At 60.4% G+C, this 57,671-nt stretch carries 51 protein-coding genes (1 of these 51 cut by a window edge); 30 read left to right on the forward strand and 21 right to left on the reverse strand.

What is annotated here, in order from left to right; genetic code table 11:
* Positions 1-74: 74 nt before the first annotated feature.
* The 3 genes from ACYZTZ_RS16300 (at position 75) to ACYZTZ_RS16310 (ending at position 2,733) form a co-directional block, all read left to right on the forward strand.
* The gene (locus ACYZTZ_RS16300; RefSeq protein WP_461998978.1) at positions 75-1,241 is read left to right on the forward strand and encodes an iron-containing alcohol dehydrogenase; all 1,167 of its coding nucleotides are present in this window, start codon (positions 75-77) and stop codon (positions 1,239-1,241) included.
* 12 nt (positions 1,242-1,253) lie between these two features.
* Positions 1,254-1,568: an NIPSNAP family protein gene (locus ACYZTZ_RS16305; RefSeq protein ID WP_046055817.1), complete on the forward strand. Its 315-nt coding sequence runs from the start codon at positions 1,254-1,256 to the stop codon at positions 1,566-1,568.
* 181 nt (positions 1,569-1,749) lie between these two features.
* Positions 1,750-2,733: a cyclase family protein gene (locus ACYZTZ_RS16310; RefSeq protein ID WP_461998979.1), complete on the forward strand. Its 984-nt coding sequence runs from the start codon at positions 1,750-1,752 to the stop codon at positions 2,731-2,733.
* Here the strand turns inward: ACYZTZ_RS16310 and ACYZTZ_RS16315 are convergent.
* The 5 genes from ACYZTZ_RS16315 to ACYZTZ_RS16335 form a co-directional block, all read right to left on the reverse strand.
* Positions 2,726-3,655, reverse strand: a complete 930-nt coding sequence (locus tag ACYZTZ_RS16315; RefSeq protein ID WP_461998980.1) for a LysR family transcriptional regulator — start codon at positions 3,653-3,655, stop codon at positions 2,726-2,728. The two genes, ACYZTZ_RS16310 and ACYZTZ_RS16315, sit on opposite strands and share 8 nt — an antisense overlap.
* Before the next feature lie 109 nt (positions 3,656-3,764).
* Positions 3,765-4,703 carry a cyclase family protein gene (locus ACYZTZ_RS16320; protein WP_461974247.1) on the reverse strand — a complete coding sequence of 313 codons (939 nt, stop codon included), beginning with the start codon at positions 4,701-4,703 and terminating at the stop codon, positions 3,765-3,767.
* Positions 4,704-4,908: 205 nt separating this feature from the next.
* Positions 4,909-5,277 (reverse strand): DUF6124 family protein, encoded by a 369-nt coding sequence (locus tag ACYZTZ_RS16325; RefSeq protein WP_461998981.1) that lies wholly within the window; start codon positions 5,275-5,277, stop codon positions 4,909-4,911.
* A gap of 673 nt (positions 5,278-5,950) precedes the next feature.
* Positions 5,951-7,291: a PQQ-dependent sugar dehydrogenase gene (locus tag ACYZTZ_RS16330; protein ID WP_461998982.1), complete on the reverse strand. Its 1,341-nt coding sequence runs from the start codon at positions 7,289-7,291 to the stop codon at positions 5,951-5,953.
* Between the two features lie 185 nt (positions 7,292-7,476).
* Positions 7,477-8,400 carry a LysR family transcriptional regulator gene (locus ACYZTZ_RS16335; RefSeq protein ID WP_056741875.1) on the reverse strand — a complete coding sequence of 308 codons (924 nt, stop codon included), beginning with the start codon at positions 8,398-8,400 and terminating at the stop codon, positions 7,477-7,479.
* A 175-nt stretch (positions 8,401-8,575) separates the two neighbouring features.
* Between ACYZTZ_RS16335 and ACYZTZ_RS16340 the strand changes: the two genes are divergently transcribed.
* The 16 genes from ACYZTZ_RS16340 (at position 8,576) to ACYZTZ_RS16415 (ending at position 27,328) form a co-directional block, all read left to right on the forward strand.
* Positions 8,576-9,715: an iron-containing alcohol dehydrogenase gene (locus ACYZTZ_RS16340; RefSeq protein ID WP_461998983.1), complete on the forward strand. Its 1,140-nt coding sequence runs from the start codon at positions 8,576-8,578 to the stop codon at positions 9,713-9,715.
* Between the two features lie 72 nt (positions 9,716-9,787).
* Positions 9,788-10,567 (forward strand): enoyl-CoA hydratase-related protein, encoded by a 780-nt coding sequence (locus ACYZTZ_RS16345; RefSeq protein WP_461998984.1) that lies wholly within the window; start codon positions 9,788-9,790, stop codon positions 10,565-10,567.
* Between the two features lies 1 nt (position 10,568).
* Positions 10,569-11,777 carry a CaiB/BaiF CoA transferase family protein gene (locus ACYZTZ_RS16350; protein ID WP_150656111.1) on the forward strand — a complete coding sequence of 403 codons (1,209 nt, stop codon included), beginning with the start codon at positions 10,569-10,571 and terminating at the stop codon, positions 11,775-11,777.
* A 54-nt stretch (positions 11,778-11,831) separates the two neighbouring features.
* Positions 11,832-12,875 (forward strand): TRAP transporter substrate-binding protein, encoded by a 1,044-nt coding sequence (locus ACYZTZ_RS16355; protein WP_056741879.1) that lies wholly within the window; start codon positions 11,832-11,834, stop codon positions 12,873-12,875.
* A 15-nt stretch (positions 12,876-12,890) separates the two neighbouring features.
* Positions 12,891-14,789: a TRAP transporter large permease gene (locus ACYZTZ_RS16360; protein ID WP_461998985.1), complete on the forward strand. Its 1,899-nt coding sequence runs from the start codon at positions 12,891-12,893 to the stop codon at positions 14,787-14,789.
* A 40-nt stretch (positions 14,790-14,829) separates the two neighbouring features.
* Complete coding sequence (locus ACYZTZ_RS16365) at positions 14,830-15,288, forward strand: thioesterase family protein (RefSeq protein WP_461998986.1); 459 nt, start codon at positions 14,830-14,832, stop codon at positions 15,286-15,288.
* A gap of 15 nt (positions 15,289-15,303) precedes the next feature.
* A complete protein-coding gene (locus tag ACYZTZ_RS16370) occupies positions 15,304-16,263 on the forward strand; it encodes an amidohydrolase family protein (RefSeq protein WP_461998987.1) in 960 nt (319 codons plus the stop codon).
* A complete protein-coding gene (locus ACYZTZ_RS16375; RefSeq protein WP_056741883.1) occupies positions 16,256-17,215 on the forward strand; it encodes an amidohydrolase family protein in 960 nt (319 codons plus the stop codon). The genes ACYZTZ_RS16370 and ACYZTZ_RS16375 overlap by 8 nt, the downstream gene beginning before the upstream one ends.
* 31 nt (positions 17,216-17,246) lie before the next feature.
* Positions 17,247-18,824, forward strand: coding sequence for an aldehyde dehydrogenase (NADP(+)) (locus ACYZTZ_RS16380; RefSeq protein ID WP_461998988.1), 1,578 nt, complete (start codon positions 17,247-17,249; stop codon positions 18,822-18,824).
* Positions 18,825-18,942: 118 nt separating this feature from the next.
* A complete protein-coding gene (locus ACYZTZ_RS16385; protein ID WP_461998989.1) occupies positions 18,943-19,515 on the forward strand; it encodes a PPC domain-containing DNA-binding protein in 573 nt (190 codons plus the stop codon).
* A gap of 100 nt (positions 19,516-19,615) precedes the next feature.
* Positions 19,616-20,923, forward strand: coding sequence for an OprD family porin (locus ACYZTZ_RS16390; RefSeq protein ID WP_461998990.1), 1,308 nt, complete (start codon positions 19,616-19,618; stop codon positions 20,921-20,923).
* A gap of 487 nt (positions 20,924-21,410) precedes the next feature.
* Positions 21,411-21,707, forward strand: coding sequence for a hypothetical protein (locus ACYZTZ_RS16395; RefSeq protein WP_461998991.1), 297 nt, complete (start codon positions 21,411-21,413; stop codon positions 21,705-21,707).
* Between the two features lie 274 nt (positions 21,708-21,981).
* The gene (gene mgtA, locus ACYZTZ_RS16400; protein ID WP_461998992.1) at positions 21,982-24,702 is read left to right on the forward strand and encodes a magnesium-translocating P-type ATPase; all 2,721 of its coding nucleotides are present in this window, start codon (positions 21,982-21,984) and stop codon (positions 24,700-24,702) included.
* Positions 24,703-24,848: 146 nt separating this feature from the next.
* Positions 24,849-26,498 carry a Na/Pi cotransporter family protein gene (locus ACYZTZ_RS16405; RefSeq protein ID WP_461998993.1) on the forward strand — a complete coding sequence of 550 codons (1,650 nt, stop codon included), beginning with the start codon at positions 24,849-24,851 and terminating at the stop codon, positions 26,496-26,498.
* Positions 26,486-26,839, forward strand: coding sequence for an SLOG family protein (locus tag ACYZTZ_RS16410; RefSeq protein ID WP_283180745.1), 354 nt, complete (start codon positions 26,486-26,488; stop codon positions 26,837-26,839). The genes ACYZTZ_RS16405 and ACYZTZ_RS16410 overlap by 13 nt, the downstream gene beginning before the upstream one ends.
* Positions 26,840-27,010: 171 nt before the next feature.
* Complete coding sequence (locus ACYZTZ_RS16415) at positions 27,011-27,328, forward strand: DUF2388 domain-containing protein (protein ID WP_056741887.1); 318 nt, start codon at positions 27,011-27,013, stop codon at positions 27,326-27,328.
* A 52-nt stretch (positions 27,329-27,380) separates the two neighbouring features.
* On the opposite strand, the gene ACYZTZ_RS16420 is transcribed toward ACYZTZ_RS16415, so the two are convergent.
* Both ACYZTZ_RS16420 and ACYZTZ_RS16425 read right to left on the reverse strand, forming a co-directional pair.
* A complete protein-coding gene (locus ACYZTZ_RS16420) occupies positions 27,381-28,313 on the reverse strand; it encodes a pyridoxal-phosphate dependent enzyme (protein WP_461998994.1) in 933 nt (310 codons plus the stop codon).
* Positions 28,314-28,380: 67 nt separating this feature from the next.
* Positions 28,381-29,172, reverse strand: a complete 792-nt coding sequence (locus tag ACYZTZ_RS16425) for an SDR family NAD(P)-dependent oxidoreductase (RefSeq protein ID WP_461998995.1) — start codon at positions 29,170-29,172, stop codon at positions 28,381-28,383.
* A gap of 123 nt (positions 29,173-29,295) precedes the next feature.
* Here ACYZTZ_RS16425 and ACYZTZ_RS16430 point away from each other — a divergent pair, with 123 nt between their 5' ends.
* Together ACYZTZ_RS16430 and ACYZTZ_RS16435 are read left to right on the forward strand one after the other, a co-directional pair.
* Positions 29,296-30,243, forward strand: a complete 948-nt coding sequence (locus ACYZTZ_RS16430) for a GlxA family transcriptional regulator (protein ID WP_461998996.1) — start codon at positions 29,296-29,298, stop codon at positions 30,241-30,243.
* A 135-nt stretch (positions 30,244-30,378) separates the two neighbouring features.
* Entirely contained in the window at positions 30,379-31,038 is a 660-nt protein-coding gene (locus ACYZTZ_RS16435) for a methyltransferase family protein (protein ID WP_461998997.1), read from the forward strand.
* 105 nt (positions 31,039-31,143) lie between these two features.
* Here ACYZTZ_RS16435 and ACYZTZ_RS16440 read toward each other — a convergent pair whose 3' ends face one another.
* The 8 genes from ACYZTZ_RS16440 to ACYZTZ_RS16475 form a co-directional block, all read right to left on the reverse strand.
* Entirely contained in the window at positions 31,144-31,812 is a 669-nt protein-coding gene (locus ACYZTZ_RS16440) for an HAD-IA family hydrolase (protein ID WP_461998998.1), read from the reverse strand.
* A 112-nt stretch (positions 31,813-31,924) separates the two neighbouring features.
* The gene (locus ACYZTZ_RS16445; protein WP_008156959.1) at positions 31,925-32,137 is read right to left on the reverse strand and encodes a DUF1059 domain-containing protein; all 213 of its coding nucleotides are present in this window, start codon (positions 32,135-32,137) and stop codon (positions 31,925-31,927) included.
* Positions 32,138-32,312: 175 nt separating this feature from the next.
* Complete coding sequence (locus tag ACYZTZ_RS16450) at positions 32,313-32,720, reverse strand: response regulator (RefSeq protein WP_461998999.1); 408 nt, start codon at positions 32,718-32,720, stop codon at positions 32,313-32,315.
* Positions 32,721-32,834: 114 nt separating this feature from the next.
* Positions 32,835-34,442, reverse strand: coding sequence for a GMC family oxidoreductase (locus ACYZTZ_RS16455; protein ID WP_046046631.1), 1,608 nt, complete (start codon positions 34,440-34,442; stop codon positions 32,835-32,837).
* Between the two features lie 59 nt (positions 34,443-34,501).
* A complete protein-coding gene (locus ACYZTZ_RS16460) occupies positions 34,502-35,719 on the reverse strand; it encodes a mandelate racemase/muconate lactonizing enzyme family protein (RefSeq protein ID WP_046046632.1) in 1,218 nt (405 codons plus the stop codon).
* 1 nt (position 35,720) lies between these two features.
* The gene (locus ACYZTZ_RS16465) at positions 35,721-37,040 is read right to left on the reverse strand and encodes an MFS transporter (RefSeq protein WP_461999000.1); all 1,320 of its coding nucleotides are present in this window, start codon (positions 37,038-37,040) and stop codon (positions 35,721-35,723) included.
* A gap of 84 nt (positions 37,041-37,124) precedes the next feature.
* Positions 37,125-38,549: an aldehyde dehydrogenase gene (gene aldA, locus ACYZTZ_RS16470; RefSeq protein WP_462000685.1), complete on the reverse strand. Its 1,425-nt coding sequence runs from the start codon at positions 38,547-38,549 to the stop codon at positions 37,125-37,127.
* A 281-nt stretch (positions 38,550-38,830) separates the two neighbouring features.
* Positions 38,831-39,772, reverse strand: a complete 942-nt coding sequence (locus ACYZTZ_RS16475; protein WP_461999001.1) for a LysR substrate-binding domain-containing protein — start codon at positions 39,770-39,772, stop codon at positions 38,831-38,833.
* 438 nt (positions 39,773-40,210) lie between these two features.
* Between ACYZTZ_RS16475 and ACYZTZ_RS16480 the strand changes: the two genes are divergently transcribed.
* A complete protein-coding gene (locus tag ACYZTZ_RS16480) occupies positions 40,211-41,446 on the forward strand; it encodes an MFS transporter (protein WP_461999002.1) in 1,236 nt (411 codons plus the stop codon).
* Here the strand turns inward: ACYZTZ_RS16480 and ACYZTZ_RS16485 are convergent.
* Complete coding sequence (locus tag ACYZTZ_RS16485) at positions 41,384-42,298, reverse strand: LysR substrate-binding domain-containing protein (protein ID WP_461999003.1); 915 nt, start codon at positions 42,296-42,298, stop codon at positions 41,384-41,386. The genes ACYZTZ_RS16480 and ACYZTZ_RS16485 overlap by 63 nt on opposite strands.
* A 116-nt stretch (positions 42,299-42,414) precedes the next feature.
* Between ACYZTZ_RS16485 and ACYZTZ_RS16490 the strand changes: the two genes are divergently transcribed.
* From ACYZTZ_RS16490 to ACYZTZ_RS16525, 8 genes are all read left to right on the forward strand, one after another.
* Entirely contained in the window at positions 42,415-43,296 is an 882-nt protein-coding gene (locus tag ACYZTZ_RS16490; protein WP_461999004.1) for a HalD/BesD family halogenase, read from the forward strand.
* A gap of 56 nt (positions 43,297-43,352) precedes the next feature.
* The gene (locus ACYZTZ_RS16495) at positions 43,353-44,582 is read left to right on the forward strand and encodes a M24 family metallopeptidase (RefSeq protein ID WP_461999005.1); all 1,230 of its coding nucleotides are present in this window, start codon (positions 43,353-43,355) and stop codon (positions 44,580-44,582) included.
* A 449-nt stretch (positions 44,583-45,031) separates the two neighbouring features.
* Positions 45,032-46,666 carry an ABC transporter substrate-binding protein gene (locus ACYZTZ_RS16500; RefSeq protein WP_461999006.1) on the forward strand — a complete coding sequence of 545 codons (1,635 nt, stop codon included), beginning with the start codon at positions 45,032-45,034 and terminating at the stop codon, positions 46,664-46,666.
* A gap of 77 nt (positions 46,667-46,743) precedes the next feature.
* Complete coding sequence (locus ACYZTZ_RS16505) at positions 46,744-47,697, forward strand: ABC transporter permease (protein WP_461999007.1); 954 nt, start codon at positions 46,744-46,746, stop codon at positions 47,695-47,697.
* Positions 47,694-48,530, forward strand: a complete 837-nt coding sequence (locus tag ACYZTZ_RS16510) for an ABC transporter permease (protein ID WP_046046641.1) — start codon at positions 47,694-47,696, stop codon at positions 48,528-48,530. The genes ACYZTZ_RS16505 and ACYZTZ_RS16510 overlap by 4 nt, the downstream gene beginning before the upstream one ends.
* 2 nt (positions 48,531-48,532) lie before the next feature.
* Positions 48,533-50,191: a dipeptide ABC transporter ATP-binding protein gene (locus ACYZTZ_RS16515; protein ID WP_461999008.1), complete on the forward strand. Its 1,659-nt coding sequence runs from the start codon at positions 48,533-48,535 to the stop codon at positions 50,189-50,191.
* A gap of 161 nt (positions 50,192-50,352) precedes the next feature.
* Positions 50,353-51,459, forward strand: a complete 1,107-nt coding sequence (locus ACYZTZ_RS16520) for a hypothetical protein (RefSeq protein WP_462000686.1) — start codon at positions 50,353-50,355, stop codon at positions 51,457-51,459.
* 224 nt (positions 51,460-51,683) lie between these two features.
* Positions 51,684-52,559, forward strand: a complete 876-nt coding sequence (locus ACYZTZ_RS16525) for a LysR substrate-binding domain-containing protein (RefSeq protein ID WP_056741898.1) — start codon at positions 51,684-51,686, stop codon at positions 52,557-52,559.
* 126 nt (positions 52,560-52,685) lie between these two features.
* Here ACYZTZ_RS16525 and ACYZTZ_RS16530 read toward each other — a convergent pair whose 3' ends face one another.
* The 5 genes from ACYZTZ_RS16530 to ACYZTZ_RS16550 form a co-directional block, all read right to left on the reverse strand.
* Positions 52,686-54,047, reverse strand: a complete 1,362-nt coding sequence (locus ACYZTZ_RS16530; RefSeq protein ID WP_461999009.1) for an MFS transporter — start codon at positions 54,045-54,047, stop codon at positions 52,686-52,688.
* Between the two features lie 167 nt (positions 54,048-54,214).
* Positions 54,215-55,648, reverse strand: a complete 1,434-nt coding sequence (locus ACYZTZ_RS16535; RefSeq protein WP_461999010.1) for an NAD-dependent succinate-semialdehyde dehydrogenase — start codon at positions 55,646-55,648, stop codon at positions 54,215-54,217.
* Positions 55,645-56,679 (reverse strand): aldo/keto reductase, encoded by a 1,035-nt coding sequence (locus ACYZTZ_RS16540; RefSeq protein WP_056741901.1) that lies wholly within the window; start codon positions 56,677-56,679, stop codon positions 55,645-55,647. Before ACYZTZ_RS16540 ends, ACYZTZ_RS16535 begins: the two co-directional genes overlap by 4 nt.
* 10 nt (positions 56,680-56,689) lie before the next feature.
* A complete protein-coding gene (gene fae, locus ACYZTZ_RS16545) occupies positions 56,690-57,202 on the reverse strand; it encodes a formaldehyde-activating enzyme (RefSeq protein WP_461999011.1) in 513 nt (170 codons plus the stop codon).
* Positions 57,203-57,450: 248 nt separating this feature from the next.
* Positions 57,451-57,671, reverse strand: the 3' portion of a protein-coding gene (locus ACYZTZ_RS16550) for a pentapeptide MXKDX repeat protein (protein WP_056741902.1). It continues 76 nt past the right edge of the window; only the last 221 of its 297 coding nucleotides appear in the window; its start codon lies off the right edge, out of view — the gene reads right to left on this strand; the stop codon is at positions 57,451-57,453.

Below are 57,671 nucleotides of genomic sequence, written 5' to 3' on the forward strand. Positions count from 1 at the left end.
GATCAGACCTTTTCATTATCAGCCGCCTCCCACGCTTATTACTGTCTCCAGACCAATAAGAACCGGAGACACACATGAACCCGTTTCAGTTTTATTTCCCCACGACCCTGAAAAGCGGCACCGGCCTGGTGCGCCAGGCCGGTGCGCTGCTCAAGCCGCATGTTCGAAAAAAACTGCTGTTGGTCACCGACGAAGGGCTGATGGCGTCGGGTGTGTTGGAAAGCTTTTTCACCTCGCTGGCCGACAGTGACATTCACTACGAAGTGTTTTCCGGCGTCGAACCCAACCCCACCACCGACGTGCTGGAACGCGCCGTGGCATTCCTGAAAAACCACGACTGCGATTCGGTGATCGGCGTCGGGGGCGGCAGCAGCATCGACACCGCCAAGGGTGTGGCGGCCATGGCCACCAACCCCGGCAACATCCTCGACTACGAAGGCTACGACAAACTGCTGCACCCGCCTCTGCCGATCTTCGCCATTCCGACCACCTCCGGCACGGGCAGCGAATGCACCGCCTCCACGGTTTTCACCAACACCAAAACCCTGTTCAAGACCGTGATCATCAGCCCGGCGCTGTTTCCGAAACTGGCGATTCTCGACGCCGAACTGACGCTCAAACTGCCGCCGTCGATCACCGCTGCCACGGGCATGGACGCGTTGACCCACGCCATCGAATCCTACGTGTCGAAGCAGGCCAACCCGGTCAGCCAGGCCTTGGCACTGCAAGCGATCAAGATGATTTGCACCCACCTGCCCAAAGCATTTTTCAGCGGCTCCGACCTGCACGCCCGGGAACAGATGCTGCTGGGTTCGTTCCTCGCTGGCGTCGCGTTCGCTCAATCGAAACTGGGCAACGTGCACGCGATCTCCCACACCTTCGGCGGCGTGTTCAACATTCCCCATGGCATCGCCAACGCGACGCTGCTGCCCTACGTCATCGAATACAACCTGGCGGCGTGCCCGGAACTGTTTCGTGAAATCGCCATGGCCATGGGCGAGAACGTCGATGGCCTGAGCGTTGCCAGCGCCGGGCACAAAGTGGTGGAGCACGTGGTGGCGCTGAACAAGGCCATCGGCATTCCCGACAACATCAAGGACCTGGGCGTGGACCTGGACTACATGCCGCAAATGGTCAGCGACTCGATGCGCAGCGGCAACGTGCTGGTCAACCCACGCCTGACCACCGCCGCCGACATCGAACGAATCATCAGCAACGCCTGGCACGGCACTCATTCCTAAGAGACGACTCCCATGTTTTACGAAATGCGCACCTACACGATTCAAATCGGAAAAATGCAGACCTACCTCAAGCACTTCGAAGAAACCGGCCTGCCGGTGATCTCCCGCTACACCACGCTGGTGGGCTGGTGGTACACCGAAATCGGCGAGCTGAATCAGGTCATCCACATCTGGGCCTACGAGAGCCTTGATGACCGGATCAAGAAACGGGCGGCGCTGTATCAGGATCCGGACTGGCTTGAAGGCTTCGTGCCGAAGGCGTTCCCGATGCTGGAAAAGATGGAATCGAAACTGCTGATCGCCGCGGATTTCTCCCCGATCAAATAATCCCAACACAGCTCCGATGGGCAGCGCAGTCCATGTGGGAGCGAGCTTGCTCGCGATTGCGGTTGATCATTCAACATCAATGTCGACTGTCTCGCCGCTATCGCGAGCAAGCTCGCTCCCACAGGGATTGTGGAGGTCTGCAAGGTCACCATCGGCATCCGTTCAACCCAAGGACAACCTCATGTGCGACCACAATCCCAATAACACCGCCGCCGACCGTTCTCCCGACATCAAAGCCTTGCTCGAAGGCCTACCCACCAACTGGGGAAAATGGGGCCCGGACGATGAAGTCGGCGCTCTGAATTACCTGCAAAGCGCGGAAATCCTCCGGGGTATCGCCTCGGTCCGCCAAGGCAAGACCTTCACCCTGCAAGTGCAGATCGGCCACCCCAAAGGCGAACCGCTGTGGCCCGGCCGACGTCCATCGATGCGGGTCAACGTGCTGGACAAGGGCCATTTCCTGGCCGGCAAGACCCACTTCGACGGCCATGTGGAATACGCCGACGACGTGATCTTCATGCACCTGCAAGGCTCGACCCAATACGACGCGTTGGGCCACGTCTGGCACGACAACAAACTGTGGAATGGCTACGACGCCATGAGCACCATCGGCAGCATGGACAAGGCCAGCATCCTGCCGATTGCCGAACGCGGGATTGTCGGGCGCGCCGTGTTGATCGACATGGCTCGCCATCGCGGCAAAGCGGTGCTGGACAAGGGCGAGACGTTCAATCACCTGGACCTGCTGGCCGCGGCGACAGCCCAGGGCATCGAGATCCAGAAGCGCGACATCCTGATCATCCGCACCGGCTGGATCGGCTCGTTCTATGAGCGCGAGCCGGAAGAGTTCTACAAGGATTTCGCCGAGCCAGGCCTGACCTTCAGCCGCGAGCTGGTGGAATGGTTTCACCAGATGGAAATCCCCAACCTGGTGACCGACACCATGGCCAACGAAGTGGCGGTCGACCCCACCTCGGGCGTACTGATCCCGCTGCATAATGCCTTGATGCGCAACCTCGGCGTGACCTTCACCGAAGTGGCGATGCTCGACGACCTGGCCAGTGATTGCGCCGAAGACGGCCAGTGGCAGTTCCTCTACACCGCCGCGCCGTTGAAGGTCGTTGGCGGCACGGGTGCACCGGTGAATCCGATCGTGATCAAGTAATCAGGCCCTGCTGCAGTTCGTTGATCAGCAGGGTCGCCGCCGGGGACAAGTCGGCGCCGGCCCGGCTGATCACGCCATAAGGCTCGATCAACGCACGCATCGACACCGGCAACTTCACCAGCAAGTCGAATTGCTCGCAGAACCTGGCCACTTCGACCGGGATCACCGCCAACAAGGTCGGATCTTGTTGCACCAACAAAATGGTGGCGAAAATCGACGAGGTTTCCAGCGGATAACGCGGAGTCCCCAGCCCTGCCTCATTCAGCTCACGTTCCAGGGTCTGACGCATCGGCATGTCTTTGGGATAGACCACCCAGCGGTAGTCGCTCAACTGCGACAGCTGCAAAGACGCGGCACTGGCCAGTGGATGGTCCTTGCTGGCGACCACCGCCAAGGGTTCTTCACTCAGTTCGATGCAGTCATAAGCGTCCGAGCGCTGGCCGACGCTGGTGCGACAAATCGCCAGATCCAGCCGTCCCTGATCCAGCAACCCAAGCAACGCGGCGCTGGTGTTTTCCACCAGTTCCACCGACAGCTCCGGCTGCTTGAGGCGCAACTCGGTCAGGGCCCGGGTCAGCAACGGCACCGCCCCCATGATCACCCCCACCGAGAGCCGCCCGCCCTGGCCTTGCATGATGCTGAGCATTTCTTCGCGAAGATGCTCGACATCGCTGTAGATCAGCCGTGCATAACGAATCATGCAACGACCCACTTCGTTGGCCACCAGACCTTTGGGCTGGCGTTCGAACAGCGGCATGCCGAGCAACGACTCGACTTCATGCAGCGCTTTGGTGGCGCCGGACTGCGAAATTGAAATCTTCTCGGCGGCCTTGTGCAAGGAACCGCGATCATCCAGCGCGATCAGCAACCGCAGTTGTTTGAGGCGCAAGCGTGCAGCGATGCTGCAAAGGGATGGCACCATGTCCGTGTGTTCTCGATTCAAGAAGCGTTGTTTTTCGTAGGAGCATGGCTTGCCCGCGATGGCGATCTCAGGAACGCCATCGCGGGCAAGCCATGCTCCTACAGACCTGTTAGCGAATGGCGACCGGGTTGATGTTGACCTGGGTCGAACCCTTGTACAGCGGCTGCCCCAGCACGAACATGAACTCCCAGGCCTTGTCTTTCACCAGCGCTCGGCTGTCGATCAACTCAAGGTTGTAGATGCCGTTCTTGGCCAGCATGAATTGGTTGACCGGGAACTCCTGGCCATCTTTCGCCGGGTAGATTTCCGAAGCCCAGGTGTCACCACCGAACGCGACGATCTGTTTGTCCACCAGCCATTTGGCTGCAGCCATGCCGATGCCCGGTTCCACGGCGAGAAATTTCTCGTTGTCCTTGCCCAGCAGCTCCAACCAACCGGTGTTGAACAGCACCACATCGCCCTTCTGAATGCTGATGCCTTGCAGGTCCAGCGCCTTCTGAATGTCGGCAACGCTGAACTCGGTTTTCTCCGGCACGATGGCACTGCCGTACACCGCTGTCATGTCCAGCACTACGCCTCGGGTGACGATTGGCGGGACCTTTTCGATGCCGAGCTTTTTCACCCCTTCGACGGTCACGAAATCGGCGGCGCGATTGCCGTTGTAATAGACGTTGTCGATGCCGATGTGGCCGATGCCGTTGAGCTGGGTGCCGACGCCGGTCCAGCCCACCACCAGTTCATCGTTGAAGGTGAATTTATTCGGCCCCATCGTGGTGCCGCCGGCTTCGCCTGGCTGGATGTTGGTCAGGTGAAAGCTGCGATGACGGAACGCCGGCAACGTTTTGTCGATGGGCACGGCCAAGGGGTAGGTTTTGCCGGTCTTGATCAGTTTCGAGGCGTTGATCACCGACTCGGCGTTGAGCAGATTCAGCGCGCCGATTTCATCGTTGGCGCCGTATTTTGACGGATACCATTTCTCGGCATCCGCGGCGTGGGCGGCATTGAGGGTGAACAATAGGGCAAACGGCAGTACCAATCGATTCAGCATAAGGGGGTCCTTGTGAGGTTGCAGTGGACCCAAGGTACCCAGCCCGTCTGTGGGGAAACAGACAGGAATGGGCAATACATTTGTTCTGGATTGTCACGAGTGAGGCGAGTGCTGTAGGAGCAAGGCTTGCCCGCGATGAACGATGACGCGGCGTGTCAGGCCTGACGCCATCGCGAACCAGCTTTGCTCCTACAGTGCCTGGCTACTACCCAGGCTTGTGGTTATCCAAAACCCGATTGACCGCTAACTCACCCAACATGATCACCCGTTGCAGCACCAGCACCGTTTGCCGTCGCGGGCCGTCCGTTACGTCGGCGAGATCGTTGACCATGGCGCTGGCTGATGCCAACGATTCACAGGCCTCGACGAGCAACGTTTCGTCATCTACCGCTGCGTCGATGGTGAAAATGGTGCTGGGTTTGCGGGGCGGTATCTGCGTTTTCGACGCCCCGGGGTCGAGGTAGAAGCTGAGTGCGCGGTCGGCCGCCTCTTTCATTTTCCTGGGGTCAAGATCAAGAAAGGCGTCGTAGGGTAACGGACCAGTATTAGGGGGGTTGGGCGTAACTTTGAACATAGATGAAGCTCCAACTTGCAATATTGAGGAGCCATCACCCTCGCTACCAAACGAAGGGTGGCGGCCATACGTGGGTTGGTAGACCGGTCGAAGTTGGGAAAACCCGGCGCTCACAATGGAGCCCCACGCATGACCACCATAAAAGCAGAGTCCCGAAAAGAGACTGCATAAGGTGTTGCCATGCGACTTCGTAGCGGGCTACCAAACCCGATCACTGTTTTGCAGTGACCGGGAAACGATATAGCCTGCCCCACAGCCGCACAAGCCGGCGGATTCTGGCGTACGCGTAGGTAACGACGCAAGCTGTTGTAGCCGCTTATGACGTAACACCGAGTGTCTTTAAACAGTCGTCGTTAAACATGTTTATGCGGTGTGCCGGCTGACGCTATCGCGAGCAGGCTCGCTCCCACAGGGGTTCTGTGTCGGCCACAAATCTTGTGAACGGCACCAAACAAAATGTGGGAGCGGGCTTGCTCGCGAAAGCGGTGTGTCAGGCGACAGTGTTTTTGACTGTGCCACCGCCTTCGCGAGCAAGCCCGCTCCCACAGGGCCCGGTGTCGACCACAAATTTCGCGAACAACATAAAACCAATGTGGGAGCGAGCTTGCTCCGGGCGGCGTTCCGACGATGACGGTAGCTCATCCAGCATCCATCTAACTGGCCTACCCCATCTCTAGGGTTTGGCCATCGCGATACGCCAAACCTTGTTCCCGACATCATCGGCCACCAACAACGCTCCGCTCTGGTCAAGCGTGACGCCCACCGGACGCCCTTGCGCTTCGCCGTCGGTGTTGAGGAAGTCAGTCAGGAAGTCCACCGGCAGCCCCGAAGGTTTGCCGTCGCTGAAGGGAATGAACACCACTTTGTAACCGGCCTGGGGGTTACGGTTCCAAGAGCCGTGCTCACCGACGAACACGCCATTGGCGAAATTAGCGGGCATGCCTCGGGCATCAGAGAACGTCAGGCCTAACGGTGCAACGTGGGTACCGAGCGCGTAGTCCGGCGCGATGGCCTTGGCCACCTTGTCCGGACGCGGCGGCTCGACACGGGTGTCGACATGATCGCCGTAGTAGCTCCACGGCCAGCCGTAGAACGCACCGTCCTGCACCGACGTCAGGTAATCCGGCACAAGGTCGCTGCCGATTTCGTCGCGCTCGTTGACCACGGTCCACAACTGCGTCGAACCCGGCTTCCAGGCCAAGCCGTTGGGGTTACGCAGGCCGCTGGCGAACAAGCGCTTGTCGCCGCTTGTGACGTCAACTTCCCAAATCGCCGCGCGCCCTTCTTCCGCATCGAGGCCGTTCTCGCCGACATTGCTGTTGGAACCTACCGTGACGTAAAGCTTGGTCCCCTCAGCGTTGGCGATGACATTCTTGGTCCAGTGGTGATTGATGCCTGCGGGCAGGTCGGTCACTTTCACCGGCGTCGCATTCACCTCGGTCTGACCCGCGTTGTACGGCACCTTGACCAGTGCATCAGCATTGGCAATAAACAATTCATTGCCCACCAACGCCATGCCAAACGGCGAAGCGAGGCCCGTCATGAATACCTTCCGGACTTCCGCGTGGCCATCACCGTCGGCATCGCGCAACAAGGTAATGCGATTGGCGCTGGGTGCATCAGCGCCGATACGGCCCATCACAAAACCCATGACGGTGCGTTTTGCCCAGGCGATCGGCCCGGTGCCACCGTCAGTCGCGCCTTCCGGCATCGGCGGGTGGTTGCTCTCGGCAACCAGGACATCGCCATTGGGCAGCGTATACACCCAGCGCGGGTGATCGAGGTTTTCGGCCAGCGCGGTCACTTTGAAACCGGCGGGTGCCTTGGGCATGTCACTACCCGCCCAGCCGATCGCTTTGGACACTTTTAACGTAGGGATCAACGAGGTGGTGGGTTCAGGCAATTGCGGGGACGGACCGACGCTGGCCTGAGACGGCAATTTGGAAGACTCACCACACGCAGAGAGCAGCGCGGCAGTGGTCATCAAGAGCGCAAGTCGGTTGGACACATTCATTGTTCTAACCTCGCAACGGCCATCCGTGGGCCAATTATTGGGCAGGCAAAATCCCGGCGAAGTATCGCGGCGCGGGTCCGCTTCAAACACCGCGCCTGCCGCAAATCAAATTTGCCTAAAACGCACGAATGCGCGCCTCCAAAGCCGGGCACTATCGCAAGCGCCTGTTTCAACCGGTCCCGAGCTCAAACGGGGTTCAACAACGCCTCTCGTAACAGCCTGGCCGCCGGCGAGTCCGGCACGCCTTTGCGCGACACCAGCTCATAAGGTTCGCTGCGCGAGGTAATGGGCAGCGGCAGCGTGGTGGTGAAACCGTAGCCGGAGCAGAACTTCGCCACGTCGGTCGACACCAACGCGACGAGGGTCGGGTTTTCCTGAAGTAACGACAGGGTGGCAAACGCCGACGTGGTTTCCAGCAGGTGCACCGGGAAACGCAGGTCAGCCTCGTGAAACTCGCGCTCCAGCAGCAAACGCATCGGCATGTTGGCGCGATAGACGACCCAGCGGTAATCCACGAGGTCCTTCAGCGACAGCTGCCGGGCATAGGCGAACGGATGCTGAGTGCTGGCGATCACCGCCAGGGTTTCTTCGACGAAGGTCGAGCTCTCATACAAGTAGGGCGTGGTGCTGATGGTCGTACGGCAGATCGCAAGGTCGAGACGCCCGGCGTCAAGCTGGCTGAGCAGTGCGGCGCTGGTGTCTTCGACGATCTCGATGGACAGCTTCGGGTGGTCGGCAATCACCCGGCTGATCGCGGTGGTCAGTAGCGGGACGGCGCCCATGATGGTGCCGACGGACACACGTCCGCCCTCTCCGCTCATGATGCCGATGATCTCTTCGCGCAGATGGGCAAGGTCGGTCTGGATCAAGCGTGCGTAACGAATAACCGAGCGTCCGGCATCGTTCGGCTCAAGCCCGCGGTTAGTGCGGGTGAACAGCGAGGTGCCGAAGGTGGTTTCAATTTCTTGCAGGGCTTTACTGGCGCCGGGCTGGGTCAGCGCGACCTGTTTGGCCGCGCCCAGCAAGGAGCCGTGTTCATCAAGGGCTATCAACAAGCGCAGCTGCTTGATGTGCAGGCGGGACATGATCGAATTGAGTGAGGGCGTCATCAGGGTTAACTAAAAGTAATAGAGGTATCGAAAGTTGTCAGTATCGAGGCTCGCCACGACGGCCCTATAGTCCGCTCCACAACCAGGCAATGCAATGGGTTTGACCAGAGAGCGAAAGCCCTCCTGCCGCAGACCGATTGCAACAATAACAATCCTGTATAACTTGTGGTGAATCATGTCCCTCATCAATTACGTCACCAAGATCCAGTTCGGCTACGACAGCCTGCAGCATCTCGCAGCCGAAGCCGAGCGCGCGGGCATCACCCGGCCGCTGATTGTCACCGACATCGGCGTGCGCAATGCCGGCATCGTCGACAAAGTCATCGCGGCCCTCGGCGCCAGCCTTCCCCCTTCGATTTTCGACGCCACCCCGTCCAACCCCAACGAACACGCCGTACGTGAAGCCGTCGCGCAATACCACCTCGACGAGTGCAACGGCATCATCGCGGTCGGCGGTGGTTCTTCCATCGATCTGGCCAAAGGCGTCGCTGTCTGCGCCACGCACGACGGTCCTCTGCACAGCTTTGCGGTGATCGAAGGCGGACTGGATCGCATCACGTCTGCCACCGCACCGCTGATCGCCATTCCCACCACGGCGGGCACCGGCAGCGAGGTTGGCCGAGGCGCCATCCTGATCCTCGACGATGGTCGAAAGGTGGGCGTAATCTCACCTTATGTCGTGCCTCGCGTGGCCATCTGCGACCCGGAACTGACCCTGGGCCTGCCACCGATGCTGACCGCCGCCACCGGCATGGACGCGATCGCTCATTGCATCGAGACGTTCATGGCGCCGGCCTTCAACCCCGCGGCAGATGGCATCGCCCTTGATGGCCTGTGGCGTGCCTGGGAACACATCGAGCGTGCTACCGCCGAACCCGGTGATCGCGAAGCCCGGATGAACATGATGAGCGCGTCGATGCAAGGCGCACTCGCTTTTCAGAAGGGATTGGGCTGCGTGCACAGCCTGTCCCACGCCTTGGGCGGCATCAATCCGAAGCTGCACCACGGCACCTTGAACGCCATCTTTCTGCCAGCGGTCGTGGACTTCAACGCCAACGCCCCGACCGTTCGCGACGAACGCAAGCTCGAACGCCTGCGGCACGCCATGGGCCTTGAGGCAGGCGCCAATATCGGCACGGCCATCGAAGACATGACCCGGCGCCTGGGCCTGCCGACCCGCCTGAGCGAAATCGGCGTCGACGAAAGCCTGTTTGCCGGCATCGTCGAAGGCGCATTGCACGATCACAGCCACAAGACCAACCCCCGCGAAGCTTCGTCCGCGGACTACCTGTCGATGCTTGAGCAGTCGTTGTAACCGTCGCTATCCAACAATAAAAAATGAGGAGGCAGCCGCGTCGTCGGTTGAACCGACGCCAGCGCAACAATCATGAAGCCCACCGTCCTTATCGACCGACAAGACACCCTTGCCACCGTCACCCTCAGCCACCCGGGAAAAATGAACGCCCTGACCCTGTCCATGTGGCAGGACCTGGGTGATGTCATGACCGAGTTGTCCGCCGACACCAGCGTGCGCTGCGTCGTGTTGCGCGGTGCTGGCGAACAAGCCTTCGCCGCCGGCGCCGATGTCAGCGAGTTTCCGACCGTGCGCGCCAACCTGGCACAAGCCCGTGAGTATGCCGAAGTCACCTCGGCGGCCATGCGCGCTGTCGCCGACTGCCCACACCCGGTGATCGCGATGATCCATGGCGTGTGTGTCGGCGGCGGCCTGGAAATCGCTGCGCTGTGCGACCTGCGTATCTGCGGCACCTCCAGTCGTTTCGGTGCGCCGGTCGGCAAGCTGGGGCTGGTCATGTCGTATGACGAAATGGCCGGTCTGGTAGCGCTGGCCGGACGCTCGACCACCCTGGAGATTCTTCTCGAAGGCCGCATTCTCGACGCCAATGACGCCTACGTAAAAAACCTCGTGACCCGCGTCGTACCCGATGCCGAGGTCGAGTCCGAAACCCTCGCCACCGCCAAGCGCATCGCCAATGGAGCGCCCCTCGTCGCCCGCTGGCATCGCCAGGCCGCACGCCAGCTTGAGGCCGGCGTTGCACCCACCGTCGAGCAGATTGACGCGAGTTACTTCTGCTACGACACCGAAGATTTTCAGATCGGTCTGAACGCTTTCATCGAGAAAGCCAAACCACAATTCAAGGGGAAATAACATGGGACCGCTGACAGGAATGCGCGTGGTAGAACTGGCTCACATCATGTCCGGCCCGGTGTGCGGAATGATGCTGGCCGACATGGGCGCGGACGTGGTGAAGGTCGAGAAAGTCCCGGGTGGTGATGATTCGCGCCGCTTCTCGCCAATCATGGCCAGCGGTGAATCGGCTTCGTTCATGGTGGTGAACCGCAACAAACGCGGCATTGGCCTGAACCTGAAAACCGAGGGCGGGCGCGACGTGTTGCGCCGCCTCTTGATGGACGCCGATGTGGTGACGGAAAACTTCCGTGCCGGCACCATGGAGAAATTCGGCCTGGGCTATGAAACGCTGAAAACCCTCAATCCAGGGCTGATCTACTGCGCGATCTCCGGCTACGGCCGTAGTGGGCCGTTCGGTGAGAAAGGCGGCTTCGACCTGATCGCCCAGGGCATGAGCGGCATGATGAGCATGACCGGTGAAGCCGGGCGTGAACCGGTCAAGGCCGGCTCGCCAGTGGCCGACATCAACTCCGGCATTCTCGCCGCCCTCGGCATCTGCGCCGCCTACGCTGCCAAACAGAAAACCGGTCTCGGACAGATGGTCGACACCTCGTTGTTCGAAGCCGGTCTGCAACAGATGTACTGGCCGGCGGCGGCGTATTTCGCCGACGGCACCATCCTGCCGAAGATGGGTTCGGCCAACTCCACCAGCGCGCCGTATCAGGTGTTCCGCACCGCAGACGGCTGGATCAACATTGGTGCCGCCAACCAGGCCAACTACGAACGGCTGGTCGAGGCGCTCGCCGTGCCACAACTCGAAGCCGACCCACGATTCGCCAGCAACGCGTTGCGCATGGAGCACCGCCTGGCCCTGGTGGAAATCCTCAACGAAGTCCTGGTCGCGCGCACCACCGATGAATGGATGGTGCTGTTCGACAGCCTCGGCCTGCCTGCCGGGCCGGTCCTCGATATCGCGGCGGCGCTGGCTCATCCACAAACCGAAGCACGCGGCATGGTCGTCGAGACCCAGCACCCGACCGAAGGCCGGGTGCGCGGCATGGGCCTGCCGATTCACTTCTCCGACATGGACAACGCAGCGCCGCCGACCAGTCGGCATGCCCCGCTGCTCGGTGAACACACCCGCGAAGTGCTGAAAGAAAGCGGCTACGCGGAAGATGAAATCGACGAACTGATTCGAACCCAGGCCGTGGTCGCACTCGCGTCCTGACCTGTTTCCAAAGCCTGAATCCATTATTAAAACAAAAACAACAAGGTGAACATCATGAGCCGTATCTTGACCGAGGCCGTCAGCCGCCGATCATTCCTGGTATCTGCCGGCGTCACCGTTGGCGGCGCATTCGCCGCCAACCTGCTGCCCTCCAGCGTCTTCGCCGCGACCAAACCCATTGTGTTGCGCTACACCAGCAGCCTGCCCGACACCCATCCGCTGAACATACAAATGAAGGCGGCTTCGCTAGCCATCAAGGCCGAAACCAACGGCGCCGTGGACCTGCAGGTGTACGCCAACGGCGCCATGGGCGGCGACACCGACATGCTGTCCCAAGTACGTGCTGGGGCAATCGACTTCATTCCATTGCCCGGCGCGATTCTCTCCACGCTGGTGCCGGCCATGTCGATCGAAAGCATGCCGTTCGCATTCAAGGACTACGACAGTGTCTGGGCCGCGCTGGACGGCAAGCTGGGCGAATACGTACGCGCCAAGACCGAGAAGGTCGGCCTGATCCCGATGGAGAAAGTCTGGAACAACGGCTTCCGCCAGATCACCAGTTCGACGCGACCGATCTACACGCCACAAGACCTGGCCGGTTTCAAACTGCGTGTGCTGGTCAGCCCGCTGTGGACCTCCATGTTCAGCGCTCTGGGCGCCTCCCCTACCGGCATCAGCATCAACGAGACCTACTCGGCGTTGCAGACCAAAGTCGTCGACGGCCAGGAAAACCCACTGGTGGTGGTCGAAGCCGCACGCTTCTATGAAGTGCAGAAATACTGCTCCATGACCGATCACATCTGGGGCGGTTTCTGGATCGTTGCCTCGGGCAAGACCTTTCCAAAACTGCCCGCAGATGTGCAGGAAATCGTCTCCCGGCAGATCAACGCCGCCGCGCTGATTCAGCGTCAACAGGTGATCGATCTCAACTCCAGCCTGGAGCCGTCCCTGACCGCCCATGGCATCACCTTCAACAAAGTCGACCGTTCATTGTTCAGGACTGACTTGCAGTCCAAAGGCTTCTACACCCAATGGAAAGAAAAGTACGGCGATGAAGCCTGGAGCTTGCTGGAGCAGTACGCGGGTCAACTGTCCTAAGCCGGAGACAAGGTCATGAAAAGCGAAATACCAATGACGGATGTTTCTCCCGCTGAAGGACTCAGCACCCGCCCCACCACGTTTCGTCTCGGTCGCGCTTTGGACACCGGGCTGCGCTGGCTGACCGAGGGCAGCGCAGCGTTGCTGGTGGTTATCGAAGTCACGCTGCTGTTTTGCAATGTGTTCTCGCGCTACGTGCTCAATCAACCCATCGTCTGGGGCGACGAATTGGCCTCGCTGCTGTTTCTCTGGCTGGCGATGCTCGGCTCAGTGGTGGCGATGCGTCGAGGCGAGCACATGCGGCTGACCTCGTTCATCGGACGGCTGCCGCTGGAAAAACGCGCCTTTGTCGACACCTTGGGCGCCGTGATCGTCATCACGTTCATCGGGTTGCTGTTCACGCCGGCCTGGGAGTACGTCAGCGACGAGTGGATCATCACCACCGCCGCCCTTGAAATCCCCAACGCCTTTCGCGTGTCCGCCATCGCGGTCGGCCTGAGCCTGATGCTGATGACCTGTGTCGCGCGCCTGCTGACCAGCGCCCGGTTGATCGACTTCTCCGTGTCGGTGGCGATGCTGGCCTCCCTGGCCGCATTGTTGTGGGTGGCTGAAGGCTCCCTGCTGCTGATGGGCAACTGGAACCTGGTCGTCTTCTTCATGATTGGCGTGATGGCCATGATCGTCATCGGTGTGCCGATCATGGTCGCATTCGGCCTGGCGACGGTGGCTTACCTGTCGACCATGACCAGCACGCCCTTGACCCTGGTGGTGGGTAGGATGGACGAAGGCATGGCGAGCCTGATCTTGCTGGCCATCCCGTTGTTTGTGTTTTTGGGAGCGTTGATCGAAGCCATGGGCATGGCCCGAGCGATGATCCGCTTCCTCTGCTCGTTGATCGGCCATGTACGTGGCGGCCTGTCTTACGTGCTGATCGGGGCCATCTACCTGATCTCCGGCATTTCCGGTTCCAAGGCTGCCGACATGGCCGCCATCGCGCCGGCGCTGTTTCCGGAAATGAAGAAACGCGGTGAGGATGAAAACGAACTGGTGGCGATGCTCAATGCCTCCGGGGCGATGTCGGAAACCATTCCGCCGAGCCTGGTACTGATCACCATCGGCTCGGTGACCGGCGTGTCGATTTCCGCCCTGTTCACCGGTGGTTTCATGCCGGCAGTGGTGGGTGCCATCGCCATGGCGGCAGTGATCTGGTGGAAAAACCGCAAAGGCGAGGCCTCTACCGGCAAACGTGCCTCAGGCAAGGAAATCGGTCACTCGCTGCTAGTCGCATTACCGGCACTGGCCCTGCCCTTCGTGATCCGCACCGCGGTGGTTGAAGGGGTCGCGACCGCCACCGAAGTCGCCGCCATCGGCGTGGCCTACACCTTCGTCGTCGGGTTGCTGTGCTACCGCTGCTTTGACTGGCGCCGCCTGTATCCGATTCTGGTCAGCACCGCGTCGCTGTCCGGCGCGATCCTGATCATCATCGGCAGCGCCACCGCCATGGCCTGGGCATTGACCCAGTCGGGCTTCTCGCACCAGTTGGCGCAGGTGATGTCGACGGTGCCGGGTGGCGCGATGGGCTTCCTGATCATCTCCGCCGTGGCGTTCATCCTTCTGGGCAGTTTTCTGGAGGGCATTCCGGCCATCGTGCTGTTCGGGCCGCTGCTGTTTCCGATTGCCAAGGCCATGGGCATCAACGACGTGCATTACGCCATGGTCGCGATCTTCTCCATGGGCCTGGGTTTGTTCGCCCCACCGTTTGGCGTGGGTTTCTATGCCGCTTGCGCCATCGCCAAGGTCGACCCCAGCGGCGCCATGCGCCGGGTCTGGCCGTATCTCGGCGCACTCGTTGTAGCCCTGGGCGTGCTGATCGCCGTGCCATGGATTTCCATCGGTTTCCTGCCCAACGCCTGAATCACTTTTTGACTGTCAGCACGCAAATACGAGGTTTCTCATGAATTTTTCCACACTCGAAGCCGGCACCGCCACCGAACGCCAACTGATCGTCGACAAGGAGCGCACCATCTCGTTTCTCGGCGAAGACTTGCGCATCTACGCCACGCCACGGTTGGTCGACGATATCGAACAGACCTGCCTTGATTACCTGCTCACCTTCCTCGATGAAGGCGAAAACACCGTCGGTGCGGCAGTCGATATCCGCCACGTCGGCGCCACGTTGCTGGGCATGTCGGTCAGCATCGTCGCCACGGTTACCCGGATCGAAGGTCGCAGCGTCACCTTCAACGTCGAAGTGCGCGATGACGTCGAGCTGGTGGCCACGGCGGCGCATACCCGGGTGGTGGTGAACGTCGCCAAACTGCGCAGCCGCGTTCAGGCCAAGGCCGAGGCCGCCGCCGCAGGGGAAGTCGAAGACAGCGTGCTCAACCCTTCCCAATTCGCCGCGTCGCGCTGAGCAAGGGACCCCGTCATGATCACGCTGCACGAACGCAATGGTTTGCCCAACCTGGCAGCCGAGGATGCGCTACCGATTGTCGATGCTCACCACCACCTGTGGGACCTGGGCAACGGTCGTTATCCCTGGCTGCAGGACGACTATCACGAGGATTTTTTTCTCGGCGACTATCGCAGCCTTTGCCGTGATTTCTTGCCGGAAAACTATCTTGCCCTGACCGAAAGACAACGGTTGGTGGGAACGGTGCATGTCGAAGCCGAGCGTGCTCGCGATGAGCAAGTCGCCGAGACACGCTGGCTGGAACAGGTGAATGCCCGTTACGGCTTCCCGAATGCCATCGTTGCCCACGCCTGGTTCGACCGTGAGGACAGCGCGGACATTCTCGCGGCTCAGGCCGCCAGGCCGCTGGTAAAAGGCATACGCTCCAAACCAGTGACCTCGGCATCGCCGGAGGTGTCGATTGCCGGCGCCAAGGGCACCATGCAGGACCCGAAATGGCTGGAAGGCTTTTCGCGTCTGGCTGACCACGATCTGTCGTGGGACCTGCGCGTACCGCCGTGGCACCTGGTCGAGGCCGCCGAAGTGGCGGCGATGTTTCCGCAGATCCGGATTGCCCTCAACCACACCGGTTTCGCCTGGGATCGCAGCCCGCACGGCATGACCCGCTGGCGCAAAGGCCTGGAAGCACTGGCCTTGCAACCCAACGTGCACATCAAGCTGTCGGAGTTCGGGCTGAAAGACTCGCCCTGGAACTACGACGACAACCGGATCGTGGTGCTGACCGCCTTGGAGATCTTCGGCCCCGAGCGCTGCATGTTCGCCAGCAACTTCCCGGTCGCCGGATTGCGCGCGTCCTACGACACGATTGCCGATGGCGTGGCCGCGATGCTCGCGCCACTGGGGCGTGCCGTGCAGGAAGCGGTGTTCGCCGGCAATGCACAACGCTTTTATCGTCTGGAGGAACAGCATGGATAACCCATCGGTGATCGACTGGCGCGCGCGCTTTCTGGCCAGCGGCGAGGATGCGGACTTACCCATCGTCGACGCTCATCAACATTATTTCGACATCGAAAAGCATTACTACCCGTGGCTGAACGACCGCCCGCTGCGCCCCTTTCGTTACGGCGATTACTCATCGATCTGCCGCAACTTTCTGCCTGAAGACTATCGCCGGCTGACGGGCAACCATCGCATCGTGCAGACCGTCGTCATCGAGGGTGAATGGGACCCTGCGACGCCCGCCGATGAGGTGAGGTTTGTCGAATCACTGGCACAAAACGAACCGACCCTGGCAGCGATGGTGGCGCAGGCCTGGCTTGACCGTGAAGACGCATCGGACCTCTTGCGCCGCTACGGCGATCATCCGTTGGTGCGCGGCGTGCGCCACAAACCTGCGGTCACCACCCTTGAGGCATGGCGCGAAGATTTCGTCGCGCCAGGCTCCATGCGCGATCCCCGCTGGCGCGACGGCTACGCACAACTGGCTGAAAACGGCCTGCATTTCGAGTTGCAGGCGCCATGGTGGCATCTGGCGGAAGCGGCCGAGCTGGCCAGAGACTTTCCTGACGTGACCATCGTGGTCAATCACACGGCGCTGCCATCTGATCGTTCGGAAGAAGGGTTGGCCGGCTGGCGTGAAAACCTCGCGTTGCTGGCTCGGGAGCCGAACGTTGCCCTGAAGATTTCCGGCATTTGCATCCCCGGCCAGGCCTGGCCCGTCGAGTCGAACCGCGTGGTGGTGAACGACGCGATTTCGATTGTCGATGTCAGTCGCTGCGCGTTTGCCAGCAATTACCCGGTCGACGGCGTCGTGAACGGCATGAGCGAGATCTTCGACGGCTTCAAAACGATTGTCAGCGACCGCTCCCTCACGGATCGGCTCGCCCTGTTTCATGACAACGCCCGACGCATTTACCGGCTCACTTGACCCTCATTTGAACAGCCTTTCAGGAGTTCCCATGTTTGAAGTTTCAGGCCACAACTACATCGCTGGCGCTCGTTCGGCAAAAGGTTCGAGCACCTTGCAAAGCCACGACGCCAGTACCGGCGAAGCACTGCCGTATCGCTTCCATCAGGCGACTGTAGATGAAATGAATGCGGCCGCAGAAGCGGCGGCCACGGCCTACCGGATCTTTCGTAACCTTTCATCTGCCCGACGCGCTCAATTTTTGGAGGCTATTGCCACGGAACTTGAGGCGCTGGACGACTCGTTCATCGCCCTCGTGTGCCGGGAAACCGCCCTGCCCGCCGGCCGTATTCAAGGGGAGCGGGCACGTACCAGCGGCCAGATGCGTCTGTTCGCCACGATGCTGCGTCGCGGCGATTTCTACGGCGCCCGCATCGATCGTGCTTTGCCCGACCGTCAACCGCTGCCTCGCCCCGACCTGCGCCAGTACCGCACCGGTCTCGGTCCGGTTGCCGTGTTCGGTGCCAGCAACTTCCCGCTGGCCTTCTCGACTGCCGGCGGCGATACCGCCTCCGCCCTCGCAGCGGGCTGCCCGGTGGTGTTCAAGGCCCATAGCGGTCACATGGCAACCGCCGATTACGTCGCCGATGCGATCACTCGCGCGGCCAGAAAAACCGGAATGCCTGATGGCGTGTTCAACATGCTCTACGGCAGCGTCGGTGAAGCATTGGTCAAGCATCCGGCCATCCAGGCGGTGGGTTTCACTGGGTCATTGCGTGGCGGCCGGGCCTTGTGTGACATGGCAGCGGCACGGCCTCAACCGATCCCGGTGTTCGCCGAGATGAGCAGCATCAACCCGGTGTTGCTGATGCCCGAAGCACTGAAGGCCCGCGGTGAAAAGATCGCCGCCGAGCTGAGCGCTTCCGTGGTGCTGGGCGCGGGTCAGTTCTGCACCAATCCCGGCTTGGTTTTGGGCATTCGTTCGCCAGAGTTCACTGCTTTCCTCGAACGTTTCACCTGTTTGATGGGCGAGCAATCCGCGCAAACGATGCTCAACGTCGGCGCGCTGAAAAGCTATTGCCACGGCCTGGAAAATCTTCACGCACACCCCGACATGACGCACTTGGCCGGCGCCGCACAACAGGGCAATCAGGCGCAGCCACAAGTGTTCAAGGCCGACGTCAGCCTGTTGATCAACGGTGATGAGTTGCTACAGGAAGAGGTCTTCGGCCCGACCACCCTCGTGGTGGAAGTCGCTGACCAGGCCGAGTTGCTCCAGGCACTGCACGGTTTGCGCGGTCAGTTGACCGCCACGCTGATCGTCGAAGATTCGGACCTCAATACCCTGAACGAAGTGCTGGCCCTGCTGGAACAGAAAGTCGGGCGCGTGCTGTTCAATGGTTATCCGACCGGGGTGGAAGTCTGCGATGCCATGGTTCACGGCGGACCGTACCCCGCCACTTCGGATGCTCGCGGTACATCGGTCGGAACGTTGGCGATTGATCGATTCCTGCGTCCCGTTTGTTATCAGAACTGCCCCGACAGCTTGTTGCCGGACGCGCTGAAGAACGCCAACCCGTTGAGCATTGCCCGACTGGTTGACGGTGTCAGCAGCCGTGACGCGCTGTAAGTCACCGAACTAACACCCACCGTTAGTAACAACTCCGTCGCCTATCGAAAAATAGGCGCCGGACACGCTCGCCTCAAAAAACGCTGTAGCCCACAACAACAAAAACAGAGGAAGTCTCATGCACGTTCAACTTCACCCGACACTGCGTCTCTCCAAGATGATGTTGGCGGTCACCGCTGCCGTTCTGATCAATTCGACGTTTTCCCCACTGGCGGTTGCAGAAACCGCACCCACCGCGACGGCAGCACCCATGCAATGTGTAACTGAAACGACACCGCGCTACACCAAAACCCCCACCGGTTATCTGATGGTGCTGCGCATGGGCGACAACGCCTTCAAGGAGCTGACCAAACTGGCCATCGCCGAGAAAATCCCCAGCGCGTCCATCAGCGGTATCGGCTTCGGTAATGTGAAGTTCGGTTTCTGGAACAAGGACAAAAAGGACTTCGACGCCAAGACCTTGAACAGTGTCGAGATGGCCAGCATCACCGGCTCCGTGGCCTGGAAGAACGACCAGCCTTCGATCCATATGCACGGTGTTGCCGGTGACGCCACGTTTCAAGCCTATGGCGGCCACATCCTCGACTTCGAAGTGACCACCGGTTCGATGGAAATCACCGTGATCGTCCACCAGCGTCGCCTGGAGCGCGGGATTGACCCGTGCATCGGCGCCAACGTGTTGGGTATTTAAGCCAGGCGAATAACGCTCCCGCAGGCATCGAACGTTGCCGGCACCCGCTACTGCGGGAGCCACTCTCCCAAATACAAACTACAAAAAAAGGGCGATTCAGATGAGTAACAAGAAAACGGCGGTGACGTTTGCATTGGGTGCCATTGCACTCAGCACCCAGGCGCACGCCGACTTCCTGAGTGACAGCAAAGCCACCCTGGGGATGAGAAATTTCTACTTCAATAACGACAACCGTGACGGCACGGCCGCGCCTTCGAAAACCGAAGAGTGGGCGCAGGGTTTCATGCTCGATTACAAGTCGGGCTACACCGATGGCACGGTTGGTTTTGGCGTCGACGCACTGGGTCTGATGGGGATTACGCTGGACAGTGGCAAGGGCCGGCACGTCGGCAGCAGCATGATTCCTTCAGATAGCGACAACCGCGCCGTCGACGAATGGAGCCGGTTGGGGTTGACCGGCAAGGTCAAAGTCTCGAAAACCGAACTTCGCCTGGGCACACTGATGCCGAAGCTGCCGATCCTGGTGTCCAACGACGGCCGCCTGCTGCCACAGACCTTCGAAGGTGGCCAGATCACCTCGGGCGAGTTCAAGGACCTGACCTTCACGGGAGGCCGAATCGAACACGCAACAGGCCGGGGCTCAAGCGATCAGACGGGGTTGGCCGCCACGGGCGGCACCCGTGAAAGCAACGCGTTCGACTTCGCCGGCGGCGACTGGAAAGTCACCAAGGACCTGACGGCCCAGTATTACTACGCCAACCTCGACAACTACTACACCCAGCAATTCTTTGGCCTGATCCACACGCTGGCGATCGCGGAAGGTCAATCGCTGAAAACCGACTTGCGCTACTTCAAGACCGATTCATCCGGTAAAAACAGCTCGGGCACTTCAGGCTACAAAATCAGCGGCTACACCCAAGGCAATGATGGCGAGATCGATAACCGAACCTGGAGCGCCGCGCTGATTTACACGGTGGGTGGCCATGGCCTCACAGCGGGCTATCAAAGCGTTTCGAGTGGCAGCAACTTCACGCAGCTCAATCAGGGCGGGCTGGCCAACAAGGGTGCCGGCGGCTCCAGCCTTTATCTGTACACCGACCGCCTGATTCAGACCTTCACCCGTGCGGGCGAACGCACAGCCTTCGGTCAATACGCCTATGATTTTGCCGCCATGGGGGTGCCCGGACTGAAAGCGTCCGTCATGTACCTCAGCGGGGACGACATCAAGACGACCTCTGGCGATACCCAGAAGGAATGGGAGCGGGACATTGCGCTGGACTACGTGATTCAGTCCGGCACGCTGAAAGGTATCGGATTCGGATGGCGTAATGGCAAGTCCAACAGCGAGGCGTCCCGTGACCAGGATCAGAATCGCTTGATCGTGAGCTACAGCATTCCGCTGCTGTAGGAGCAAAGCTTGCTCGCGATAGCGTCTGTACATTCAACTTCAATGTGACTGACATACCGCCTTCGCGAGCAAGCCCGCTCCCACATTGGACCTCTGGTGAACGCTGGATGTGTGATCAACTTAATTCCCTGTGGGATGTGCATCATAAAAATGACTATTAACTGTCATTTACCTGAACACGTTCTAACTTCAATAACCGGGTCCGACGTTTTTCCATTCAATTGCGTTTTAACGAACTACTGAAGGTTGACTTCATCCACCTGCCTGAGTAAATTGCGCGGGCCGGTTTCACAGGCCTTTTTTCAACTCACAAAAGAATCCAATGGACACAGCATCTAGTCGCTGCCGGGTGACTGCGAATTCGCAGGCTCTGGCACATAACCCAGAACATGACGGGACTCGACTTTTCGGTCGGGTGAGCTGCGCTAGAGCTTGATGCTCCACCGTAACTTGCCTCGCCGGCGTCAGTCCGGTCCAGAGGTATGTTATGAACTTCAAATCCACTGTAATGCCCGGCGTACGCGCCTTTGCCTCGACCATGCGGGTCAAGCTGTGCCGTGAGCGTCCTGCCACAGCCCGGGCCGGCGCACCGTTTTCCAGCCCTTCCTCCCCTGCCAAGGCGCAACTGCGTGCCAACTGGCGCGTCTGCCCGATGACGGGTCAGCTTCAGCAACGCTGGAGCCTCGACGATAGCCAGGAACCACCGAGTCGGCGCATCGCGCGCCTGTTCCAGCAGGTCGGCCTGATGTTCGGCCTGTTCCTCGGGGTGCGCACTTTCAATTGAGCTGAAGGCACTTTAAAAGCCCTTACTTAACGTTTTCCTTATCAAGGAAATCGGCAACTTCTTATTGCCTGTTAAATAGTGAGTTAGTTATGGACGAAGCCAGTAGACGGTTCGCTGCCCGTCACTTTCCAATCGACGGACAGCGAACATCAACTATTAAAAACGCAACTAGTCAGAATCGATCGCTTATTGGCGGCTCGACATACGTGCGCTCGTCTTTAATTAGCTGAGGTGCCTGTGTGTCGTGCCGCGAGCCGGCGGCAGGAGCACAGCAATGACCCTTGTAAAAACCGCAAAGAAAACCGCCCAAGGCACCAGCAACGACAACGCCAAGCTGTCGATGCGCGCCGCCCGGGAAGCGCAGAACGGCCTGGCCGTCACGCTGACCAACCTCAACGCCACCACTGACGGCCTGACCGAACTCGAAGCCCAGGGCCGCCTCGCACGCAACGGTCACAACGAAGTGGCCCACGACAAGCCGCCTCACGCCCTCATCCAACTGCTCAAAGCCCTGAACAATCCCTTCATCTATGTGCTGCTGACCCTGGCCGGCATCAGTTTCTTCACTGACTACTGGCTGCCGATCAGCAACGGTGAAGCGGATGACGCCGACCTGACCAAGGTCATCATTATCATGACCATGGTCAGCCTCAGCAGCCTGCTGCGGTTCTGGCAGGAATACCGCTCGGCCAAGTCCGCCGAAGCCCTCAAGGCGATGGTGCGCACCACCGCTACCGTGCTACGCCGCGAGCACAAGGACGGCAAATCGGTGCTGCGTGAAGTGCCCATGCGCGATCTGGTGGCCGGCGACATCGTTCAGTTGAGCGCTGGCGACATGATCCCGGCCGACATCCGCCTGATCGAATCCCGCGACCTGTTTATCAGTCAGGCCGTGCTGACCGGTGAAGCCTTGCCGGTCGAGAAGTACGACACCTTGGGCAATGTGGCGCAAAAGTCCGCCACCAGCACCGCGCCAGATCAGTCGAACCTGCTGGACCTGCCGAACATCTGTTTCATGGGCACCAACGTGGTCAGCGGCACGGCCAAGGCTGTGGTGGTGGCTACCGGGGCTCGGACTTACTTCGGTTCACTGGCCAAAGCCATCGTCGGCTCGCGGGTGCAAACCGCGTTCGACCGTGGGGTGAACAGCGTCAGTTGGTTGCTGATCCGCTTCATGCTGGTGATGGTACCGATTGTGTTCCTGCTCAACGGCTTCTCCAAGGGTGACTGGGGCGATGCGTTCCTGTTTGCCCTGGCCGTTGCCGTTGGCCTGACCCCGGAAATGCTGCCGATGATCGTCAGCGCCAACCTGGCCAAAGGCGCCATGGCGATGGCCAAGCGAAAAGTGGTGGTCAAGCGCCTCAATGCGATCCAGAACTTCGGTTCGATGGACGTGCTGTGCACCGACAAGACTGGCACCCTGACCCAGGACAAGATCATCCTCGAGCACCACGTCGACAGCCACGGCCGCCGCGACGATTCGATCCTCGAACTGGCGTGGCTCAACAGCCATCACCAGAGTGGTCTGAAGAATCTGATGGACCAGGCCGTGGTGCAATTCGCCAACGCTAATCCAACGTTCCGTGTGCCGTTTGCCTACAGCAAAGTCGACGAATTGCCGTTCGACTTCGTCCGTCGGCGCCTGTCGATCATCGTCAAGGACAGCCGCGACGATCACCTGATGGTGTGCAAGGGCGCGGTCGAGGAAATGCTCAGCATCGCCAGCCACATCAATGAAAGCGGCCAGGTGGTCGCGCTGGATGCACAGCGACGCAAAGACTTGCTGGCCCTGGCCAACGAGTACAACGAGGACGGTTTCAGGGTCCTGCTGGTTGCCACCCGCGAAATCCCGAAAATCCAAAGCAAAAACCAGTACAAAACCGCCGATGAGCGCGACCTGGTAATTCGCGGCTTCCTGACCTTCCTCGATCCGCCAAAGGAAACTGCCGGCCCGGCCATTGCCGCACTGCGCGACATGGGCGTGACGGTCAAGGTGCTGACCGGCGACAACGCCGTGGTCACCTGCAAGATCTGCCGTGAAGTCGGCCTCGATCCAGGCACGCCGCTGCTCGGCCAAGACATCGAGCACATGGACGACACCACCCTCAAGCTGCGGGTCGAAGAACGCACGGTGTTCGCCAAGCTGACACCGCTGCAAAAATCCCGGGTGCTCAAGACGCTGCAAGGCAACGGTCACACCGTGGGTTTCCTCGGCGACGGCATCAACGACGCCCCGGCGCTACGCGATGCCGACGTCGGGATCTCGGTGGACAGCGGCACGGACATCGCCAAGGAATCGGCGGACATCATCCTCCTGGAAAAGAGCCTGATGGTGCTCGAAGAAGGCGTGCTCAAGGGCCGCGAAACCTTCGGCAATATCATGAAGTACCTGAACATGACCGCCAGCTCCAATTTCGGCAACGTGTTCTCAGTGCTGGTGGCCAGTGCGTTCATTCCATTTTTGCCGATGCTGTCGATCCACCTGCTGCTGCAAAACCTCATGTACGACATCTCTCAGCTGGCGTTGCCGTGGGACAAGATGGACAAGGAGTTCCTGCGCAAACCGCGCAAGTGGGATGCGAAGAACATCGGTCGCTTCATGCTGTGGATCGGGCCGACCTCGTCGATCTTCGACATCACTACGTTTGCCCTGATGTGGTACGTGTTCGCCGCCAACAGCGTGGAAATGCAGAGCCTGTTCCAGTCTGGCTGGTTCATCGAAGGATTGCTGTCGCAGACGTTGGTGGTGCACATGCTGCGCACCCAGAAGATTCCGTTCTTCCAGAGCACGGCTGCATTGCCGGTGATTCTCGCGACCGGCGTAGTGATCTGCCTGGGCATCTACATCCCGTTCTCGCCGCTGGGCGCGCTGGTCGGCCTGGTGCCGTTGCCATGGGAATACTTCCCTTGGCTGGTGGGTACTTTGCTCAGCTACTGCGTGGTGGCGCAGACCATGAAGACGATCTACATCCGCCGGTTCAAGCAGTGGTTTTGATCGCCTGAACACCACCAATCCCCTGTGGGAGCGAGCCTGCTCGCGATAGCGGACTGTCAACCAACACAAATGTTGAATGTACAGCCGCCATCGCGAGCAGGCTCGCTCCCACAGTAAAATGTCACGCTTAAAAAAGGAGAGTTCTCATGTCGGGAACGACTCTACTGATCAACCTCGCGGGCGCCATTGCATTGTTGCTGTGGGGCACGCACATGATTTCTTCGGCGCTGTTACGCGGCTTCGGCACGCCACTGCGCCACTGGATGGGCCGGCACCTCAACCACCGCTGGCTGGCCCTGCTCGCGGGCATCGGCATCACCGGCGTCTTGCAAAGCAGCACCGCCGTCAGCCTGATGGCCACCTCGTTCACCGCCGCCGGCACCCTGGGCCTGGCCCCGGCGCTGGCGGTGATGCTCGGCGCCAACATCGGTTCGACCCTGGTGGTACAGCTTCTCAGCGCTGACATTTCGATCCTTACACCCATCGTTTTACTGACCGGCCTGACCGTCTTCCGGCTGCGGGATGACTCGCGTTTCGAGAGCGTCGGCTGTGCATTGATCGGCCTGGGGCTGATGCTGATGGCCCTGCATATGCTCGGCTCGACACTGGCCGACGTGGAAGGCACGCCCGTGTTCCAGCTGATCATGCAAAGCCTCGACGGCGACCTGCTGATTGCGCTGCTGGTAGCGCTGATCCTTACCTGGCTCTGCCATTCGAGCGTGGCCGTGGTGCTGCTGATCGTGTCCCTGGCCGCCACCGGAATGCTCTCGGCAACGACCAGCGTCGCGCTGGTGCTCGGGGTGAACATTGGCGGTGCGTTACCGTCGGTGATCAATGCCGGCTCGAACGTCGGCCGGCGCCTGCCCCTCGGCAATCTGCTGGTGCGGGCCTTGGGCGCGGCGGTGGTGTTGCCCTTGGCCGGGTGGCTGGCATCGCTGAATCTCGATCCGGCGGCGCGGGTGGTTTACCTGCACACCGGCTTCAACCTTTTGCTGGCGCTGGTGTTCATCGGTTTCACCGAGCCCATGGCCAGACTGCTGACTCGCTTGTTGCCGGAGCCGGCGCGGGATGTCGATCCGGGCATGCCGCGCTACCTCGACGAAGCCGGGCTGGAGGTGGCCAACATCGGCCTGTCCAACGCCGCCCGCGAAGCCCTGCGCGTCGCCGACATGCTCTCGGCCATGCTTGAGCGCACGCTGCAGCTATTCCATACCTCGGCGCCGGCCTGTGCCGATGAGGTGCGGCGCATCGATCAATCCACGGACCTGTTGAGCGCGGCGATTCGCGCCTATCTGGCGGACATTGGCCAGGAAGGCATCAGCGACCGCGATGCCGATCGCGCCCAGGAAATTCTCACGTTTGTGATCAACCTCGAACACGCCGCGGACATTCTTTCCAGCAGCCTCACGCAGTTGGCCATGCGCCGCTTGCGCCGCGGTGAACACTTTTCGGTGTTCGAGTTGCGCAACATTGCGCCGTTGCACGAGGCGCTGCTGGAAAGCCTGAGCCTGGCGATCACCGTGTTCCTGCGCGAAGACATTGCCACCGCGCACCAGTTGATCAGCCGTAAGGAGAGCGTCCGGCGACTCGAAGCCGACGCCAGCCGTCAGCACTTTCGCAAACTGCAGGAGGACAAAAACACCTGGGCTGAATCCGGCGACATCTTTCAGCGCGTGCTGCGTGACTATCGTCGGGTACACCACCACATCGCCGCCCTCGCCTATCCGCTGCTGGAACGGGCGGGTGAGCCGTTGGGCGATGATCAGGCCAAGGAGGCCTCGCCATGCGCGTCCTGATTTGTGCCGGCCGCCATTACGCCGACAGCCGCCAATGCCGCCGCGTGCTCGACGCCTTCCAGCGCCTGCACCCGGTGCAGGTGCTGATCCATGGCGGCAATCAATACCTGGGCGCCGACATCGAGGAATGGGCCCGTGAACACGGCGCCGACATCGTGCGCTACCCGCCCAACTGGCAACGCCACGGCAAACTGGCCGAACGCCTGCGCAACCACTTCATGCTGCACGACAGCCGCCCCGACGTGGTCATCGCCCTGCCCGGCGGTGAAGACACTGAAGAACTGGTCGCACAGGCTCGGGGGAAGGGTTTGCAAACGTTATCGGTAGCGGATTGGGGTTAAATCCAAGATCTGTCAGTAAAAGAGGAACCCTGTGGGAGCGGCGAGGGGCTGAACTTTTTCAGGCGCAGGCGTTGGACTGATAACGCTTCGGCAGGGAACTCCTGACGACCGCCACGCATCCTACAGATGTGGTACTTCCTTTTTTGCTACACGCTTTCAGAGGACACCGTCATGCGCCGTCTGATTATCATCTCTTCCCTTTTGCTGTGTTTACCCTTCGGCTCCGCTATGGCCAAAGTGGATGCGGGCGATGTCGCCACGTCAGCCGGGGTTTCCGCATCGTTGTACTCGACGTTCAAGGATCACAAACTCATGATTCCTGCCCGGGATGACGCCTCCAGCTTCGTGGCCAGTGGCGGTGCGATTCGTGGGGTTTATCTGGAGTCGTACTTGAAGCAGATTCGTCAGGACAATCCCGGCCTCAACGCCAGCGACGAAGACCTGGCCAGAGCGATCCTCGTCCAGGAAGGCGTTGCTGCGGGCAAATAAAGGCTGAAAAAGTAGCGGTGGGGCTTGCAGCGCCCGGATAGCGTTTGCAGCCCTACCTTGCTTCAGCACCGGTGGATAATCGCGCCCAACCCGCCACCAGTTGCGCGCTGATGCTCACGCCACCGCACACCACAATCACCACATCATGGGCTTCGGCAATCGCTGGATGGTCCAGGTAGCCAATCGCCAACGAAACACCACACGCCGGCTCGACCAACTGACGCAGGTCGTTGGCGTAACGCACCACGCCCATGATCGCCTCGTCATCGCTGAGCGCGACACATTCGTGTGGGAAATCGAGGATGTGCTGCACCGGCCAGGCGGCCACCAACGTAGCGCCGAGCGACTTGGCGACCGTATCGATCCGGGGGAATTTGACCGGATGTCCGGCGCTGACAGCGGCGGCAAAAGACGCTGAACCCTGGGTTTCACACGCGATGATCCGGCAGTCCATGCGCTTGTGGCGAATCAATCCGGTGAGAATCCCCGCCAGCAAACCTCCGCCCCCTACCGACATCACGATTGCATCGACCTGAGGGCAATCCTCGAGGATTTCATCGACCATCGTGCTGTGCCCTTCCCACAACACCGGGTGGTCGAAGGCTGGCACGTATTCGGTGTCCGCGCCCTGCGCTAGTTCCTTGGCCCGTAGATTGGCTTCGTCCCAGACCTTGCCATGGACGATCACCTCGGCACCGGTTTTCCTGATCCGTGCGCGAGTGGTTTCCGGCGTGGTGTTCGGCACCACAATGCAGGCTTTCAATCCCAGTCTGGCGGCAGCCACGGCGGTGGCGAACCCGGCATTGCCGCCGGAAGGACAGATCACTTTACGCTTACCCTGCTGCGCCGCCTGACTGCACAAGAGCCCAATACCGCGAAGTTTGAATGAGCCGCTCGGTTGCAGGTTTTCCAGCTTGAGCCAGATTCGTCGGGACGGGGTCGACAGGTCTGGATGCAGAATCAAGGGCGTCCTGATGTGAAGCATGGTGGAGCTCCTTAAGGGTGAACGGTCCTTATCCAAGCTTAGTTCACCCTGCCCGGCGGCTACCGCTTCAGCGATAACGCGGTGCTGCCGTGGAGTTGCCGAACAAGCCTGAAAGCGTCTGGCGCTGGGCTTCGTAGGTGTCCCACTGGTCGCCTTGGTGCAAGCCCGGAATGGTCACCACTTCGCCTTGCGCCAGGCCCGTCAGCGCGGCATCGACCATGTCCTGGGCGGACATCACGATCTCCTGCGGCAGGTTTTCCACCGGGTTGCCGGCCTCGCTCCAGAAGTCGGTGGCGGTAGCGCCGGGCAATACGGCCTGGATCCGAATGCCTTTGTCCGCCAGTTCGCGGTGCATGGATTGGCTCAGGCCGAGGACAAACGCCTTGGTCCCGCCATACACGCCGTTGAGAATTTCCGGGGCGATGGCGACGATCGAGGAGATATTGATCACCGTCCCGGCGCCACGCGCAACGAAGCCTGGCACCACCGCGTAAGCCAGGCGCATCAACGCGGTCACGTTGAGGGTGATCATGTCTTCCATGTCATCCACCGGGCTGCCGAGCAGCGGCATGACCGCGCCGACCCCGGCGTTGTTGACCAACAGGGTGATACTGGCGTCGGAGCGTAGAATTTCTTCGACCCGCCGCACGTCGGCCTTGTCTTTCAGATCAGCGGCGACCACCTCCACGGCGCGGCCGGTTTCGTTACTCAGGTGGCGGGCCAGGGCGTTCAGTTTCGCCTGGCTGCGGGCGACCAGAATCAGGTCGTAACCTTGCCGGGCCAGACGGTCGGCATACACCGCGCCGATTCCCGAAGAAGCGCCAGTGATCAGAGCGGTACCTTTGGATGAGAGGGCCATGTCGATTTCCTTCACAGTGAGGCGATAACGTCGCCGGGTGTGAACCGTTATAAATAATCTAACGCCCGTCTCAAATGACGTTTAAAGTACGTTTTTCGGACATGACCTTTTGAGGACATCTCGATGACTTCCGTCGCATTTGTAGTGTTTGAAGGGTTCCAGTCCATGGCGCTGGCGGCCATGCCGGTGTTCGAGTACGCCAACTTCAGCGCTGGCGAGGCGCTTTATGACGTCAGCGTATTGTCTGAAGACGGCCGCACGTTGCGTGCTTCCGGTGGGCTGAGCGTCGGCACCGAGGCCTTTGGTGAGCGGGTGTTCGACACAGTGATCGTGGTCGGCGGCGATGGCATCCTCGAGCAGGCACCCGAGGGCGTACTGAACTACCTGCGCGCAAACGTTAAAACCGCACGACGCACGGCGTCGATCTGCTCCGGGGCGTTCGTCCTGGCCCAGGCCGGTTTGCTCGACGGACGGCGGGCCACGACCCACTGGGCTTATGCACGGGAGCTGCAAGCGCGGTTTCCGTCGATCAAGGTTGAAGAAGACCGCATCTACGTCGTCGACGGTTCGATCTGGACCTCCGCCGGGATGACCGCTGGCATCGACCTGGCGCTGGCCATGGTGGAAAAGGATCACGGCGCCGCACTGGCCCGTTCCGTGGCGCAGAAACTGGTGATGTACCACCGCCGCGCGGGCGGCCAGTCGCAGCACTCGGCGCTGCTGGAGCTGGAAGCGAAATCCGACCGCATTCAAACCGTCCTTGGCTATGCGCGAGAACACCTCACCGAGACGTTGTCGGTGGAGCAGCTGGCGGATGTCGCGCGCCTCAGCCCCCGGCAATTCAGCCGGGCCTTCCGCGCGGAAACCGGTCAATCACCGGCCAAAGCCATCGAGAACCTGCGCCTGGAAACGGCGCGGCAGATGCTGGAACGCGGGCGACTGACCCTCGATCAGATCGCTGAAGAGTCCGGCTTCAGCGACTGCCGCCGCATGCGCGAAGCCTTCCTGCGGGCGTTCGGGCAGCCGCCGCAGGTGATTCGGCGTAATGCCAGGGCCGACACCGCCACGTAGGAGCTGCCGCAGGTTCGGGCCGCGTTCGGACGATCTTTTGATCTTGGCTGTCCTCAATACCGCTCAAGATCAAAAGATCGCAGCCTGCGGCAGCTCCTACAATGAACGGTGTCAGGTCCGTTTGTGGAGGTGTAGATGAAAATCTCGGCCAAACTGGCGTTTTTCGCCGTTGTTTCCACCCTCGCCTACCTTGGGCTCGCGGTATGGGGGCTTGGCGGATTCTCGGCGTTTTTCTCTCATGCACCGCTGGTGGTCATTGTGTTTGCCACTTTGGTGATGGCCATCGCGTCCTTGTTCACTGAGGTCAACCTGAGTTCCGGCGAACGTGAAGACCGGGCCAATCGTTGGGTGCTGCCGGCGTTCGGGGTGATCGGTTTATTGAGCGGGTACCTGCCGGCCTACACCGACCGGATCGATTTCTGGACCTTTGGTGGCGAAGGTGTGCGCTGGCTCGGGGCGTTGCTGTTCATCATCGGCGGCACGCTGCGGCTGTGGCCGGTGTTTGTGCTGGGCAAGCGTTTCAGTGGACTGGTGGCGATTCAGCCGGGGCACACGCTGGTCACCGACGGGATTTATCGCTCCTTGCGCAACCCCAGTTATCTGGGGCTGATGATCACTGCAGTGGGCTGGGCACTGGTCTTCCGCTCCGGCGTTGGCCTGTTGCTGGCCGCGGTGACGCTGATCCCGCTGATCGCCCGCATTCACTCCGAAGAAGGGTTGTTAAGGGCGCAGTTCGGCAGCGAATACGAGGCTTATTGCGCCCGCAGTTGGCGGTTGATTCCCGGGGTTTATTAGCCATCCACAGGACCAATGTGGGAGCGAGCTTGCTCGCGATAGCGATCTTTCTGTCACATCAATACTGCATGTGCTGACGCCATCGCGAGCAGGCTCGCTCCCACATTAGATTTTCTTTAGGCGGATGAGACCGTCGGCGTCTGTGCGGACCTCGACCGAGTTGTAGTTGGCCAATGTGGCGTGCGGAGTCTGGAGCGGATGGTCGTGGGTCGCGGTCACCACGATCAGGCCCGCGCCCGCCGCCTCGGCCGCGAGAATACCCACGGTGGCGTCTTCGAAAATCAGGCAATCGGCCGGTTCAACGCCCAAGCGCTTGGCCGCCAGTCGATAGCCTGCGGGATCGGGTTTGCCGGCGCTGACGTCTTCGGCAGTGACCATCACCAAAGGCTGCGGAATACCCGCCGCCGCCATCCGCCGCAGCGCCAATGCCTTCGGCGCCGAGGTGACGATGGCCCACTGGTTGGCGGGCAGCGACTTCAGGAAGTTCGCTGCGCCAGGCACCTCGATGATCCCCTCGACATCCTCGATTTCCGCCTCGGTGATGAACGCCGCTTCAGCCTCGGCATCCACCCCGGGCAACGCCAGACGATTGATGGTGTCGATGGCGCGAACGCCATGGATGGTGGGCAGGAAGGAGTCGACATCGACGCCGTGGCGCAAGGCCCAGGCCGCCCAGATCCGCTCGGCAGCGGCGATGGAATTGAGGACGGTGCCGTCCATATCAAACAGAAAAGCGCGGTACGGGGTATTGAAGACAGATTCTTGAGCAGACAAGGGGGAGCTACCTCTCGCAAGTGCCAGGCGGGTTCGCCGAACAATGTAGCATTTGCGAGGAGCTGCCGAACGCGGCCCGAGCCTTCGGCAGCTCCTGCAGAGGATTTCCTTGCTAAGCGGGACGCGGTGCTTCAACAGGCGGGGTGCCGTCGTGAAACATCGTCTTCAGTTGAGCACGCAGTTCCGGTGAGTCGGTGTGCTTGTGAACACTGACCGCATGCTGTGCGGCGGCCTCTAGCAGTTCGTTTTCAGAGTCTGCGGACAATGCGACCGAGCATTTGGCATCGCTTGGAAACTCGCGGCAGTCGATGTATTTACGCGCCATGATCTTATCCTCCCTACGACGAAGGCAGGCCGTGGCCTGCGTGAACGATCACTCGACGCGTCACCCCATACATCAAACACGATTGCAGGTCGCACCGAGTGAGCCGACTCTTGAAGTATAGGCCCGCCACAAGGCGCATCGTGACAGGTTGTAGTGGTCTGATGTGCCGCAGGTTCTAAAGGGTACGTTTCGACTTCAAGGCACCTTCCACACAGTCCAGCAACTGCCCGAGTGCCCATGGTTTCTTGATGAACGACACCGAATGCCTGACCCCGGCGCTTTCCGGTGTTTCGTAACCGGACATGATCATGATCGGTTTGTCGGGCCAGCGGTCGCCAAACAGATTGGCCAGGTCCGCGCCATTGAGTTTGCCCGGCATGGTGATGTCCGTGAGCAATAGACGGACGCCTTCGGAGTGTTGCTCCAGATACTTCGACGCGGCATCCGCGCTGGTCTGCGGTTCAACCACAAAGCCTTCCTCCTGAAGAATTTCGCAGAGAAACTCCAGGATCAGCGGGTCGTCCTCAACCACAAGAATCAACCCGCCAAGGAGATGATCGCCCGCCGTCGATACTGGTCTCATGACTGTGCCACTCCCTGATTGCCAAAATGATTTCGCGCGCTTAAATCCGCTGCCTATCAGGTATGAGCAGCGGGCTCGGCGGAAATTCATTTTTGATACAACCGGGCGACGAAATCAGGCGTCCTGCAAAATCAGATCGGCGCCCTTCTCCGCCACCATCAGCACGGCGGCGTGAGTGTTGCCAGAGGTCACGTTAGGGAAAATCGATGCATCGACGATGCGCAAACCGTCTAAACCATGGACCTTAAGGCGCTTGTCGACCACCGACTTCTGTTCGTCCGCGCCCATCGCGCAGGAACCGCACAGGTGATAGATCGAACCGCTGTTTTCGCGAAAATACTGCAGCATCTGTTCGTCACTTTCGATGGCCGGCCCCGGCAGCACTTCTTCGACGGTAATGCCTTTGAGTGCCGGCGCCTGCATGATTCTGCGCATCAAGCGGCTGCCCTGGATCACCTCGTCGATGTCCTTTTGCGTGCTCAGGTAATTGGGGTCGATCAGCGCTGCGTCCCGCGGATTTTTCGAGGCGATCTCAATGTGCCCGCGACTGGTCGGCCGGCACGGGTTGAAGCACAACAGGAAGCCTGAATACGGTTCCGGCTTGAGGCTAGCCTTATTGTTTTTTGGAATCTGGTACGACAACGGGTTGAAGTACAACTGCAGGTTCGGGTTGGCCTGTAGCTCGTTGCCACGGAAGAATCCGCCGGCTTGATTGACACTCATCGCCAGTGCGCCCTTGCGGGTGAACAGGTACTTCAAACCCAGTTTGAACTGACCAAACAGCGAGCTCAGTTGATCGTTGAGCGTCGGGATGTTGGCCTTGTAGTAGTAACTGGCGCACAGGTGGTCTTGCAGGTTCTGCCCCACCGCCGGCAGGTGTTTGACCAACGGGATGTTGTGTTTGGCCAGCAGCGCCTGATCCGCGACACCGGACAATTGCAGGATCTTCGGCGTGTCCACGGCACCGGCGCAAAGAATGACTTCCTTGTTGGCGGTAAATGTCCGCACCACGCCGTGCTGGGTGATGGAAATCCCGGTCGCACGGCCGTTATCAAACAACACCCGATCCACCAGCGCGTAATGCTCGACCGTCAGGTTCGGCCGGCTCAATGCCGGATGCAGATGTGCAAAACTGCTGGAGCAACGCTGACCGTTGCGGGTGTTGACGTCGTAGATGCCCGAACCTTCAAATTTCGGGCCGTTGAAGTCATCGCTGTGGGGATAACCCAGTTCATCGCAGCCCTTTAGGAACACATCGCAAATCGGATGGGTCTGGCCCTTCATCGGCGTGATGCTGATCGGGCCGCTGCCGCCGTGGTACTCGCTGTCGCCCAGCGGATGGTTTTCCAGTTTGCGGAAGTACGGCAGCACGTCCTTGAAGCCCCAACCTTCATTGCCGTTAGCCGCCCAGTCGTCGAAGTCATGGGCCTGGCCACGGACGTAGATCATCGCGTTGATCGAGCCCGAACCACCCTGTACCTTGCCCCGCGGGGCATAGATTTCGCGGTTGTTCAGCTGTTTTTGCGGCTGGCTGTAGTACATCCAGTTGAAGGTCGGGTTGTAATACATTTTGGCGAAGCCGACCGGGATCCTGAACCACAGGGAACTGTCCTTGCCGCCCGCTTCCAGCAGTAACACCGAGTGTTTCCCGGACGCCGAGAGCCGATTGGCAAGGATGCAGCCTGCGGCGCCTGCGCCAGCGATGATGTAGTCGTAAGTCATGCACGGTTACCGCGTAAGTCGTTTTACAAAAAACCGCCCGTCATGGGCGGCAAATCCCGTCAGCCTCGAGCTGGCGATGTGTCTTTGACATCAGCCGGTGTCGGCGCCATTTGCAGGTGCAAACGCTCGCCGGTGTACGGCGAATGCTTGCGCACCACGTCCATGTTCAGCTCCACGCCCAGGCCCGGCTCGGTGGACGGGATGATGTAACCGTCCTCCCATTGCAGCGGTTTGGTCAGGACTTCGGCATGGAACCCGCCCCAGGTCATGATGCTTTCCTGAATCAGGAAGTTCGGCGTGCAGGTGGCCAACTGGAAACTCGCCGCGGCGCCAATCGGCCCGTTGTACAGGTGTGGCGCGATCTGCGCGTAATAAGCTTCGGCCATGCTCGCGATCTTTTTTGCTTCCAGCAGACCGCCGCAGCGGGCCACGTTCATCTGCAAAATCGACGCGCCACCCGCCTGCAACAGTTTGAAGAATTCGTACTTGGTGGTCAGCCGTTCGCCGGTGGCAATCGGGATGCTGGTTTTGGCCGCGACTTGCGCCATGGCCTCTTCCTGGCCCGGCGGCACCGGTTCTTCGAACCACAGCGGATCGTATTTCTCCAGGCGCTTGGCCAGGCGGATCGCCGAGGACGGCACCATTTGCCCGTGGGTGCCGAACAGCAGGTCGCACTTGTCGCCCACCGCTTCGCGGATCTTGCGGCAGAAGGTTTCGCAGCGTTCCAGCACTTCCAGCGAGATCTGGTGCCCGGAGTACGCGGTGTACGGTCCGGCCGGGTCGAACTTCACGGCGGTGAAGCCTTTGTTCATGTTCTCGATGGCGCATTCAGCGGCCAGGTCCGGGTCGTCGTAGTCGTACTCGCCCTTGCTGTTGACCGGGTACAGGTAGGTGTAGGAACGCAGGCGTTCGTTGACCTTGCCGCCCAGCAGTTCATACACCGGCTTGTTCGCCGCTTTGCCGATGATGTCCCAGCAGGCCATCTCCAGGCCGCTGACCACGCCCATCATGGTCAGGTCCGGACGCTGGGTGAAACCGCTCGAATAGGCCTGACGGAAGAAGCGCTCAATGTGGTGCGGGTCGTGGTTGAGCAAGTAGCGTTCGAACACGTCTTCGATGATCGGCAGCATGGCTTTGGGGCCGAAGGTCGCGGCGTAGATTTCGCCCACGCCTTCAATACCGCAATCGGTCTTGAGCTTGACGAACAGCCAGTACATGCCACCGATGTGCGGTGGCGGTACGGCAACGATATGGGTTTCAAGGGCGACGATTTTCATCTCAGGCACCTGTTTTGTTCAAAGTTTTACGATTGATTCGAGCGCGCAGGGTCAGGGCTGCCAGGGTCCCGAGCAGGCCAACGCAAGCGATGTAGCCGAAATACAGCTTGTAACCAAAGGCACCCGGGAAATGCTCGGTGAGGTAGCCGTTGATCAAGGGAATGAAGGCATCCGGCAGGTACCCGACGACCGAGACGATGCCGATAGCCAGGCCGGTGATGCGCAGCGGGATGTTGCAGGTGTCGAGGATCGCCCAGTACAAACCGCGAATGGCGTAGGTCATCAAACCGATGAAAATCACCGTGCCGATCAGCAGGCCCATGCTGTTGAGCGCCGGGAACACGATCAGGCCGACCATCGCCAACGTCGCGAGGAACAGCGCCACGATCAGCACCGAGATGTTGGAGAACTTGTCACCCAGCCAGCCACCGCCGATACCGCCGATCGGCCGCATCCACAATTTGATGGTGGTGATGGTGCCGGCCATGACCGCGGTCATGCCGCCGCCTTGCAGGTAATCGGAGAAGCTGTAGGTGGCCCAGAAGATGTGATAACCGCAGAACACGATGGCCGTCACCAACCACAATTCAGGGATTTTCACCAAGGTCGTCAGATCGCTGAGCAGGTTGAACTTGCCCTTCTCCACCGGCGCCGTGTCTTCCATGGACTTCGGGTCCTTGATCAACACCAGCACACAGCCGATGGCGATACAGGTGAAGGCATAGAGGTAAACCACGTGTTTGAAACCTTCGGCGGCCGACTCGCCACGGGTTTCGGTGGCAAAGGCAAACAGCCCCAAAGCGACAGTCGCCAGCAAGGCTTCGACCAGGCCGCGACCGCCATCGAGAATGCCGAAGAACCGACCTTGTTCAGTGTGATGAGCAATCATCTTCACGCGTTTGAGCACCGAGGCCCAGAACGTCAGGCCGGTGGTCAGGCCCCAGCAACCGAAGATGATCATCAGACCGGTCATCGACGGCGCGGTGGAGTACCACAGGCCTAACGCTCCGGTGGCGACCAGCGAGAAGAAGATCAGAAAGCGTGGGGCAATGCGATCCGCCAGCCAACCGCTCGGCAAGTAACTGAGGAGGAAAATCGTCCCGAGCATCGAGTACAGATAACCCAGCTCGCTGTGGTTGATCTGGAACACTTCGAGCATGGTGGTCTGGTAGACCTGGCGCAGGTACAGGATCGGATAGATCGCACCGGCGGCCAGCACCAATAGCATCAGTTGGAAATAGCGACTTCCCTTGTCACTGTGGCTTTTTGTACCCGCGTTCGAACCCTGAACAGCGGCAGCAGTGGTTGCAGGCTTGGACATCTAGGTGACCTCGGGCAGCCCGGTGGTCCGGGGGCCCCTGATAATTGTTTTTATAGGTGATGCGCGAGGCGTGTTGCAGGTGGATCAATACTTCATGACGACCAGCCGGGTCTGGGTGAATTCGAGCATGCCGTGCTTGCCGTCATCGCCGCCAAGGCCCGAGCGTTTCCAGCCGGCGTGGAAGCCCTGGTACGGATCTGCCGGGGTGCGATTGACGTACAACTCGCCGGCCTCGATGGCGTTGGCGACTTTCATCGTGGTGCGGTAGTTCTCGGTGTACAGCACCGAAGACAGGCCGAACTGGTGATCGTTGGCCATGGCCAGCGCTTCGTCGATGTCGCGGTACTTGAGCACCGGCAGCACCGGGCCAAAGATTTCTTCCTGGATGATTTCCATGTCCTGACGGCAGCCGCTAAGCAGCGTTGGCGGGTAGAAATGGCCTTTGCCCTGCGGGATAAAACCACCGGTTTCCAGTACAGCGCCGTCGGCAATGGCGCGCTCGACCATGGCGTGGATGCTCTGTTGCGAACTGGCGTTGACCAACGGCCCCATCAGATTGGCGTCGGTGGCACGGTCACCGAACTTCACGGCGCTGATTTTGGCTTTCAGCAGCGCGAGGAACTGTTCATAGACGCTTTCCTGCACGTAGACCCGCTCGACCGCCGTGCACAACTGGCCGCAGTGGGTGGTCTTGGAGGCTACGATCGCGGTAGCGGCGGCTTCAAGATCGGCGTCGGCTTCGATGATCGCCGGGGTTTTACCGCCCAACTCAAGTGACGGCTTGGCGATGTTGGCCTTGCAGTAATCAAGCACGATGCGCCCGGCGTTGACGCTGCCGGTCAGGGTGATCAAACCAACAGCCTTATGGGTGCAAACGGTGGCGGCCGTGGCGTGATCCATGGTCAGGATATTGACCACGCCGGCGGGCAAACCGGATTGCTGCACAGCCTTGGCGATCTCGAACGCCGAGGTCGGGGTGTTGTTGCTCGGACGCACCACCACCGTGTTGCCGGCAATCAACGCCGGGGCGATTTTGCGCAGCAACGTATAGACCGGATAGTTGAACGGAATAAGGCAGGCAACGACGCCAATCGGCTCGCGGTGCAGAAAGAGGTTTTCGTTCAGGGTGTCGCTGGGAATGATCTCGCCTTCGATACGGCGCGCCCACTCGGCGTGGTAACGGGTGATCTGCGCGGCATAACGGGCTTCGTTGCTGGCATCGGCAACGCTCTTGCCGGATTCAGCTGCCAGGGCTGCGCCGATGCTTTCAGCGCAGGTATCGAGGGCGTCGGCGAAGGAACGCAGGTGTTCGGCGCGTTCGATGCTGGTGAGTTTGCCCCAGACTTTCTGGGCGCCCGCGGCGGCTTCGACGGCTGCAGTGGCTTCATCGGCGGTCGCCGCTGAAACATGACCCACCAGCGCTTCGGTCGCCGGGTTGTAGACTGCGATCAGCGCTTCGCTGGCAGGTTCAATGAAGTGACCGTTAACAAAATTTCGCTCGGTTCGCATGTGCATCGCCCATCGTTGTTTTTATCCAGTGAATGCAGTCTTGTCATTGGACCGGCGTTGAACAAACGATTTATTGAGCGGGGGAACATTCGAAAAATGCAGGTTAGTGGGATCGCCCCCTCACCCCAGCCCTCTCCCCAGAGGGGAGAGGGAGCCGACCGAGTTGTTTGGACAAGTGACATCGACCTGAAATATCGCGCCGAACTCAAGTTTGAAAGGCATGAAGATCTGCTCCCTTTCCCCTCTCCCCTCTGGGGTGAGGGGTGGCTCTGAAGACAAACTCAACTCCCGGAAGACGCCGCCGTAGAAGGCTCCAACTGCCGTTGCGCCAACCAGATCTCTTCCTGTAACCACTGACTAAACACCTGCAATTGCGGCATCAGCGTCTGCTCGGGCCGGGTCACCAGCCAGTAGGATTGATGCCCTTCCACATGCACGTTCAGCACCTGGGTCAGTTGCCCGGTGGCCAGTTCCGAAGCGACCATGTGCCAGTCGGCAATGGTGATGCCCAGGCCGTCGATAGCCGCGCGGATGGCCAGGTCCAGCAGGTCGAATTCATAACCGCCCTGGGTGTCGACACCGGTGATTCGCGCGGCGTCCAGCCAGTGTTTCCAGGTCAGGTAGCGCTGGTCCTCCCGGGCCAGTACATGCAGCAGCGTCAGGCGATTGAGGTCGATGCCGCCCTCGCTCCACTCCCGCGCATACAGGGACGGCGCGCACACCGCAATGTGCCGTTCCTGGATCAGCAGCGAGCTGTCGAGCCCATCCCATTCGCCATCGCCGAAACGGATCGCGCAGTCCAGGGTGCTGGTTTCGGCGAGGCTGTCCTGCAGACGGGTGGTAATGCTCAATTCCAGTTCCGGGTGCTTCTCCCGCAGCCGTCCCAGGCGTGGCATCAACCAGCGGCTGGTGAAGGTTGGCGGCGCGTTGATGTGCAGGCGATTGGCGTGGGATTTCTGCTGGATGCTGCGCACCGTCAGCTCGATCTTGTCGAAGGACTGGTGCAGCGCCCGCAGCAATACCCGGCCGGCGCTGGTCAGTTCCAGGTGATGATGCCGGCGCTCCAGCAGGTTCTCGCCCAGCTGTTCTTCGAGCTGGCGCACCTGCCGGCTGACTGCACTCTGGGTGACATTGAGCAACTCCGCCGCCCGGGTAAAGCTGCCGGTGCTGCCGGCCACTTCGAAGGCTTTCAGCGCATTGAGCGCGGGCATTTTGCGTTTCATGAAGAGGACTCGCGCAAGGGCTGACGAGCGCCAAGCATCCCACGGCTTGTGGGAAATTTCCTGAGTAACATGCATTTTTGTGTTGTGCAGGACGATTTCAATCTGATGATGAGCGGCTTTGGGTGGGAGCGGGCTTGCTCGCGAAGGCGGTGTGTCAGGTGACATTGATTTGTCTGATACACCGCTTTCGCGAGCAAGCCCGCTCCCACATTTGATCACCGCTGTATCAAAGAGAGTCGTTTTTGATCTGGAAGCTGTCGCTCGCGTATAAATAGCATGAGTATTTCGCCGCACACTCATGACTATTAAGCACTGGCCGTTTTCTTTATATAAACGCTAGTCTGACTTTAATTAAACACCGCCATACGCCACCGCACTTATATAGGGCGAACTCTGCAACTTCGCCCCCTCCTGTTGCCATTAATCCGAGCCGAATACATGCCAACCACTATTAAGTCACCCGCTAGAAGTATTGGCATATTGGCGCTTATCTTCACGGCCTGTAACGCCACCACCCACGGTTTCAGCATTTTCCTGTATTCGGCGTTATTACCCGAGATTCGTCAGGTGTTCGAACTGAGCTACAGCCAGGCCGCGTTCATCGCGGCGCTGTTGCAGCTTTTCTATATGGGCGCGTCGATTGTCAGCGGTATCGCGGCGGCGTGGATCAGCCCGCGCAACATGGTGCGCCTGACGATGGCCTTGAGCCCGTTGCTGTTGGCCTTGGCAGTCGCCACGCTGGGGGTGCTGCCGTTTGCGCTGTGTCTGGCGCTGGTCTCGGCCTGTGCGGTGTCGAACTGGAACGCCATCGCGGCGTTGGCCAGCGAGGTGATCCCCGCCTCCCACCGCAGCCGCGTGCTGGGGCTGGCATCTTCGGGGGCGGCGTTTGCGATTTGCCTCAATGGCGTGCTGATCGCTTTATTGCACGGCATCTCCCTGAGGCACTTCTGGTTGATCTGCGCCGGTTTGACGCTGATCGTCACCCTGCTGACCTTCTGGGCCCTGGCCCCGCTCGCAGTGGAACAACGCCACAAGTCCAGCAACGCGCCGTCGCTGCGCCGGGTCCTCAAGCAATGGCTGCACCTGTGCCTGGAACACCCGGTGGCGCTGCACATTCTGCTGCTCAGCGCGTTTATCGGCGCAATCAGCGGACCGTTCCTGAACTTCCTCTCGGCGTTTGCCAGCGAACGGCTGGGGGCCAACGCGCAAATCACCGGGTCGCTGTGGACGCTGATCGGTATCGGCGGCGTTGTCGGTGGTTTGCTGCTGGGTTCATTGGCAGACCGCTGGGGGGCGCTGCGGGTGATGGCGTTGAGCATCGGCGCTTTCGGCCTGGCGATGCTGGCCCTGCTCTGGCAGCCGAGCCTGGGCCTGACCTGGCTGGCGGCCGGGCTGTTCGCGCTGTTTTACTTCCCGGTCTGGGGCTTGATGGCCGCCTACCTCAGCGCGCGGTTGAGCCCGGTGCACAGCCTGCAAGTGGTGAGCCTGAGCATGGTCGGTTACGGCCTGGGCAGCGCCACCGCCAATTGGCTCTGCGGCTGGCTGCTGCAAGCCACCGGGCAGTTTGCCCTGGTGCATGGCTGGATTGCCTGCTGGGTGGCGGCCAGCCTGTTATTGCTGGGGCTGATGGCCCGTCGTCAGCGCCGCGAACCCGCGTTGGGCCAACAGGTCTGAACGGCCCAACTCGCGGCAGAGAATGTCCACTAAAGCCTCAACCGCCAACGCCTGAGACTGAGTCGAACGCCAGACCATCAACCGCGCCGGGTCGATCGGTGGAAAGCCCTGGGTCTCATCGAGCACCTGCCAACCCGGCGGCACCAAGCGTCGCGCGGTGACGCCCACCGACTGCCCCTGTTCAATGGCAATCCCGATGCCGCGCGGACTCTGGCTGGTGTAAACCACATGCCACGGCCGCCCGGCCTCGGCCAGCGCCCGCACGGCGTTAGCGCGGAAGGCGCAGCCCTCGGCATACACCGCCAACGGCACCGATTCGTCCTTGCCGGCGCGCCACCCTTCAGCCGCTACCCACACCAGCGGCTCGTCGCACAGGTATTCACCCGGTTGCAGATTGGCGTGCTGCACACCCAGCACCAGATCCAGTTCGCCGCGCTGCAAGCGACTGACCAGCGCGGTCGACATCTCGCAACAAATGTCCGGCCGCACCCGGGGAAACTGCGCCTGAAATTCCCGCAATACCCCGGCCAGGCAGAACTGGGCGTAGTCCTCGGGCATGCCCACGTGAATGCACACTTGCTCGTCGGGCAGCTGCACGGCGTTGATCGCATCAACGTGCAGCTTGAGTATCTGCCGGGCGTAAATCAGAAAGGTCTCGCCACCGGGCGTGAGGCTCACCGAGCGACTGGTGCGCTGTACCAATGGCGTGCCGACGATCTCCTCCAGACGCTGCAAACTCTGACTGATGGTCGACTGGGTTTTATGCAGGCGCTCGGCGGCCGCGGAAAACCCGTGGCACTCGATAATGGCGACAAAGACTTTAAGTAAGGTCCCATCCAGTTCGCCCGACATAACTATCGCCCCTGCCGATGGATTCGATCACAACTTGTAATTTCCACTTCGCACCTCTTTAAGCAACTATCGATTCAACGCCAAACACTGTTAATTGATAGTTCCAGGAGACTTGCATGAGCCTTCAACTTGCCGACGCCGACGTGGGCGATATCAGCGACATCATTAATACCGAGTTGTACCCCATACATGATTCGGGCCATGTCCAATTGCAGGCACTGATCGAACACGCCCGCGCCGAACTGGCCGAGGACGGTTGCTGCCTCCTGAAGAATTTCCTGCGGCCCGAGGCGCTGGAACAGGCCCGCGCAGAAGGCCAGGCGCTGTCGGGCAAGACGTTTTATTCGGTGCGCAAGGTCAACGCCTATTTCACCGAAGACGACCCCACCCTGCCCCAGGATGACCCTCGCAGCACATTCATGGAGCGCACCAGCGGCTTCGTCACCCGGGACATGATCGCCCCGGACGCGATCATTCATCGGCTGTACGTCTCGCCGATGATGAAGCGCTTTATCGGCGCCTGCCTCAACGAACCGGAGATTTTCGAATACGCCGACCCGTTCGCCGGCCTGGTGATCAATGTCATGCCCGAAGGCACTGAGCAACCCTGGCACTTCGATACCAACGAATTCATCGTCAGCATGATGACCCAGAAACCTGAGGCCGGCGGTCTGTTCGAGTACGCGCCGATGATCCGCACCCGCACCCAGGAAAACCTCGGTGCGGTGGGCAAAGTCGTGCGCGGCGACGACCGTAGCCGCGTGCAGGAACTGGAACTCAACCCCGGCGACCTGCAGATCTTCAAGGGCCGCTTTTCGGTACACCGGGTGACCCGCGTCGAAGGTGCCACCGAGCGCAACACCGCCATCTTCGCCTACTCCGAAAAACCCGGAATCATCGGCCGTGCCCAGCGCACCAAACAGCTTTACGGACGCCTGTCCGAAGCCCATCTGCAAGCCGAACGCAACCTGGTACGCAGCGACCAGTTGCTCGACTGATTCACCCAAAAATTCTTAGAAAAAACCAACCGTATTTGCCCTGCGAGGAACACCCCATGAGTCTGTCCGGCCCCAACCGCAACCCCGCCGACTGCGAACCGACCTACGACGAAATCCAGCAAATCCAGCTCGACCGCTTGCAACGGGTGCGCAACGAACTGAAAAAACGCGACTACGCCGCTTGCGTGCTGTTCGACCCGACCCACATGCGCTACGCCACCGGTTCGCGCAACATGCAGGTGTACTCGGCGCGCAACCCGGCGCGCTATGCCTTTATCCCGGCGGAAGGCCCGGTGGTGATCTTCGAATTCGGCGGCTGCCTGCACCTGGCGGAAAAGCTCAACACCGTCGATGAAGTGCGTCCGGCCAAAGCCATCTCCTATTACTTCTGCGACAGCTTCCTGACCAACGTCACCGCCGAATGGGCTGCCGAAATCGATGAACTGGTGCGCAAATGCGGCGGTGGCAACAAGCGCATCGCCATCGAAAGCGCGACCTCGGCCGCTGCGTTCGAACTGCAAAAACTCGGCTATCAGATTTTCGACGCCCAGGAACCACTGGAACGGGCGCGCTGCATCAAAGTGCCGAACGAGCTGAAGATGATCCGCGCCAGCCTGCGCGCCACCGAGGTCGGGGTGCGCTTGATGGAAAGCAAACTCGTGCCGGGCATCAGCGAAAACGAACTGTGGTCGCACCTGCACCAGCACGTGATCGCCACCGACGGCGACTACGTGGAAACCCGCTTGCTGTCGTCCGGCCCACGCACCAATCCGTGGTTCCAGGAATGCAGCACCCGGCCGATCGAGGCCGGTGACCTGGTGGCGCTGGACACCGACGTGGTCGGGCGTTTCGGCTACTACGCCGACTTCTCGCGGACCTTCCTCTGCGGCGAGCAAGCCGCGACCGCCAAGCAACAGGAACTGTACAAGCTGGCCTACGAGCAAGTGCAGACCAACATGGAAATGCTCAAGGCCGGGCGCAGCTTCAAGGAATACGCCGAGCGGGCATGGAAGATCCCGGACAACTACAAGGCCAACCGTTACTTCGCCCTGGTGCATGGCGTTGGCATGACCGGTGAATACCCTTACGTGGTGCACCGCGAGGACATCGATTCACTGGGCTACGACGGCGTGTTCGAGGCCGGCATGACCATCTGCGTGGAAAGCTACATCGGCCACGACGAAGGTGGCGAAGGGGTGAAGCTCGAAGAGCAGATCTACATCCACGAAAACGGTATCGAATTGCTCTCCGACTACCCGTTCGATCCGCGCCTGATGCCGCGATGAGTTGCCCGGACGGCGCCGTCATCTCCTTCGACGTCGTCCGTTTTTCCCCTTGTTCCGGTTCGGAACAAGGGGCGTTTGCAGCCTCAACGCCCCCGCGCCTTCATCAGTCCGGCCTGTTTAGCTCAAGCGGCAGCCTTCCTTACGGTCAGTAACATGCATTTATCGAACGTTTCACCGCTGAATTTATCGTTTGTCGATCTTTGCCCAGATGACAAAACTGCGGGCATCTCTAATAAAAACAACATGAGAGCAGCCCTATGTCCTACCCCATTTCCGACCTCCTGATTTCGTTGCGCCTTGTTCTTCTGCCGGCTTCACGCCTGTCATGCCTGTGCCTTCGCGGCGCCTGCCACTGACAGTTTCGGTTCATCGAAAACCGACCGCGTCCGCCGCTCGCCCCCTCTGCGGCCAGTCGAAAAACGCATCTTTGCAAAGTATCGGAGAGGCATATGAAAGAGTTAATGACACTGGACGGCGCCCTGCCGCATCCAGCGGTAAACGACCTGTGCACCCAAGTCAAAAGTGGCGAGATCAATCGCCGCCAGTTCCTGCGCACCGCCGCGCTGCTGGGCATCACTGCCGCCAGCGCCAGCACCTTCCTCGGTTCCGCCCTGCTGGGCAATTCGGCCCGCGCCGCCGAGGCCGTGCCACCGCGCCAGGGCGGTACGCTGCGGTTTGCCTGCGCCATCCAGGAAATCCAGGACCCGATGCTGATCACCTGGATCGAAGCCTCGAACCTGCTGCGCAATTCCCTGGAATACTTGACCTGGGTCGACGCCGACAACATCACTCACCCGTACCTGGCCGAGAGCTGGAGCCCGTCCGAAGACCTCAAGACCTGGACCTTCAACCTGCGCCAGGACGTGAAGTGGAGCAACGGCGACACCTTCAACGTCGAGGACGTGCAGCACAACATCGAGCGCTGGATTGCCGCCGACTCCAAGTCGGTCAACCGCACCGCGTTCCAGGACATCAGCGCCTTGGAAAAACTCGGCGACTTCCAGTTCCGCCTGGTGCTCAAGCGGCCGATGCTGGCGATCCCGGAAATGCTCAACGCCTTCACCTGCGCCATCGTTCACCGCAGCTTCAAGGCCGGTGACGACTGGGCGAAAAACCCGCTGGGCACCGGGCCGTTCAAACTGGTGTCGTTTGCGGTCAACAAGCAGGCAACCTTCGCCAAGCGTGCCGATTACTGGCGCAAACCGGCCAACCTCGACGAGTTGCGTTACGTCGACATGGGCACCGACATCTCCACGCATCTCGCGGCGTTACAGGCCGGGCAAGTGGACGTGCTCTACCGGGTGACCGTGGCCGAGCTGGACCTGGCCAAACGCTTGCCGGGCGCGCAATTGCTGACCTGCAAATCGGCGCAAACCGTGGTCATGCGCATGGCCTGCGACCAGAAGCCGTTCGACGATGTGCGAATCCGCAGAGCGGTGGTGCTCTGCGCCGATAACGCGCAAATGCTCAAGATCGCCTATCGCGGCATGGGCACCCTGGGCGAAGACCATCACGTCGCCACGTCGCACCCGGAATATTTCCCGCTGCCCAAGCGTGCGCGGGATGTGGCGGGTGCGAAGAAACTCCTCGCTGAAGCGGGCCATCCGAACGGCATCGACATCGACCTGATCGTCGGCAACACCCAGGGTCGTTATGAACAGGATTGCGCGCAGATCCTGCAACAGAACTGCGCCGAGGCCGGCATCCGCATCAACCTCAAAGTGATCCCCGCCACTCAGTATTGGCCGATCTGGGACAAAGCCGCGTTCAGCCTCACCTACTGGGCGCATCGCCCATTGGGCGTGATGTCCCTGGAACTGGCCTATCGCAGCGGTGCAGCCTGGAACGAAAGCCACTACAGCGACCCGGCCTTCGACGCGGCGCTGGACAAGGCCATGGGCATAATCGACCCAAAACAACGCGCTGCCGCCATGCAAAACGTCGAGCAAATCCTGCAGGACGCCTGCGTCATGGTGCAGCCGTTCTGGGGCGACAAATTCACCGCCGCCAGCAAGAAAGTCCAGGGATTCCAGGTTCACCCGTCGGACTTCTACCCAATGGATGAAGTCTGGCTGAGCACCTGATTCAAACGCCAAAAGAATGAGCCCGCCCACCTCGGTGCGGCGGGCCGCCATCCCTTGATTAGCCGGAGCGTGCGAGCATGGCTGAATTTCTATTGCGCAAGTTATTGGCGCTGGCGGCAACCTTGTTGTCGGTGTCAGTGATCGTGTTCCTGGCCTTGGAACTGAATATCGAAGACGTTGCGATCAACGTCCTCGGCCCCTACTCCGCCGCCGACCAGCGCGCCGCGTGGCTGGTGGAACATGGTTACAACCAACCCTTCGTCTGGCGCTACCTGGTGTGGCTGAAGGATTTTCTCAGTGGCGACTGGGGCACTTCGGTGCACTTTCGTGAGCCGGTGATCGACCTGTTGCTGCCCAACCTCGGGCAAACCCTGATCCTCGCCGGGCTGGCGTTGGCGGTGATGGTGCCGGTGGCGTTGACCCTCGGGATTCTGGCGGGCATTCGCCAGAGTTCGGCGGTGGATCGGCTGGTGTCATTCCTGTCGATCGTCACCACCTCGATTCCGGACTTCGCCAGTGCGGTGTTCGTCTCGGCGATCTTCGTCTTTTGGCTCAACTGGCTGCCGGGCGTGAGCAGCATGAGCGACGGCTTCAACGCCGTGGAACTGGCCCTGCCGCTGATGGTGCTGTGCCTGTTCGGCATCGGATATCTGGCACGCATCACTCGGGCCTCGATGGTCGAGGTGATGCAGGCGCCATACATCCGTACCGCCCGCCTCAAAGGCGCGTCGACCTCACGGATCGTGCTGCGCCATGCCTTGCGCAACGTGCTGATCGCACCGATCACGGTGATCATGTTGTACATCCCGTGGCTGCTGTCGAACGTGATCGTGGTCGAGGTGTTTTTCGCCTACAAAGGCTTCGGTTCGTTGCTCTACACCGCGTCGCTGAACCACGACGTGTACCTGATCGAAGCCTGCGCAATGATCAGCGGCATCGTGGTCGGCGCGACCAAAATCTTCTCGGACCTGGCCTACACCTGGCTCAACCCGCGCATCACCTTGCGCAGTCTTGGCGGAGGTGGCCAATGAACTTCCTCAATTCGTTCAAACATCCTTTGGCGTTGCTCGGCTTGCTGTTGGTCGGCGGCTGGGTGCTGATGGCGATTTTTGCGCCCTGGCTGGCGCCCCACGACCCCCTGGAAAGCTTCACCCCACTGCTGACGCCGATGACCCCGGATGGTAACGGTGTGAGCTTTCTGTTGGGCACCGACATGATCGGCCGGGACATTCTGTCGCGGCTGATCTGGGGCACCCGCACCGTGTTGTTCTGGTCGATCCTCGCGACCCTGACCGCGTTCGCCGTGGGCATCGCCATGGGTTTGTGCGCCGGCTACTTCAATGGCTGGGTCGATTCGCTGCTGTCCTATGTCGCGGACACCGTGCTGTCGTTCCCGGTGCTGGTGTTGTACATCGTGATCATCATCGCCCTCGGTGCCTCGGCGCTGAATATCCTGATTGCGGTGACCTTTACCAGCGCCCCGGCAATCTTCCGGATCATGCGCGCACTGACCATCGATATCCGCTCCCGGGACTACGTGCTCAGCGCCATCACCCAGGGCGAAGGCTCGCTGCGGATCATGCTGGTGGAGATCCTGCCGAACTGCGGCGGGCCGCTGATCGTCGATTTCTGCCTGCGCATCGGCTACACCGCGATCATGATCGGCGCCCTCGGCTTCCTCGGCCTCGGCCTGCCGCCGCCCACACCCGACTGGGGCGGCATGATCAACGAAGGCCGCAGCATGGCCATCGCCTTCCCGCACCTGGTGATCTTCCCGTGCATTGCCATCTCCACCCTGATGCTGGGCCTGAGCCTGTTGGCGGACGGTCTGGACGAACACGCCCAGAAAGGCACAAGGAGTTGAGCATGAGTCAACAACAGAACTTGCAACAGGTGCTGAGGGTTGAAAACCTTTCCATCGAATTGCCCGCCGGCGCCGACCGCAGCCATGCGGTCAAAGGCATCAGTCTCGACGTGCGCAAAGGCGAAATCCTCTGCGTGATCGGCGAGTCCGGCTCCGGTAAATCGGTGCTCTCGGCGGCGATCATGGGCGACTACGCCAAGGGCCTACGCCACAGCGAAGGGGTGATCGACTTTCTCGGCGACGACATCTGCCGCATGGATGAACATTCCCTGCGCCGCTTGCGCGGCAACCGCATCGCGATGATTTTCCAGGAGCCGATGGCGGCGCTGAACCCGGCGATTCGTATCGGTCAGCAAGTCGAAGAAATCTTCGATATTCACGCCCCGAGCATGCCTGCCGCCGAGCGCCGCGAACGCGTGCTCGCCCTGCTCGACTCCACCCAACTGCCCGACCCGCCACGAATCGCCAACAGCTTTCCCCATCAACTCTCCGGCGGCCAATGCCAACGGGTGGTGATTGCCATGGCGTTGGCGATGAACCCGGACTTGTTGATCGCCGACGAACCAACCACGGCACTGGATGTGACCACTCAGGCCCAAGTGTTGAAATTGGTGCAGGACCTGCGCGGTCGCGGTCAGCACGGCATTCTGTTCATCACCCACGACTTTGGCGTGGTGGCGGAAATCGCCGACCGTATCGCGGTGATGGAGGGCGGTGTACTGGTGGAAATCGGCGAGCGCGATCAAGTACTCAACGCACCGAAACATCCGTATACCCGCAAGTTGATCGCCGCCGTGCCGGCGCTGCACCCCGAGTTGCACGCGCCGTGTGCCGACGGTGAGTTGGCGTTACGCATCGAGCACCTGACCAAGACTTACAACGTCGGCGGCCGTTTGGTGCCGGCGCTCAAGGACGTCTCACTGCAACTGCCACGGGGCAAGACCCTGGCGATTGTCGGCGAGTCTGGCTCGGGCAAGAGCACGCTGGTGAAAGCGGCGATTCGGCTGGTGGACAGCGACAGCGGTCATGTCTGGGTCGGTGACACGGACTTCCTCGCGCTGCGCGGCTCGGCCCTGGCGGCCAACCGGCGGCGAATCCAGATGATTTTCCAAGACCCGTACGGTTCGCTGAATCCACGGCATCGGGTCGGTGACATCATCGCCCGAGCCGCGCAATTGCGCGGGCTGTCGGCCAAGGATGCGTGGACCGAGGCCGGGGATTTGCTGGAACAGGTCGGGCTCAAGCGTGACGCCCTCAAGCGCAAGCCACGGCAGTTCTCCGGCGGCCAGCGCCAGCGCATCGGCATCGCCCGGGCCTTGGCGATGCGCCCGGAAGTGCTGATCGCCGATGAAAGCGTTTCGGCGCTGGATGTCTCGGTGCAAAAACAAGTGCTGGAGCTGCTCGCCGAGCTGCAACAGCGCCTCAACCTGAGCATTTTGTTCATCACCCACGACCTGCGGGTGGCGGCGCAGATCAGCGATTACATCGCGGTGATGCGCCAGGGCGAAGTGGTGGAATACGGCACGGCGCAACAGGTGTTGCTGCGACCGCAAAACACCTACACCCAGACCTTGCTGGCGGCGGCACCCGGTGCGTCGGCAATACCGGTGGTGCCCGTCGTTGAACCGTCGCTGAGGCTGATCCGACCTCAGGCCAACTGATCCCATAACCCTTTCCCCAGGTCGCAGCGTTCGCTGCGGCATGGGTTGCTGTTGCCAACTAAAAATCAGAAATCGGGAGTATTACTGTGCGCACAACCAACCCTCTTGCGGTCCGTTCCATCGTCCTCATTCCGCTGCTCGGCGCTTTCGCGGCACCGGCCATGGCGGTGCAGGTCACCGACAACCTCGACCTTGGCGGCGCCATTCGCGCCCGTTGGGACTACGACCCGGACCGCGACATCCAGAAGTTTGGCCTGGACACGGTGTTCCTCAGCGCCAAGTACAACTCCGACACCTGGATCGGTGAGGCGCAGTACCGCTTTTACGGACGCTCCTACCCTTACCAGTACACCAAGAACTACGGGGATATCCAGTTCGCCAAGTTCGCCTGGGCCGGCTACAAGTTCAACCCCGACCAGCAAGTGCAAGTGGGCCTGAACACGGTGCCGTTCGGCTTGCAGCCGTACTTCGGCAGCACCTTCTACGAAACCCTGGGCAACGTCATCGGCCTGGAAGATGTGCAACAGGTCGGCGCCAAGTACATCCAGCAATCAGGCGACTGGAACCTCCAGGCCGGTTACTACCTGCGCCCGGCGTGGCAAGGCAAAGGCACCAGCAACGGGGTCACCTACTCCAGCGTGGTGTCCAAAGCCGACAGTTATGTCGCCGACGGCAGCAACAACCAGGAGCGCAACACCGTGGTGCTGCGCGTGGCCAAGGCGCTGGACCTGGGACCATGGAAGTCTGAAATCGGCCTCTCCGGCCTGACGTCGTCGCTTCAGAACAGGGACACCCATGACGATGGCCGGCGTAACGCCGTGGCCGTTCACTATTTGGGCAAGAACGGTCCGTGGGGCGTGCAGTTGCAGGCGGCGCGGCAACAGATGTCACCGCGCAACGCCGGCACTGATGAACTGGTGACGCTGGGCGGTTACGACGGCACGTACAACGTCGCCAGTCGCGGCAATCTGTATGTGGCGGATGTGAGTTATGACGTGGCCGGAAAATACCTGTTCGATCAGGTCAGCGGGGTCAAGATTTACGCCAACTACAGTGCCTTCGATAAATCCGCCAGCGAGTTCAAGACCTCCGAACGGGTGATTTTGGGCAGCTCGTTTTCAGTGAGCAAACTGTGGGTCGCTGCTGAGTGGTTGTTTGGCAAGAACGATCCGTACATTGGAGGCAGCAGCTATACCCAGAGCCTGGGGGCTGGCGGGACGGATCAGTGGGAGAATCAGTTGTACGTGAACGTTGGGTATTACTTCTGATCCGGTTTATTTAGCGTCTTCCAGAAAGTCATCGCGAGCAAGCTCGCTCCCACAGGTTTTGTGTGCGCCGCAAATCACTGTGGGAGCGAGCTTGCTCGCGATGGCGTCAGCCGAAACAACACTTGCATCAGCCCATTGCTAATAGTCAGATAGGCACCACAAAACCATCCAAAAACAAAACCGACCCGATGCAACACCCGAGGCCGGTGTGGAGTCATCCTTCCATGCGTCAACTGCCCTCGCTCAACATGCTGCGCGTCTTCGAAGAGGTTGCGCGGCATCGCAGCTTCAGCCAGGCGGCTTTGGGATTAAACGTTACCCAGGGCGCCGTCAGCCGGCAGATCAAACAGCTTGAAGACTACCTCGGTGTAGCGCTCTTCATCCGTACACCCCAAGGCTTGTCCCTGACCGAAACCGGCACCGCCCTCTCCCCGCATCTGGCGGAGGCGTTCGACCACATTGAGCGCGCCCTGCAAGCGGTGCGCGTACCCAATCTGCGTCAGCGTTTGCGAATTCTCGCACCGCCAACCTGGGCGACTCGTTGGTTGTCGGCGCACCTGCGTGTGTTTTGCCAACGCTACCCGGATATCAGCCTGAGCGTGACTAACCAGGCCAACCACGACAGCCTCGCCGAAGTCGACTGCCATATCCGCTTCGGCCTCGAAGCCGCCAGTCATTGCAGCAGTCAGTTGCTCGTGATGGAGCGTCACATCGCCGTGGCCAGTCCAGAGCTGTTCAACGACGGCCAGCCGCCGGACCTGCGGCAGTTTCCGTTGCTGCATATCCTGCACGACGGCAAACGCTTGAAGGTCTGGGAAAACTGGTTGGCCGCGATGGGCCGGGACGATGTTGATGCGGGGCAAGGACTGGAATTCAGCACGCTGGATCAGGTGATCCATACCGCGTTGGCAGGGGGTGGTTTGGCGGTGATCGACCGACAGATGATTGAGAAGGAACTGGCGAATGGCAGCCTGTTGCCGATCACCCCGGTGGAGGTGATCGGGCCGTATGGCTATTGGCTGGATGTGGCGAATGACAAAAAAGGGTTGTCGAAGGTGCGGCTGTTTACGGATTGGTTAGGGTTAGTCAGTAATCCCTGACAGAAACTCATTCTAATGTGGGAGCGGGCTTGCTCGCGAAGGCGGCGGATCAGTCAATATTGATGGTGACTGACACTCCGTCTTCGCGAGCAAGCCCGCTCCCACATTTGGATTTGTGATAGTTCCTTAAACCGGGGCTGGGACTTTCACCGCCACCGCGCCACCCTCCACCGGGCTCTGCGCCTTGCATGCCTGACTCAACGTCAGCGATTTGGTTTCCGGTGCCCAAGCCCAGGACAGCAACGCCCCCACCGCCAGGATCGCAGCGAGAATGCCCATGGTCGGACTCAGACCAATCCCCGCCACACTCACCGGCAACAGGAACGTGCTGATCGCCGAACCCAAACGACTCACTGCCGTGGCCAGGCCAATCCCGCTAGCCCGCACCTCGGTCGGAAAGCTCTCGGCCGGGAATACGCCCACAAGGTTGCTCACCGCCGAAAGCACCAGCGTGAACAGTCCGAACACCAACACCATCAAAAACGCCGCGCTGCCCGGCAACACCGCCAGCAGGAACAACGCCGCCGCGAGAATGATGAACGAGTTGATCAAAAAGCCCCGACGAGAGAATTTGATCGTGCACCAGATCCCGATCAGCGCGCCCAGAATCAACAGCATGTTCAGCATCAACTCGGTACCAAAGCCTTCGGCCAGGCCCATCTTCTGCAGAATCGACGGCAGGAAGGTGTAGATGGCGAAGTACGGCATGACGATGCAGACGAAGAACAGGCAATTGAACGCGGTGCGCTTGCGGTATTCACGACTGAACAGCACCGCGTAACCGGAGCGGGTTTCGGTGGATTGTGTTTCGTCGAGCTCGACGTTGTCGCCCAGATGCTTCTTGACGATCGCTCGCGCCTCGGCAATCCGACCCTGATTCACCAGCCAGCGCGGCGACTCGGGCGTGCCGATACGGGCGATCAGAATCAATGCCGCCGGAATCGCCGACGAGGCCAGCATCCAGCGCCAGGCATCGTCCCCGAGGCTGAGCATGGCAGTGCCGACGAAGGTCGCGGCCACGTAGCCGAAAGTCCAGATCACGCTGAACGAACCGAGCAACACGCCACGGTGTTTCTTCGGCGCAAACTCGGCCAGCATGGCGTGGCCGACGCTGAAGTCACCACCCAGCCCGATACCGATCAGCACCCGACAGAGAAACAGGCCCATGGCCGTTTCGGCGTAGAACTGCATCACGGAGGCAATGGTGATCAACACGAAGCTGACCAGGAAGATTTTCTGCCGGCCGACTTTGTCGGAAATCCAGCCAAAAAACAGACTGCCGAGAAACAGGCCGATCAGCGCCGAGGCACCGATCAGGCCCTGCCAGAACGCATCCAGCTGCATCTGTGGACTCAGCAGCGTAAACGCGATACCGATCAGACCGAGGATGTAGCCGTCAGTGAAGTGCGCGCCGAAGGTCAGGCCGGCGATCTTGAGGTGGAATCGCCCGATGGGCAGGTCGTCGATTTTTACCGGTTGTACGGACATGTAAGTCTCCAATTGTTGTTATTGACGGAGAAATGAAACCGATATCGCTTATTTCTTATTGTGGGAGCGAGCCTGCTCGCGAAAGCGGTGTGCCAGTCAACATCGATGTTGAATGTAAAATCGCCTTCGCGAGCAGGCTCGCTCCCACAGTTGAGGGTGTGCGGGAGTTACAGGCCGCCCATTAACAGGTATTTGATTTCCAGATAGTCATCCAGACCGTACTTCGATCCTTCGCGACCGAGGCCCGATTCCTTGATGCCACCGAATGGCGCCACTTCCGTGGAAATGATCCCTTCGTTGATTCCGACCATGCCGGCTTCCAGGCCTTCGGCCATACGCCAGACCCGGCCGATGTCACGGCTATAGAAGTAGGCCGACAAACCGTACGGCGTGTCGTTGGCTCGTTGCAGCACCTCGGCCTCGTCCTTGAAACGGAAGCACGCGGCCACCGGGCCGAAGGTTTCGTCCTGGGCGATCAGCATGTCGCTGTTGGCTTCGGTGAGGATGGTCGGCTCATAAAAGGTGCCGCCCAGTGCGTGACGGCGACCGCCGCACAGCAACTGGGCGCCCTTCTCCAGCGCATCGCCCACATGCAGTTCGACCTTGGCCAGCGCCGCCGCGTTGATCAGCGGGCCTTGCTCGGTTTCACCCTCCAGCGCGCTACCCACCCGCATCGCCGCAACGGCTTCAGCGAGTTTGCCGGTGAAGGCTTCATAGACGCCATCCTGAATGAAGAAGCGGTTCACACAGACGCAGGTCTGCCCGGTGTTGCGGAATTTAGAGGCCATCGCGCCTTTCACAGCTGCGTCCAGATCGGCGTCGTCGAACACAATGAACGGCGCGTTGCCGCCCAGTTCCAGCGAGACTTTTTTCAGGGTGTCGGCGGCCTGACGCATCAGCAATTTGCCAGTGCGGGTGGAGCCGGTGAACGACAATTTGCGCACGATGCCGGAGGCTTGCAGCGCGCCGCCAATGGCAACCGCGTCGCCGGAAACGATGTTGAACACGCCGGCCGGAATGCCTGCCTGCTCCGCCAACACCGCCAGGGCGAAGGCTGATAAAGGCGTCTCTTCCGACGGTTTGAGAATCATTGTGCAACCCGCCGCCAGTGCCGGGCCAACCTTGCGGGTGACCATGGCCAGCGGGAAGTTCCACGGGGTGATCGCAGCGACCACACCGATGGCTTCCTTGACCACGATGATCCGCGCATCAGCCTTGTGGCTTGGAATCACGTCGCCGTAAGCGCGTTTGGCTTCTTCAGCGAACCACTCCAGAAAGCTCGCGGCATAGACCACTTCACCCATGGCTTCGGCCAGTGGCTTGCCTTGTTCGCGGCTGAGCAAAGTCGCCAGATCCTTCTGGTTGCTCAGCATCAGCTCGCTCCAGCGCTTGAGCTTCTGGCTGCGCTCCTTGGCGGTCAACTTGCGCCAGGCTGGCAAAGCGCGGTTGGCGGCGTCGATGGCGAGGTTGGTTTCTTCAGCGCCGGCCTTTCGTACTTCGGTAATCAACTCGCCATTGGCCGGGTTGAACACCGAGTAGGTCGAACCACCGCTGGACCATTGGCCGTCGATGAAATTGCCGTTACGGATCAGTGCGCTCATGCCACAGCCTCAGTCAGATTGAAGCGCTCCAGACCCGGACGGGCCGAACGCAAGATACGTTTGCCGGCGGTGTAATCGTTGATCACGTCGCACGGGGTGTAATTGCGTTCCAGCTCGTACAGCTCATCTGCGTCGAGTTTGGTCTCCAGCGCTGCCAAGGCACTGTCGAACTGTTCTGTGGTGTCGGCGCCCACCAGCATGCAATCCACGCCAGGATGATTGGCGACCCAGGCCTGAGCGATCTGCGCGTTGGAAACACCGCGAGCGCGGGCGACACGCTGTACCGAATGTGCGATCTCGAACGAAGCCTCGTCGCTGTACATCTGCTGAGTGAAGAAGTCGGTCTGGTTGCGGGTCGATTGCACATCGCCGGTCAACAAACCACGGGCCAAGGGACTGAACACCGACACCCCAAGGCCTTGATCGCGACAGAACGGGATCATCTCGCGCTCTTCTTCGCGGTAGGCGCAGTTCAGTTGCAGCTGCATGTTGATCGGTTTGACCCAGCCATTGCGCTCGCAGGCCATGAGGATTTTCGCCAGTTGCCCGGTGAGCATGGTCGAGACACCGATGTAACGCGCCTTGCCGGAACGCACGATGTCGTTCATGGCGCTCATGGTTTCTTCGACCGGCGTGTTTACGTCAAAGTAATGCAGCATGAACACATCGACGTAATCCATGTTCAGACGCTTCAGCGACGCGTCGATGCTGTCCATGATGTGCTTGCGCGAATGACCGCTGGCGTTGATCCCGGTGCGGGTGCCGTAGCCGACTTTGGTGGTGATCACCAGGTCTTCGCGCCGGGCCAGGCGCTTGACGATGCGCCCCACCACTTCCTCGCCGACACCGGCGGAATAGAAATCCGCGAGGTCGATGAAATTCACGCCGTTGTCCAATGCATGCGCGACGATCGGCTCGCTTTTCTTCTCATCGAAGATCCACGGTTTCCAATCGGGGGTGCCCATGTTCATGGTGCCCAGGCACAGGCGGGAGACTTGCAGGCCGGAGTTGCCCAAACGAATGTATTGCATGGCGCGGACCTCAGGCTTTTGGCGTATAGAAAGGATTGCTGATGTGATTGACCACATCCGCCAGTTGCGCCGTTTCCGGCTTGCCGGTCAGCGCCGCACGAATCGCCGTGCGGCAGGCGTTGTAGTTGTTCAGGTAGACCGCATCCAGGTCGTTGCAGGCTGGGTTGACCCAGTTCGCGGTCACGATGGCCCACTCGTCTTCGGCTTCCGGTGGCAAAGTGCCGTCCAGCAGCGCTTCAAGCACAGCCTTGGCAATCCCGGCCTGCGACGCGCCCCACGTGGCGTTGCCGTGCAGGTCACCGCTGATGGCGGCTTTGTTGACGTAAAGGGTCATCGGCTTGACCGGAATGTTCGGCTGGGCGATCACCATGAACGGGCAATGCCCTTGGCTTGGAGACGCCAGGCTATTGGCAAACGCCTGCCCTGCCGGGCCGTTGCGCGGACCGATCAGAATGTTGATGTGCGCGGCATTCACGCCCGGGCCTTCGAAGCCTTCACCGATGTACAGGTCGAGTTCTTTCATGAGTTATTACTCTTCAGGGATTTGGGTTGATCAGAAGTGCACGCGAACCGTAGAGGTCGCGTGGCAAATGTCAGGGTTCGAAGAGCGCGGGGTGTGGCAGTGAGGATGAGTCATGGGTGCAAACGCTCTTTTTTGTTGTTGATGAGCTGTGTTTGCGATTTTTTAACATCGGGGGTTTGCGGGGCTGTAACCATTAAAAGTCATGAGGGCATGACTTCAAGTCATACCCCCATTTGACGGTGTTCGGATCAGTACGACGGCGCGTCTTTTTTCATGGTGTCCTTGGACATCGCATCCTTCTTCATTCCGTCCTTGCTCATGGCGTCCTTGGACATGGTGTCTTTCTTCATCGCGTCCTTGCTCATGGAATCCTTGGACATGGCGTCCTTTTTCATCGTGTCTTTGTGCATGGCGTCTTTGGACATTGAATCCTTGCTCATGCTGTCATTGCTCATGCCGTTAGTGGTGG

It is taken from the genome of Pseudomonas sp. LB3P58 (assembly GCF_054897895.1).

Excerpts from the sequence above, each read along its gene's own strand:
- ACYZTZ_RS16300 (WP_461998978.1), top strand. The coding sequence starts at position 75 with ATGAACCCGTTTCAGTTTTATTTCCCCACGACCCTGAAAAGCGGCACC.
- ACYZTZ_RS16305 (WP_046055817.1), top strand. The coding sequence starts at position 1,254 with ATGTTTTACGAAATGCGCACCTACACGATTCAAATCGGAAAAATGCAG.
- ACYZTZ_RS16310 (WP_461998979.1), top strand. The coding sequence starts at position 1,750 with ATGTGCGACCACAATCCCAATAACACCGCCGCCGACCGTTCTCCCGAC.
- ACYZTZ_RS16315 (WP_461998980.1), bottom strand. The coding sequence starts at position 3,655 with ATGGTGCCATCCCTTTGCAGCATCGCTGCACGCTTGCGCCTCAAACAA.
- ACYZTZ_RS16320 (WP_461974247.1), bottom strand. The coding sequence starts at position 4,703 with ATGCTGAATCGATTGGTACTGCCGTTTGCCCTATTGTTCACCCTCAAT.
- ACYZTZ_RS16325 (WP_461998981.1), bottom strand. The coding sequence starts at position 5,277 with ATGTTCAAAGTTACGCCCAACCCCCCTAATACTGGTCCGTTACCCTAC.
- ACYZTZ_RS16330 (WP_461998982.1), bottom strand. The coding sequence starts at position 7,291 with ATGAATGTGTCCAACCGACTTGCGCTCTTGATGACCACTGCCGCGCTG.
- ACYZTZ_RS16335 (WP_056741875.1), bottom strand. The coding sequence starts at position 8,400 with ATGACGCCCTCACTCAATTCGATCATGTCCCGCCTGCACATCAAGCAG.
- ACYZTZ_RS16340 (WP_461998983.1), top strand. The coding sequence starts at position 8,576 with ATGTCCCTCATCAATTACGTCACCAAGATCCAGTTCGGCTACGACAGC.
- ACYZTZ_RS16345 (WP_461998984.1), top strand. The coding sequence starts at position 9,788 with ATGAAGCCCACCGTCCTTATCGACCGACAAGACACCCTTGCCACCGTC.
- ACYZTZ_RS16350 (WP_150656111.1), top strand. The coding sequence starts at position 10,569 with ATGGGACCGCTGACAGGAATGCGCGTGGTAGAACTGGCTCACATCATG.
- ACYZTZ_RS16355 (WP_056741879.1), top strand. The coding sequence starts at position 11,832 with ATGAGCCGTATCTTGACCGAGGCCGTCAGCCGCCGATCATTCCTGGTA.
- ACYZTZ_RS16360 (WP_461998985.1), top strand. The coding sequence starts at position 12,891 with ATGAAAAGCGAAATACCAATGACGGATGTTTCTCCCGCTGAAGGACTC.
- ACYZTZ_RS16365 (WP_461998986.1), top strand. The coding sequence starts at position 14,830 with ATGAATTTTTCCACACTCGAAGCCGGCACCGCCACCGAACGCCAACTG.
- ACYZTZ_RS16370 (WP_461998987.1), top strand. The coding sequence starts at position 15,304 with ATGATCACGCTGCACGAACGCAATGGTTTGCCCAACCTGGCAGCCGAG.
- ACYZTZ_RS16375 (WP_056741883.1), top strand. The coding sequence starts at position 16,256 with ATGGATAACCCATCGGTGATCGACTGGCGCGCGCGCTTTCTGGCCAGC.
- ACYZTZ_RS16380 (WP_461998988.1), top strand. The coding sequence starts at position 17,247 with ATGTTTGAAGTTTCAGGCCACAACTACATCGCTGGCGCTCGTTCGGCA.
- ACYZTZ_RS16385 (WP_461998989.1), top strand. The coding sequence starts at position 18,943 with ATGCACGTTCAACTTCACCCGACACTGCGTCTCTCCAAGATGATGTTG.
- ACYZTZ_RS16390 (WP_461998990.1), top strand. The coding sequence starts at position 19,616 with ATGAGTAACAAGAAAACGGCGGTGACGTTTGCATTGGGTGCCATTGCA.
- ACYZTZ_RS16395 (WP_461998991.1), top strand. The coding sequence starts at position 21,411 with ATGAACTTCAAATCCACTGTAATGCCCGGCGTACGCGCCTTTGCCTCG.
- mgtA (WP_461998992.1), top strand. The coding sequence starts at position 21,982 with ATGACCCTTGTAAAAACCGCAAAGAAAACCGCCCAAGGCACCAGCAAC.
- ACYZTZ_RS16405 (WP_461998993.1), top strand. The coding sequence starts at position 24,849 with ATGTCGGGAACGACTCTACTGATCAACCTCGCGGGCGCCATTGCATTG.
- ACYZTZ_RS16410 (WP_283180745.1), top strand. The coding sequence starts at position 26,486 with ATGCGCGTCCTGATTTGTGCCGGCCGCCATTACGCCGACAGCCGCCAA.
- ACYZTZ_RS16415 (WP_056741887.1), top strand. The coding sequence starts at position 27,011 with ATGCGCCGTCTGATTATCATCTCTTCCCTTTTGCTGTGTTTACCCTTC.
- ACYZTZ_RS16420 (WP_461998994.1), bottom strand. The coding sequence starts at position 28,313 with ATGCTTCACATCAGGACGCCCTTGATTCTGCATCCAGACCTGTCGACC.
- ACYZTZ_RS16425 (WP_461998995.1), bottom strand. The coding sequence starts at position 29,172 with ATGGCCCTCTCATCCAAAGGTACCGCTCTGATCACTGGCGCTTCTTCG.
- ACYZTZ_RS16430 (WP_461998996.1), top strand. The coding sequence starts at position 29,296 with ATGACTTCCGTCGCATTTGTAGTGTTTGAAGGGTTCCAGTCCATGGCG.
- ACYZTZ_RS16435 (WP_461998997.1), top strand. The coding sequence starts at position 30,379 with ATGAAAATCTCGGCCAAACTGGCGTTTTTCGCCGTTGTTTCCACCCTC.
- ACYZTZ_RS16445 (WP_008156959.1), bottom strand. The coding sequence starts at position 32,137 with ATGGCGCGTAAATACATCGACTGCCGCGAGTTTCCAAGCGATGCCAAA.
- ACYZTZ_RS16450 (WP_461998999.1), bottom strand. The coding sequence starts at position 32,720 with ATGAGACCAGTATCGACGGCGGGCGATCATCTCCTTGGCGGGTTGATT.
- ACYZTZ_RS16455 (WP_046046631.1), bottom strand. The coding sequence starts at position 34,442 with ATGACTTACGACTACATCATCGCTGGCGCAGGCGCCGCAGGCTGCATC.
- ACYZTZ_RS16460 (WP_046046632.1), bottom strand. The coding sequence starts at position 35,719 with ATGAAAATCGTCGCCCTTGAAACCCATATCGTTGCCGTACCGCCACCG.
- ACYZTZ_RS16465 (WP_461999000.1), bottom strand. The coding sequence starts at position 37,040 with ATGTCCAAGCCTGCAACCACTGCTGCCGCTGTTCAGGGTTCGAACGCG.
- aldA (WP_462000685.1), bottom strand. The coding sequence starts at position 38,549 with ATGCGAACCGAGCGAAATTTTGTTAACGGTCACTTCATTGAACCTGCC.
- ACYZTZ_RS16475 (WP_461999001.1), bottom strand. The coding sequence starts at position 39,772 with ATGAAACGCAAAATGCCCGCGCTCAATGCGCTGAAAGCCTTCGAAGTG.
- ACYZTZ_RS16480 (WP_461999002.1), top strand. The coding sequence starts at position 40,211 with ATGCCAACCACTATTAAGTCACCCGCTAGAAGTATTGGCATATTGGCG.
- ACYZTZ_RS16485 (WP_461999003.1), bottom strand. The coding sequence starts at position 42,298 with ATGTCGGGCGAACTGGATGGGACCTTACTTAAAGTCTTTGTCGCCATT.
- ACYZTZ_RS16490 (WP_461999004.1), top strand. The coding sequence starts at position 42,415 with ATGAGCCTTCAACTTGCCGACGCCGACGTGGGCGATATCAGCGACATC.
- ACYZTZ_RS16495 (WP_461999005.1), top strand. The coding sequence starts at position 43,353 with ATGAGTCTGTCCGGCCCCAACCGCAACCCCGCCGACTGCGAACCGACC.
- ACYZTZ_RS16500 (WP_461999006.1), top strand. The coding sequence starts at position 45,032 with ATGAAAGAGTTAATGACACTGGACGGCGCCCTGCCGCATCCAGCGGTA.
- ACYZTZ_RS16505 (WP_461999007.1), top strand. The coding sequence starts at position 46,744 with ATGGCTGAATTTCTATTGCGCAAGTTATTGGCGCTGGCGGCAACCTTG.
- ACYZTZ_RS16510 (WP_046046641.1), top strand. The coding sequence starts at position 47,694 with ATGAACTTCCTCAATTCGTTCAAACATCCTTTGGCGTTGCTCGGCTTG.
- ACYZTZ_RS16515 (WP_461999008.1), top strand. The coding sequence starts at position 48,533 with ATGAGTCAACAACAGAACTTGCAACAGGTGCTGAGGGTTGAAAACCTT.
- ACYZTZ_RS16520 (WP_462000686.1), top strand. The coding sequence starts at position 50,353 with ATGGCGGTGCAGGTCACCGACAACCTCGACCTTGGCGGCGCCATTCGC.
- ACYZTZ_RS16525 (WP_056741898.1), top strand. The coding sequence starts at position 51,684 with ATGCGTCAACTGCCCTCGCTCAACATGCTGCGCGTCTTCGAAGAGGTT.
- ACYZTZ_RS16530 (WP_461999009.1), bottom strand. The coding sequence starts at position 54,047 with ATGTCCGTACAACCGGTAAAAATCGACGACCTGCCCATCGGGCGATTC.
- ACYZTZ_RS16535 (WP_461999010.1), bottom strand. The coding sequence starts at position 55,648 with ATGAGCGCACTGATCCGTAACGGCAATTTCATCGACGGCCAATGGTCC.
- ACYZTZ_RS16540 (WP_056741901.1), bottom strand. The coding sequence starts at position 56,679 with ATGCAATACATTCGTTTGGGCAACTCCGGCCTGCAAGTCTCCCGCCTG.
- fae (WP_461999011.1), bottom strand. The coding sequence starts at position 57,202 with ATGAAAGAACTCGACCTGTACATCGGTGAAGGCTTCGAAGGCCCGGGC.